Source organism: Opitutaceae bacterium (assembly GCA_015075305.1).
Taxonomy (GTDB): Bacteria; Verrucomicrobiota; Verrucomicrobiia; order Opitutales; family Opitutaceae; genus UBA6669.
The window spans coordinates 1-57,671 of sequence record JABTUS010000007.1 but is presented as its reverse complement, the minus strand read 5'-3'; the positions used below and the strand labels follow the sequence as shown (position 1 = coordinate 57,671).

Sequence of the window (57,671 nt, the reverse complement as noted above, 5' to 3'; positions counted from 1 at the left end):
GATGTCGACGCCATACTCCTGCCGGAACCGGTCGGAAAACGCCTTTTCCCACAGCATCAGCGGCATCCCGCGGTTGAAAAAAATACCCACGCCGTCCGGATCGGACATCTCCACTGCCTCGCGGAACACCGCGAGCAGATGCTGGCGCACCTCCGGCACCGCCCAGCTCATGTGCATGGTGCGCCGACCCTCGCGGTCCACACAGCGCCACTCCGGATGGTCATGGTAGAATTTGCTGTCAAAGGTCTCCTCAAAGGGAATCGATGCACCCCAGGCCTGCGACCGGATGAACACATGAAACTCCCTGCCCTGCGCCCGTGCCGTGTTGCGCGCCTCCAGCAGCGGATTCACCCCGTTCTCGATCAAGTGCAGGAGAGAACGCGTGAACTCCCCGTGGGCTGCAGTGGGGAAATCCAGCGTATTCGCGCCCCCGATCGTGCCGACCTTGGAGGGATAGTTGACCAGATCCGCTCCCATGATCCCGAACCACCACTGGCCGTAGTCGGTGCGCTCGAAACCCCGGAAGACCCCGCGCAAGTCCGCCGCCGTGCGCGGCTGATAGGGGTGGATCCAGGAGTGACCATCGAACGTCGCCACGGCTGTGCGGCGGGCGACGTCGTTTCCATCCGCTTCCCAGGCCAGTCGCTCCTCGTCCTCGATCGGAACCATCCGGACAAACATGACCGTGGCGGGAAGATTGGGAAACGGCTTGATCTCGAGGTAATCGGTCGAATCGAGGTTCGCGACCGAGAGCAGGATCTCCTCCACCACATCGCCGCGGATCGAGGTCAGGCGCATGTTGTTTTTCATCCGGCGAAACACATCTTCCTTGCCCAGCCTGGCCATGATGCCGCTGGACTGCGCCTGGGTGATGCCGCCCGAGACGGTCGAAAGACCGACATACACCGCATGCCAGCCCTTGACGCCCCCGAGCGGCAGCCGCACCGGCGGCGGGTTGGTGGAATAATACGCGGACAATGCCCTGCCCTTCATGGTCCCAATTTCGTAGGGCAGCATCTTCCACTTGCCCTTCTCGCGCCGGCCGGTGACCCAGGCATCGCGTTCCTCGACCTGCGCCCAGTCGGTGATCAACAACGACCGCTTGTACTGGCTCCACTGGCGGGGATCGTCCGGAAACCATTCCGGATTGATCGTCCGCTTGAAGCCGAAATCCGTCTTGCTGGCGGCTTTTCCCACGTGACCGATGCCAGCGAGGAGCAATGCAGCAAGACAGAAACGGGCGACGCCGGGGATTGAACGCATGGCAGGGCTGGTCGTGGGAGGAACGGGGAAGGCTGACTAAAAATCCTTACGCACAGAAATCCAGTACTCACGCATTCTCGGGCTTCCGTAATTGCTGTAGTAGTAGGGTCCGCGGTAGGCGTCGTAGGGCGGCGCGGTGTCGAAAATGTCTCGAATGCCCGCTCTCAAGCTCACATTTTTCAACATCGCGCGCGTGAACCTGTTCTGCTTGGAGGTTGCTCCACTGCGACCGAAGAAATAGCTGCCGAAGATGTCGTAGTAGGTCTGGCTACTCACGGTGTCGCCGCCCTGCATGCCTGTGTAGACCGTGCTCGCCACCGGCGCGCCGGGCGAACCGTAGACGCCATACGAGCTGACGTAACGGGCGGTGAAGCCCAGCGTCAGTCCCTTCCGGCCCCAGGCGAAGGTGCCGCTGCCCCGCATTTCCGGTACGCCGCCATGCGCGGGATACCCGACATAGTCACGAAAGGGATCGCCCGGTTTGATCTGTTTGCTCAGCGAGTCATATAAGGTCGCGTTCGCCGAAAGGCTCAGATGCCCGATCTGGGTCCACCTGCGGAAGGAGGCGGCAAAATCCCAGCCGGCCATTTGATAGTAGTTCAAGTTGAGCAGGCTGGTGTTCACCAACGTGATCCGGCCGGTGGCCGGGTCGCGAGTGACGCGATCCACCAGGTCCGGCTTGTTGACAATCTCGTTGGCGGTCAGACTGCCGATGAGATCATCTTCCCTGACGTGGAAATAGTTCACCTCCAAACGCAGGCCCTTCAATTTGTTTTTCTTGGGTTCATAGATCATGCCGAGGTTCCAGTTGACGGTGTTTTGCGGCTTCAGGTCGCGATTGCCGCCGCCTTGGGTCTGCACACCGTAGTCCTCCCCAGTCACCGGATCCTCGATCTGGGTGAGCGCGGTGCTCGGCAGAGGCGAGGGCTGCAACTGGCCCGCCGTCGGCGGGATGAACGCTGTCGCAAGTGACACCCGCAGGATCACGTCCTCCTGCGGCATGTACTTGAACCCCGCAGTGTAGTTCATTGAACCATATTTGGCTGTCTGAAAAAGGGGCGTCGAGCTGTTGATGTTCGGCGCCGCGTAGACGGTCACCGGAGGAACCCGGTCCATATAGTATGAGTAGCTCGGTGTGCCTGTGCCGACTTCGAACTGCTCGTACCTCCCCGCCACCTGCATGTCGAGGCTCCGCACCAAGGGAATCCGGGTCTCGGGACGAACCAGGGGGATTTGGATTTCGGTATAGGCGTGGTTCGTCGTGGCTTTCTGCGGCAGATAGACCAAATCCACGCTGCTCGTCTTGGTGAAGGGCATGCGCTGCATGATTTTCGTGTCATCATAGCCTTGAATCTGGCGTCCCGCTCCGATGGTGAACATCGGACGACCTGCCCACAAATCGAACGCGGTGCCGGACACCCGGGCGGAAATCGACCGGTTGGTCGCTGTGCCGTCATAGCGGTAGGTGGCGACATAGGCAAACAGATCGACGGGATATAGCGTCGTGTCGACGAACGGATTTAATGTGCCGTTGGCCAGCGCCGCATTGCCTGCCACCGTGTCGTCAACGAAGGAATAGAAGCGGTGGTGATTTTCGGACCAATTGAGATCCACAAGAGCACGCCAGTCCCCCGGCAACTGCGCGACAGCTCCAAGACTGGCGATTTTCGTGATCGTGTGCGTCCTGAGCATGGTGCCCAGTTCGGAGGGAAAGTGAATGGAGACGTTTTCCCTGAACGGATTGTCGGGGGCGTTCCCGGGGACGGTGTAAACGACGGCACGGGAAATGCGGTTGTAGATCTGACGCCCCTGATTGTCACCGAATCGGAAGTCCCCCATCAACTGGAGCCAGGGTGTCATCTGTCGGGTGACGCTGGCCGAGTAGGCCTTGATCGTTGGGGAAAGGCCGATCTCGTTCTTCAAGCTGTAGACGCCGTCGCCACCGTCTATCTCGAGGTTGTATTTTCCCGCATTCGCCAGGAGTCCCGCATTGAGCGTGGCCACCGGCGTGCCGGGCGTCGTACCGATGGGAATGTGCGTGATGAGCGACTTTAGCGGCGTGCCGTCCTTCAGGGTCAGGGTGGCGTTCTGCGCGTTCCTGTATCCGTTCACCGTGCCGGTGAAGAGGGCGATGTTTGTCGTGGTTCCCAGCGAGGGCGGAGTGGTGTTGCTGTAATAGGTCCCCGGCCGGTTGGCCAGGACGTTCGCTATCCCGCGGAGCGCGATCTCCGGCTTGTCCTGATAGAGAATCGGCGCCACGTCCCGATAGGTGGCTGTGATCTGCACCTGCGTCTTTCCCCCCTCCAGCGCAACGCCGTAAAGGAAGTTCGCCACGCGGGTGGGTGCGTCGGTGTCGAAGGAGTTCTGATAGGTGACCGATGCCTGGCCGCCGGTGTAATTCTGCTTCAGCACGACGTTGATCACGCCGCCGATCGCCCCGGCGCCGTAGATGGCTGATGCGCCCGTCGGCAGCACCTCGATGCGATCGATGGCCGCCTGGGGAATGGAATTCAAATCGGGCTGGATGCCGTACGTATTGCCCACCTGCTGGTCGGTGCCCTGGACGCGCCGGCCATTGATCAGCACCAGGGTGCGGTCAGGACCGAGCCCGCGGAGATTGATCGAACTCGTCGTACCAATGCCACCCGTGTAGATCTGTGAATTCGAGCGCTCCGTGCCATCCATTGAGAGCTTCTCCTTCAGAAAATCCTCGACGGTCAGCGAGCCCGAGAACGCCATTTCCTCCCCTGTGATGATGCGGTAGGGCTGCACGTCATTCACCGTGCGGGGAATGTCTATGTTCGAATCCGTGAACGGGCGCTGCTTCGCACCCTCGACGACAAATCTGTCCAGCTTCAACACGTCCGTCTCGCGCTGACTTTGGATGGTTTCAGCCTGCTCCTGCACCCGCCCATCGGCAATGAGGATGGGCATTTCCCGCGCCTCCACGCCGGTCGCCTGGCCCGCAGTGACGGGCACCTCGGTGATCCGCAGTCGCGAGAAGCCTTCGCCCGCGGCCAGCAGCGTGTACGTCCCGGGTCGGACATCGCTGAACGAATAGTGTCCTCCCGCATCCACCGATGAAACCTGCCCCGTCTCCACAATCGTCACGGTGACCTTCGCAATCGACTTCGCAGTGATGGGAGGAACCGTCAGCACGCCCTTGATCGAGCCCGTGGAGGTTGAAACCTGTGCCTGCGCAAGTGTCGCCGCAGACATCAGGACGAACGTGATGGCCGCCATGAGACTCCGTGTCAGACCGTTGAGAGGATCGAGGAAGCGCGGCAGGGTGATAGGCATGTGCATGGGTGTGGGTGGTTCTTGATGTGGACTTGAGCGCAATGGGGCGAAGGGATCCGGAACTTGGGAGCGTCGCCGCGCGCATCACAAACTCCGCGTACTGGTAATATCATTTGTCCAAATTGGGCTCCATGCCGGCCGGCACGGATATTCCGTGACTCCGCCGTCGTCCGGCCAGCCCATCTGGTAAGCAGACTTGCCCAATCGATGGACCGGCTGTTTGATTGCTTCGCACCTCCCCTCCGCGCACCATCGCGCCCGTCATGCGAGCCGCCCTGCTTGGACTCTCCCACCCGCACACCGACATCCTTCTGACCACGTTCGAGAACATGCCGGAAATCACCAGCGTGGTCCTGTGGGACGAAGATGCCGCGCTCGTCGCCACCACGAAACTGGCCCAACGTCCGAAAGTGGCGCTCACAACCGCTGACCTCGACAGGGCTCTTGATCAACCCGGCCTGCAGTTCGCGCTCGTCTGCATGCGCAATGACCGCGAGGCCGCGGTTGCACAGCGTGTGCTGGCCGCTGGCATTCATCTGCTCGCCGAGAAGCCCGTCGCTCTCACGTCCGCGGAGATTCTCGCCCTCCAGGAAATCGCCGACCGAAAGCGTCTGACGGCATCCGTGCTCTATTCGCGCCGCGCCCACCCATGCATGGTCGCCGCGAGAAAAATGCTGCGCGATGGCTTGGTGGGAAACCTGACGTCGATGGAAACGCGGTTCCTCACCACCCAGGTCCAGTTTCGGAATCCCAGGCACTGGTTGTTTCAGCGGAAATATTCCGGCGGCGGCATACTGCTCTGGCTCGGCTGCCACTGCCTCGACCTGCTGCACCATGTTCCCGACGACGAAATCACCGAGGTCACCGGATACCTTGCGACGCTTTCAGGCGAGGCGATCGACGTGGAGGACACCGCGACGCTCGCGCTGAGATTCCGCTCCGGCGCGATCGGCACCTTCCATGCGGGCTATTGTCTCGCCTTCAGCGGAGGAGGCTACGTCAACACCAAGGGCTATGATTCCTACCTCGGATTCTACGGACGAAAGGGCCGGATAGTCTGGCCGGGCCTCGATCCGCTCCTGCAGATCGAGGCGCCGCCGCAGGCGGGACAATCCGCCATCCGCCAGCAAACCTTCAACCTTCCCGAATCCAACTCTTACGGCGGCGTTTTTGGAGAGGCGTTCATCCGCTGGTTCATCGCCGCCACACAAGGCCGCGCCGCTCCGCCCTCGACGCTCGGCGACGCCCTGCGCACCGCACGCGTCATCGAGGCGGCCGAACTCTCCGCGAAAACAGGCCGCACTGTCAGGATCGAACCCACCCCGGCCGCACCACTGCCACCGGAAATGGGCGAGTGAGAATCCTGTTTGCGAAGCCCGTCAGCAACGACTGTGCCCCTGCTTTCCCGCTGGTCATCACAAATGACCGCCGCGATCCGCTTGTACCTCGTCTGGCAATTCTGAAGCGTCTGCGGCGACCACCTCTTCGTTTCCTCCATCCATGCAATCCCCTCCCGTTCACTGCCTCGTCATCGGCTGCGGCTCCATCGGGGAGCGTCACGTCCGCACATTCCTCGCCACGGGCCGGACCAGCGTCCTTGCCTGCGACCCACGGCCCGAAATTCGAGCGCGAATGCAGGAGACGTACGGAGTGTCCGTGGCCGCCGATTGGAAGGAGGCCCTGCGCAACCCGTCGCTTCAGGCCGTGGTGATCGCAACCCCGGCGCCCCTCCATGTTCCCATGGCTGTCGCCTCGCTTGATCAGGGACTGCACGTCCTGATCGAGAAACCCCTCGCATTGGAAACGGCCGGCACCGCCAGCCTGGTCGCTGCGCGCGACCGCGCCGGAAAATTTGTCGCGATCGCCTACATCCACCACTGCAATCCCACCCTGCAGGCCGCGCGTGAGTTCATCCGGTCCGGCAATTTCGGCGCAGTGAGGCACGCGACCATCGCCACCGGCCATCACTTTCCGTCGGCCCGCCCCGCCTACCGGGACATCTACTATCGAGACCACACCCAGGGCGGAGGCGCGATCCAGGACGCGCTCACGCACATGGCCAACTGCGTCGAATGGGTGCTCGGCCCCACGGAACGCGTGTACTGCGACGCCTCCCACCAGGTGCTCGAGGGCGTCGAAGTGGAGGACACCGTCAACGTCGCCGCCCGCAACGCCGGTGCGCTCGTGTCCTATTCCCTGAACCAGTTCCAGGCGCCCACGGAAACCCGCCTGGATTTCCACGCCGAGAACGGATCCGTGCGCATCGAGATGCAGGCCTTTCGCTGGGGCACGATGGCGCGCGGCGCCTCGGAATGGACCTGGCGCCAGCTGCCCAAAGCGGAGCGTGACCAGGGCTTCATCGCGCAGGCCGCTCACTTCCTCGATGGCTGCGCAGGTAAACAGACACCGCTCTGCTCGCTCGAAGAAGGCATCCAGACCCTTCGCTTCAATCTCGCTGCATTGCAGTCCTGGCGGGAGAATCGGCCTGTTGCACCATGACACCTTCCTCGTCACAACCCTCTCCATCCGAATTCTCCCTCACCGGCAAGGTCGTGATTCTCACCGGCGGCGCCGGCCTCTACGGCCGGGGACTCGCCACGCAGATAGCTGCGGCCGGAGCCGAGCTTGTCCTCGCCTCGCGCGACGTCTCAGCCCTCGAACAGGTCGCCGCAGAGGAGCGCGGTCTCGGTCGCAGCGCTGTGGCGCATGCGCTGGATCAGAGCGACGAGGCATCCATCCTCCGGCTGCGCGACTGGGTGAAGGCCCGCTTCGGCCGCATCGACGGACTCGTCAACAACGCCGTCGCCCGCCCGATGAAAACCTTCGACTCCCCGCTCGCCGACTGGGAGGCGTCGATGAAGACCAACGCAACCGGCCTGTTCGCGCTGAGCCGCGCCTGCGGGGACCTGATGGCCGAGGCCGGATCCGGAAGCATCGTGAACATCGGTTCCATCCAGGGAATGGTCGGACCCGACAACGCCCTCTATGAGGGACTGGGCATGCACGCCATCCCCGACTACTTCTTTCACAAGGCCGGCATGGTCAATCTAACGCGCTACTTCGCAGCGCACTACGGTCCGCGCGATGTCCGTGTGAACTGTGTGTCTCCCGGCGGCTTCCTGAGCGGTCAGAATCCGGTCTTCGTGGAACGCTACGCCCGGGCCACGTTTCTTCGACGCATGGCGGACAAGCACGACTTGGGAGGACCGGTCATCTTCCTCCTCAGCGACGCGGCACGTTATGTGACCGGCATCAATCTCCCGGTCGACGGCGGTTACACCGCCCATTGATCAGTCAGTGGCACACCTGCGAAGCTCCGTCGCGAGAAAGCGGAATGAACTGCTCAGGCTTCCTTCGCGAAGGGAGTCAGTCCGTCACTCGCTCACCCGCCCCGCCTTGCGGATTCTGCAGCGCGGACGGGGACAAGATACTCCCGGTGGGAATGCAGAAACTTCATGAGCAGGTCGGCCACGAGCCGCTGACCGGCGTCATTGGGATGCACTCCATCACCAACAAGCGCAGGACCTCCAGCCCTGGCCGCATCATCATGCGCCTGCATGACGTCCACCAGGGGCGTGTTTGTTTCAGCCGCAAGCCGTCGAAGTGCCGCGGTATAGGGCCGCAGATTGAGATTCAATCCATCCGGGTCGTTCCGGTCATAGGGCGGCCGGCCATAAAGTTCGAGCGTGCGTTCCGACCAGGACACCGGGTTCGGCGTCATCAGCACGACATGAATGCCGCGCTGACGGCAGCGTTCGATGAAGCTCGCGATGTTCTTCAGGTACTCCGCTTTTGGCACCCGGGGTGACGTCTCCGGCGGCGTTTTCCAGACGTCCATCGTGGCATCATTGATGCCAAACTGAATCACGACCAGCACCGGGTTCTTTTCCAGCACATCGTGTTCGAACCGCACGGCCGCGCGCCGCGTCGTATCGGCGGGCACACCTGCGTTCATGACTTCGACGTCCATGCCCAGTTCCTCATGGATCCTCCCGGCAAGCAGCGAGGAATAGACCGTCAAGGGAGGCCTTGGCGCCGTTGTGGAGTCGCCAAAGGTCACGATCACAGGGCGTTCCGCGGCGACCAGAGCGGACAGGACGGCCAGCGCAATAAGGCTGGGGAAAACGAATCGTGTCTTCATGCGGTATCAGGCGAATGCAAAGGCCTTCCGCTTGGTGCCGCAAGCCGCCCGGCCGCACAACCGCAGCCAGGTGGTCAGATGGTTTTTCCAGTTGCAGGAGGCGTTCCAGATTTGCACCGCGCAAGCCTCCGCCTGTCTACTGTCGCCTCCGCGCACCCCCGCGGTCAGAATCCCCTCCGCACAATTTCAACGTCCATGAACTCGACAAATCCAGGCAAAGGCCGCCTCGCCGGAATGGTGGCCATCGTAACCGGCGGAGGCTCCGGCTTCGGCGAAAGCATCTGCCAGAGCTACGCCACCGAGGGCGCAAAGCTCGTCCTCGCCGACATCAATGCCGCCAATGGCGAGCGCGTCACGGAGGCCCTCACCAACGCCGGCCGGGAGGCGATCTTTGTCCGGACTGACGTCAGCAAGGCATCCGACATGCAGGCGCTGGTCGAAGCCGCCCTGAGTCGTTTCGGAAAACTCGACGTGATGGTCAACAACGCCGGCATCAGCCACGCCAACCAGCCGATGCTGCAGGTTTCCGAAGCCGAGTTTGACCGCATATTCCAGGTCAACGTGAAGAGCATCTACCATTCGGCCCAAAGCTGCGTGCCCGTTTTCCGCCGTCAGGGCGGTGGCTGTTTCATCAACATCGGATCCACGGCGGCAGTTCGCCCACGGCCCGGGCTGGCTTGGTACAACGGATCCAAGGGCGCGGTGACGTTGATCACCAAATCAATGGCGGTGGAACTCGCGCCGGAAAGAATCCGGGCCAACTCCATCAATCCCGCCATCGCGGAAACGCCCCTGCTGACGACCTTCATGGGCGCGGCGGACAACGCGCAAAACCGGGCAAAATTCATCGCCTCGATTCCCTTGGGCCGGCTCGGCCGCTCCAGTGACGTCGCCAATGCCGCGGTTTTTTTCGCCGACCCGGCGTCGGAGTTCGTAACCGGCGTGTGCATGGAGGTCGACGGCGGACGTTGCATCTGACCGCCAGCGCCATGCACCATGCCGTATTCGCCTAGGGCATCTTGTCGTCCGGATCGTTCGCCTTGTCGTAGCGATCCAGATGCGCGCCCGCCTGCTGCCATTCCGGCCGGTATTGCACGTCCTTCGCGCCGGCCACCTCGCCGACTTTGGCGTGGCCCGCAGGGGCTCCGGCCTTTCGCATCTCCCACCAGCACTGCCCGCAGTGGTTGTGCTCATGGTCGATGACGTAGCCCGCCTCCTTCATCATCGGTCCGATCCAGCCAATGCAGTGGTCACAATAATCCCTGTACTGCTCGAGCCCGTTTCGGATGAGAAATCCCTTCGATGGGCAGTCGTGGATGTCGATGCGAAAGACGTCGGGCTTCTGTGTGACCGAAAAGCCCAGGTCGGGCGACTCCTCAGTGAGGACGTGGCCCCAGTATTTCATCATTCCGGCAAACCCCTCCCGCTTGATCAACTCGAGAGCAGGAAGCTGGCTGTCGCCCGCGATCGCCTCCCTCCAGTAGTCGCGCACCAGCTCATGCCCGCCCTCCCGTTCAAGCCAGGCAAAGGTCCATTCATAGTGCCCGCAGAAATCGTAGCATCCGATCATGACGTCACCTCCAGAATATCCGCGGGATTCTGCGGCGGAAGCCCGGCCTCCGGGCGCGCATATACGTGAACGCAGGAGCCATTGCCACCCGAGAGGCGCATGGTCAGGCCGGAAGCCTCCGCCCTTGCGGAGCCAAGGTAGTGACAGTGGCGGCAGTACTCGCGGACTATGTCACGCCTGCCCTCCCGAAGAAACTTTATCGCCGGGCACTGCCTCACATGGATTTCAACGCGATCCGGCTTTTCCTCCACGACGACTTCCGCACCCGGCTCAGCCGCAAAGAACGCGCGCCAGTAGCGCGCGACGGCGCCAAGTCCACCCGCACGCCACTGCTGGTTCACGGGCGCAAAATAGGCGCGTCCGAGGTCCGTCAGATACCGCTTCCAGCTTTCCTCGCCAAAGCGATTCAGGAAGAAACGGAACGTGGCGTTGATGGCGCTGTAGAATCCAGCGGCACCCTGGGGCTTTGTGTCCCGATAGGGAAGCACCGGCGCCCCGGCCGGCGATTCGGACATTCCTTTTTGAGTGGTTTCCACGGAAAAATCTTTCACTGGTCAACTGGTGTGACCAAATGCTGGGCTCATGCCGTGCGTTCGCAAGCCATCACCCTGTCCCGGAGGCACTGGTCGCCGGCATGCCCCGCGCGTATTCCTCGATGAAGGCCCGGCAGTCATCGGTCAGGGGATACCCGAGGTAACTGGACACCGAGGCGAAGATCCCCCGCCTCACCAGGTAGTACTTGAGACCGGTGAGCCAGCACGCAATCTTCTCGCCGCCATAGATGCCGAACAGCGCCTTTCTCATCTCCGCATCCATGCGCCGCGCATCATCCAGTCGTCCCTGCAAGAAGGCGGCCACAATCTCGTGCAACTGCGCCGCCGTGGCGATCGCCCCGCCAAACAGAATTCCATCGTAACCGGCTTCCAGGTATTCCAGGCAGCGAAACTCGTCGCCATTGAACAACTGCAGGCCCGGTTTGGCCTTCCTCGCCTCCAGCGCGGCGGCCCGCCGCGAGGGCGATCCGGAGCTGTCCTTCACCAGACGGACGTTCGGGTGCAGATAGACTTCCTTAAGCCGCTCCTCGGGGATCACGACAGGGCGATGGCGCCCAAGATCATAGATGCCGACGGGTATGGGGCTCGCATCCGCCGCCTCGACAAAAAGCGCCACGATGCGATCCGCCGTGGCGTTCATGAATGTCGCAGGAGCCGCAATGACCGCATAGTCCGCCCCCGCGTCCGCCGCCTGCCGGATGTTTGCCAGGATCCGGGGAACCGAGTTGTCGGTCGCCTGCACGGCTATCCGGAGTTTTCCCTCCGCAGCCCCCGCAACCGCGCCAACCAGGCGGACCCGCTCGGTGTCAGGCAGCCAGGGACCCTCGCCGCAGGTGCCGCCCAGAAAAACCCCCTCGAATCCGCTGTCCACCGCATCGCGGGTCATTCTTTTGACCGACGCCACGTCGACGGACAAATCCGCCATCAGCGGCGTGGGCGTTGCGGACCAGATGTGCACGGATGGCGTTCTGTTCATTGAGATGCAACATTGCACGACCGTCCCGCCGATCCCCAATTCCATCCACTGGTAATATCTTATGAACAGCTCTCCCCACTCCTTCGAGCTGCCCAGGCGCGTCTCCCTTTCGGCCCAGGCAGCCAGCGCCATTCGTCAGGCCATTGCGGACAATGTCTGGAAGGACTGCCTGCCGAGCGAGCGCCGCCTCTGCGACATGTTTCACGTGAGCCGCCCGACGATCCGCACCGCGCTGCACCTGCTTTCCAAGGAGGGACTGATTGAGATCCACCAGGGGAGGCGCAACCGGCTGCTCGCCAGCGGACATCGCAAGCCCGCGGAGCAGAACCGGCTGGTCGGCCTGATCGCGCCGGAGCCGGTCACGCACCTCGCCTACGTGACTTTCCTGTTGATCAGCGAAATGCGCGCCCACCTGGCGGAGCGGGGTTTCGCGACGGAGGTGCTGGTGTGCCCGCCCGCCGGGGAACGCACCCAGTTGCGCAAGGTCCGCGAATTTGTCCGCCAGAACCGCGTGTTCTGCTGCGTCCTGATCTCCGTGAACAAGGAGCTGCAGCAGTGGTTCTCCGACAATTCGCTCCCTGCCCTCGTGCTGGGATCCTGCCATCCGCAGGTCAGGCTGCCCTCCCTCGACATCGACTACCGATCGGTCTGCCGCCACGCCACGGGCACGCTTCTGGGACGCGGCCACCAGTGCCTGGCGCTGGTCGTGCCCAATTCAGGAATGGCGGGTGACCTCGCCAGCGAAACCGGCTTCAATGAGGCGGTCTCCCAGCATCAGCAGGGCGAGGCCCGCGCAACGATTGTCCGGCACAATGGCACCGCCGCCAGCATCACGTCGAAACTCGACGCCCTGTTCAAGTCCGCCCACGCCCCCACCGCCCTGCTCATCGCGAAGCCGCAGCACGTGCTCATAGTCATCATCTACCTCCTGAAACGCGGCCTCTCGGTGCCGGACACGGTGTCACTCATCGCCAGAGACTACGATCAGAGCTTCGGCATCGTGAGCCCGCCCATCGCCCACTATGTACTGGAGGAAGGCGCGCTGGCCCACCGCCTCTCCCGCCTGATGCTGCAGATGGTGGAGCAAGGCAACCTTCAACCCGAACCCAATCTGGTTTTCCCAAAATTCCTCCCGGGAAAAACAATCCGGCAGCTGAGATGACCGAAGGGCCGCCATCCGGCTCAACCCGTGGCCACCCCCTCCATCAATCCCCCCTCCGTCAGAATTTAAACATCCGCATTCTCCTCTTCTCCGCGGCTCCGCGCCTCCGCGTGAAAAGTTCCGGCGCCGTTTCGCGACGTCCGTCCCCAGGGCACGACGCTCCTCGGCGCCGGCCATTTCCCATCCACGCATCGCGCCCCCGTTTCCACCCCTCCCATCCGGTATTCATCCGGTTCCATCTGTGGTCAAACTCCGATGCCTTTCATCCGGCTCGTATCCGCGTCGATCCGTGCTTCACCTCCGAACGCCGATCCGCGGCCTCCGCCTCCATCCAGCGTTTGGGTGATGTTCCGTGGTGGCGCTTGAACGCGCGATAAAAGGTCGAGAGGTCGTTGAACCCCGAGGAAAACATCACTCCCAGCACCGTGTGCTCCCCGCGCCGCAGGAGCTGCGCCGCATGCGCCACCCGCAGGCGCTCGAGATGCTCCCAGAAGGTTTCACCCGTCTCGACGCGGAAGCGCTCCGTGAATCCCCGCCGCGACATCGCGGCCCGCGCCGCCGCAAGATCCACCGTCCAGTTCTCCACAAAGCTGTCCCCCACCTCCGCGGCCACCGCGCGCACACGCGCCTCCGCCGACTCCGCACGGGCCAGCGCGCGGGCACGGGCGATCACCGCAAGTATCTCATTCGCCGCGGCCATCGCCAGTGCACCCGCTCCAATCTGTGCGCGATTCTGCTCAAACAGCCCGCGCCGCCACAGCGCCTCGATCCTGAGCCGCCTCACCCGCACCAGCGGCCAGCGCGCATCACCATCGCGCACAAGCGTCGCCCACAACTCACCCAGCCCGGGCGTTCCCGCCAGCCACGCGTCCGAAAAGCACATCAGCAGCAGCGACGCGGGCTCGATGTCGCGCAGCGCATGCCGCGCCAGCCGCGGCACGATCAGTATCGTGCCGGCGGACGCAACCACCACCGGCCGCCCCGCCATCACCAGCTCCGCCCTTCCCGCCAGCACATAGACCAGCTTGTGAAATGGATCTGCCCGCTCCGCCATTGAGAAACCCATGGCATGCGCGCTTTCCGCAAACCGGAGTCCACCCGGCGGCAGCCTGACCAGTACGGGAGAAGTGACACGCACAGCGCCAGATTGCCCGATTTGCCAATCGTCGCAAGCCCCATCCGCCAAGACGCGCGCCGCCGTTTCCGCTAGCATGGGTTCAATCGACCCCGAAAATTCATGCACGCCCCTTCCTCCGCCACCCGCTCCGACGTCGAATCCGTGCTGCGCTGCCAGTCCCCGCGCCCGGTGCCGCTGTTTCTTCCGGCCATCTACGAACACAAGGCCTGGTTCATTCATTCCACGCCGTCCGACATCTCGCGCGACGCCGGCCTGCTCACCCGCGCCGTTCTCGCCGAGTACGAAACCATCCGGCCCGACGCCCTCGTCATCGGCGTCGACGTCTACAACCTCGAGGCGGAGGCCTGCGGCTGCCGCGTTTCATTTTACGACGGACTCGACACCAGCATCCCGGGCATCAAGCCGGGGCATCACATGGTGCATGTCGGCGACGACCTTTCCAAGCTCCGCGTGCCCAATCCGCTCACGGACGGCCGCATGCCCGTCAACCTGGAGGCCGCGCGCAATGTGCGCCGCGCCGTGGGCGACGACTTCTGGGTGCGCGGCGCCATCTCGGGTCCGTTCTCCCTCGCCATCTCGCTCGTCGGCGCCGAGGCGCTCTTCCTCGCATGCCTCGACGATCCCGCATGGGTCCGCTCCTGTCTGGAATTCTGCGGCCGTGTCATCCGCACCTTCGCACGCGCCTACATGGACGTCGGTGTCGACGTGATCATCTTCGATTCCCAGGCCTCGCCCGAATTGCTCTCCCCTCCCATGTACGAGGAGTTTGTCCTTCCCGTGACACAGCAGTTCGTCACCTGGGCCGCATCCCAGGGTCTGCGCGATGTGCCGCTCATCATCGGCGGCAACACAAGTCCGATCGCGGAGCTGCAATGCCGCACGGGAGCCAACAATCTGCTCTGCGACTTCACGGCCGACTTCGATGAATGGACTCCCGCCGTGCGCGAGGCGGGAAGGGCGTTCCGGCGCAATGTGTCCCCGCGCCTGCTGGAAAAATCCTCGCCGGAGAAGATCTACGACGTCGCCCGCGCCGAGGTGAAGCGCGGACGCGACATCCCGGGCTTCATCATGGGCACCGCCGTGATCCCCTTCGGCACGCCGTCCGAAAACATCCTCGCCGTCAAACAGGCCTGTCTCGACGCCAGCAACTGAATCATCCCATGCCAGACTACGCCCAGATCAACCAGTTCCTCTACGAGGGGAACGCCAGGGAGGTGGAGCGACTCGTTCGCGAAGCGCTCGCCGAGGGTCGCCCGGTCGACGAAGTCCTCAACGAGGGCCTCATCGCAGGCATGGCCGTCGTCGGCGAGGACTTCAAGTACAGCATCCTCTATGTCCCGGAGGTCCTCGTCGCCGCCCGCGCCATGAAGGCCGGCATGGCGGTGCTCAAGCCGCTGCTCACCGCGGACGCCGCAAGGAATCCCCCGCGGGGCACCCTCGTCATCGGCACCGTCAAGGGCGACCTCCACGACATCGGCAAGAATCTCGTGTGCATGATGGCCGAGGGCGCCGGCTTCAAGGTTGTCGACATGGGCGTCGACCAGCCCGTTGAAAAATACATCGAGTTCGCCCGCACCCATCAGGCCCAGATCGTCGGCATGAGCGCGCTGCTCACCACCACCATGCCTTACATGAAAGTCGTGATCGACGAATTTCAGAAGCATCCCGATCTCGCCAGGATCAAGATCGCCGTCGGCGGCGCTCCGGTCAACCGCATGTTCGCCGACGAAATCGGAGCCGATGGCTATGGCGCCGACGCCCCAAGCAGCGTCGAGCTGTTCCTGAAGTTTCTCAACGCCGCCTGACCGGCGCGCCCGCGACGCCATGACCCTGCGCGACAAGCTGGAGAAAAGTGGCGATTTTGTGATCGGGGTCGAACTGGTCTCCACCCGCGGCACCGTCACCGAAACCCGCAGCGCCCGGACCCTCGCATTTGCCGAGGAGCTTGCCTCCCACGACCGGGTCGACTGGGTGTCCGTCACCGACAACGCCGGCGGCAATCCACAGCTCGCCCCCGCCGCGCTCGCCCGCATCGTGCGCGCATCGGGACGTGATGTGGTCGTCCATCTCTCCTGCAAGGACTTCAACCGCAACGGCGTCGAGTCCGAAGCCTGGCACCTGGCCACCGAGGGCCTGCACAATCTTCTCGTGCTTTCAGGCGACTATCCGGGTCCGGGCCTCGCCGGCGGCGCAAAACCGGTCTTCGACATCGATTCGGTCGGCCTGCTCGTCCTGCTCGCCAACCTGAACGCCGGCCTCGACATCACCCGGCCGGGCGCACGCCAGAAGTCCCGGCTCGGCGCAACGGAGTTCTTTCCCGCCTGCGTCGTCACAAACTTCAAGCTCCACGAAAACGAGGTGGTCCCGCAGTTGCTCAAGCTGGAGAAGAAACTCGAGTGCGGTGCACGCTGGATCGTGAATCAGATCGGCTACGACTCGCGCAAGATTCACGAGCTCATTCTCTGGCTGCAGCAGCGCGGCTGGGGGCACGTTCCGCTGATCGGCAATGTCTACGTGCTCAATCCCGCCGTCGCCCGGCTCTTCCGCACGCAGCGCATTCCGGGCGTCGTCATTTCAGACGAACTCGCGGCGCTCTGCGAGGAAAAGGAACGCGAGCCCGGCCGCGGCCGCGCATGGTTCATCGAGCTCGCCGCCCGGCAGATTGCGGTCTACAAGGGACTCGGCTACCGCGGCGCGTACCTCGGTGGAATCCACACCCGCGTCGAACTCGACGAGGTTCTCGCCCGCGTCGATGCCTTCCCGCCGGACGCATGGAGGGATTTTGCGCGGGAGATCCGCTTCTCGCGCCCCGGAGAATTTTTCCTATTTCCCGAGGATCCGGCGACAGGCCTGGCCGACGCCGCCGGCCGCCCGCACTTTGGCGCGGTTCCGCGCTCGTCGCGCAATGTCACCTACACCTACCGGTTCGCCCGCTTCGCCCATGCCGCGATGTTCACGCCCGGCCGCGGTCTCTGGAATATCGGGAAGAAGATCACCGCCTCGGCGCGCGATCCCCGGCAGGGCCCCGCGCTCCTGCGCATGGTCGAGAAGGTCTCGAAGTCCATGCTCTTCGACTGCCGCGATTGCGGCGATTGCTCCCTTCCCGAAATCACCCACCTCTGCCCGGAATCCTCCTGCGCGAAGAATCAGCGCAACGGACCGTGCGGCGGCACGCGCGACGGTCTCTGCGAGGTCGAGGACTACGAATGCATCTGGTCCCGCGCCTATGACCGGCTCGCCCACGAGGGCCGCGCCCACGAGCTTCTCAATCACGCCCCTGTGATCCAGAACCAGTCGCTGCGCGGCACGTCGAGCTGGGCGAACACCTGGCACGGCCGCGACCACCTCGGCAACAGGCTCTTCGTCCCGCCCGCCGCTGCGCCCGTGCCGGTGACAGGACGCGGTGAGGCAGCCATTTCCTCCCCGCCTCCGACGCCGCCACCGGCAAGCACAGAGTCAATGGCCCCACCCCCTTCATGACCCCTGCTCCAAAAATCCGCATCATCGGCGAACTCATCAACAATGCCTACGCACGCGCACGCCGCGCATGGGAATCCCGCGACATCTCCGGCTACCAGCACCTCGCGCGCCTGCAGGCCGAGGGCGGTGCCGAGATCGTCAACCTCAACCTCGACGGCACGCAGCGCATCGCCGTGCGACAGGAGGAAATGCTGGAGTTTCTCCCGCGCGTCATTCCGGCCATCCAGGACGCGACCGACATCCCACTGAGTTTCGACAATCCCAGCATCGTCTATCATCGCACCGCGCTGCGCGTGTTCGACCGCTCCCGGTGCCGCGCCAAGCCGGTCTTCAACTCCCTCGCCGCCTCGCGCAACAACCTCGACGAGATGCTTGAGCTCGTGCGCGAGCACGACATGCGCTGCATCGTCATGGCCTCCGAATGCTTCAAGCCTGGCGGCGGCTCCGCCCAGTGTCTCGACCCGCGGCAGAGCCATGAAACCGTGCGGCGCTTCGCCGATCTCCTGGTCACCCGCGCCGGACGCATGCTCGACGACATCATCGTCGACCCCGGACTGGCGCCCGTCGGCGCCGACACCTACGGACTTGTCAACATCGGTCTCGACACCATGCGGCTGTGCACCGCGGATCCCGATCTTCGCGGCATCCACTACTCTGTCGGTCTCTCAAACTTCGCGTGGGGCACGCCCAAGGCCGCGAAGCCGCTCCTCGAACGCGCCTACCTCACCCTTGCCTCGCGCGTGGGTCTCGACTTTGCCCTGGCCAATTTCGAGGCCAACGCCGTGCCTCTCCCCGACGATCATCCGATCGTCGCGCGACTCGCCGCAGCGCTCGAAGCCGGGCGCCCGCAGGCCGGAGAATCCGTCGAGGATGCCGGATTCCGCCAGGCGTCCGCCGTCATGGAAATCTGCAACGACTACCTCGACGCATGAACCCCGCGCCCTCCAGCCTGGACTCGCTTTCCGCCATCGTGCGGCGCATCGGCGGCGACACGGTCTGGCTGCGCGTCGGAAGGCTTTTTGACGGACACGAGAGTCGCGGCGTTTCCCATCTGGTCTTCAATCGCCAGAACATCCGGCACGTTGGCGACACCCCTGCAGCCGCACTCGTGCGCCCGGGTCAGACTTCCCCCGATCTCGATCTGCCGGACTGCACCGTCCTGCCCGGCCTGGTCGAAGCCCATGCCCACCTTTTCCTGGAGGGCGGCGAACTCGCTCCCGAGCGCCGCGCCGACCAGCTCAAGCTCGACGACGATGAACTGTTCGCGCGCGCGGAGTTCCGGCTCGAGCGCCTGCTGCGACTCGGCATCGTCGCCGTGCGCGATGCCGGCGACCGCAATGGCGTCGGCCTTCGCCTCCAGCGGCGCTGCCGCTCGGCTGAGCGGGGTGCCATGCCCTGCGTCGACAGTCCCGGCGCCGCGATTCATCATCAGGGCCGCTATGGATCCTTCATGGCTACGCCCCTCGAGGACCAGGGCGGCATCGAGGCCGCGGTCGCCGCACGCATCGCACAAGGAGCGCACCACATCAAACTGCTCGCCACCGGCATCATCAACTTCGAAAAGGGCGCCGTCACGGCCAGGCCCCAAATGCCCGCCGAAGAACTGACCCGCGCCGTCGCCGCATCCCGCGCGCAGGGACGTCAGACGATGGTGCACTGTTCGGGACACGATGGTGTGGACAACTGCATCGCCGCACGCGTCGACACGATTGAGCACGCGTACTTCGTCGATCGCGACCAGCTCGCGCTCATGCGCGATCTCGACATCGCCTGGGTGCCCACCCTCGCGCCCGTCCAGTTTCAACTCGACCGCGCCGACATCCTCGGTTGGAGCGAAACCGTGCGCGCGAACCTGCAGCGCATCCTCGAGGCCCATGCCGCCCGCCTCTCGGACGCGGCTGACCTCGGTGTGAGAATCGTCGCCGGCAGCGACGCCGGGTCCCACGGTGTCGCCCATGGGCACGGATTCCTCCGCGAACTCGAGCTCATGGAGCAGGCCGGTCTGTCGGCTGAGCGCGTGCTTCGCTCCGCAACCGGCGACGCCTCCGCCCGGCTGCATCCCTCAGAGCCGGCGGGAGTAATTGCACCCGGCTGCCCCGCACGATTCATCCTGACCGAAGCACCGGTGCTGCAGTCGGTCCGGCACCTGCGCGCGCCCGCAGTCGTTTGTTTCGACGGCGTCATTCTTTCCGGAGGCGACGATCCGGGCCAGCCGGGCATGTGACATGGCATCATCCTTTCAACTCAACGGCCAGCGTGTCGCCCTCGAACGCAACGAATCCCTCTTCGCGGCCGCCACACGCGCGGGTTTCAAGGTGCCGACATCGTGCCGCGCGCAGGGAAAATGCCGCGAATGCCTGATTGAGATCACCGCCGGCGCCGACCAACTCAGCCGCCGAACGCCGGAGGAGTCCCATCTGAACGGCGCATTCCGACTTTCCTGCTGCGCGCGGCTGGCAAGCGACGCGCCCGATCCCGGCATCGAGGCCCATACGCTCCACCGCAGCGCAATGCAGGTGGAGCAGGCCGCTGTCGAACTGCCGGCCATCAGTCGTCTTGAAACACCAGATCCCGCCGTCACCCGTGACGGCTCGCGCGTGTTCATCGACGGCCGCGAGGTTGCGAATCACACCGGTCCCATTCACGGGCTCGCCATGGACCTCGGCACGACAACGGTGGTGGTCCGCTGCGTGAACCTTGAGACCGGCGCCATCGTCGCAACCGCGGCGTTTGAAAATCCGCAGCGCTTCGGCGGCAGCGACGTGATGTCGCGCATCCAGTTCGACACCGATCGCCGCGGTCGTCTCCTCCAACGCACGCTGCTCGGCTACCTCGGACGCGCCATCGCCGAGTTTCCGGTCCCTGGTGATTCCATCTTCGAACTCGTGGTCGTCGGAAACCCGACCATGCGCGATCTGTTTTTTGGACTCGATGTGGCATCGATCGGACAGAAGCCCTACCGATCATCCACGGAGCATGAGTATCGCGACGGCCGGCGTTCAACCACCGCACTCGAGTGCAGCGCCCGCTCCCTTCGCCTCCCATTGCACCCGGCGGCGCGCATCTGCGGACTGCCACTCGTCAGCGGCCACGTCGGCGCGGACGCCGCAGCCTGCCTCCTTGCCATCGCCCCGCACAAGTCCGACGAGATCGTCGCCATCATGGACATCGGGACCAACACCGAGTTGTTCATCGGCAACCGCCACAGGATCCTCTGCGCATCCTGCCCCGCAGGTCCGGCCTTCGAGGGCCGCGGCATCCGCCACGGGATGCCGGGTCTTGATGGAGCCATCGCCCATGTCGCGCTTGGCGACGACGGATCCGTCCTGGAGCGCGAGGTGATCGGCAACGGTCCGGCCAGGGGAATCTGCGGATCCGGGCTGATCGATCTTCTCTCAGAGTTTCTGCGTACGGGTAGGATGAATGAATTCGGGCGCTACACCGATGGCGCAGGCCAATTCGTCGTCGATGAACCCGCCGGCATCGCGATCCACGAAAGCGACATCAGCGAACTCGCCCAGGCCAAGGCCGCAAACGTCGCCGGCCTGAGCATTGTCGCCAAACACTACGGAATATCCCTCGCCCAGCTCGACCGCTTCTACCTCGCCGGCGGCTTCGGGCGACACCTCAATCGCGACGCCGCCCGGCGCATCGGCCTCATCCCGGATCTTCCGGACGAAAGGATCGTGGTTGTCGGCAATGCAGCCATTGAGGGCGCGACGACGGCCCTGCTTTCAGCAAGCCGGCGACGCGAGCTGGAAGATCTGGTCGCACGCGTCGACCATGTGGAGCTCGAGACCGATCCCGAATTCTTCGATCACTTTGTGACGGGCTGCCAGTACGGTCCGCTATCCACCAGCGCGGATGGGGTGACGCCATGACGGAAACGCCAGTCACCCGCGTGCCAGAGATCACCGAGGCCTGCTACCGCCGCTTCCTGCGTTTGCCGGCGAGTCGTCCGCTCGACGGCCCTCTCGGGGAAAACGCGACCTATGCGCGCGAGTGGCACGCGGCAAACAGCAGGCCCTGGGTCGTAACCACTGCAGTGACGATCGCGACGACGGGCGACAATCTCTTCCTCGACGGGGAACTCTTCTTTACACCCGCGCTGGCCGCCCGCATCGGCGGCAGGCGGAATGGCATTCTCATCGCGGTCAGCGCGGGACCGGAATCGGAGGCGGAAGCCGCGGCGCGATGGAACGCCGACGAACCAGACCTGTACTACTTCCTCGAGTGCTACGCCTCCGCAATCGTTGAAACCCTGCTGCGCGAGACCTGCTTGAGCCTCCGCGCAAGGGAGTTCTGGTGCCCCGGCTACCGCGAATGGCCCCTTGACCAGATGCCACGCGTGCTCAGCCTCATCACCCGCAAGGTGTCGCTGCCCGGTCCACTTCAAGCGCTGGAGAGCGGCATGCTCATGCCCCGCAAATCACAGGTCGCGCTGGTGGCGCTCCCGACGTCATGACTCCCGGCGACACGGTCACAACAGCACCCGCGTACGCATTTCCCCTCCGGGCACTGCGGCGCTGGGCGGCGGAGAACCTGACGCTCATCCGCGCCGGAGACGGATCGATCGCGGCGGAGTTCCGACTCGAGGGAAGCACCTGCGGCAATGTCGCCTTTCACGTGCTCTACCGTGTGCGACTTTCATCCACCGGGACCGGCCACCGCATTCTTGGCCTCGAATGCACCCCCGCGCCCGGCGACGTCAATTTCCACGAGCAATGCGAGGCCCGCGCCGATGAGGCGCGACTGCTTGCCACCCTCCTCCACGAGCGTCCGCTCCTCGGACAACCGCTCGCGGAAGTCCTGACCTGGGCGCAGGAAACGAGCCCGGACGGCTGCCTCTGCAGGGAGACCTCCCGCGCGCACAAGTGGCGCGCTGTTCTTCAAACCCTCCACCTGGCCCTCAACTCCTCTCCATGAAATTCGAACTCTGCGCTGAAAACACCACCGCGACCGATCAACTGCGGGTCGAAAAGAACGACCGCTCCGGCATCGGCGTTCATTACGTCGATGCCTGGCTGAAACCGCTCAAGGCCGGCGTCGCGCTGCCCGACGGGCAGAAGTTCTCCGCCAAGCGCCGAGGCCTGAAGGTCACGCTCACGCTCGGCACACAGAAGGCTGACGGACTCATGCGACGCCTCACCGTGAGCCGGGACCCGATCGAAATGCTCCGCGCCGCGCTCGATGAAGCCGGTGCAAAACTCGGACTTCGCCTGACAGCCGAGGGAGGCAGACTGTTTCTCGAAAACTCGGCGGGTTGAAGCGCCGGGTTTCCGCCAATCCGCGCGTCAGGACTGCAGGAAGGATCTCCAGCGACTGGTCGTCCGGGACACAGGGACAATTCTCCCGGGCGCGTTGTCAGCCTTCAATGACCTCGGCCGCATGCAGACATCCGCCCGCGGTCCAGCCCATCATCTGCGGCATCTTGTATTCGTCGGCGACATCGATGCCGCCGGTCAGCGCATTGTACTTTTCCCAGAGCTTTCCGGTTGAGGAGAGATTGCGAGCGCAGGTGCGAATGAACTTTTCCGCGATGCGTTTCGCCTCGGTTTTGTAGCCGTGGCGCAGCAGACCCATGATCGCCGCCGTCTGGACAGGCGGCCAGGCATTCGGGGCGTCCCACTGGTAGGTGTTCGCCGATCGGTTGCTGCCCTCCGCACAGGTGATCACCCCGTGTTCACGTTCGATCAGAGGGAGATTCCTCACCAGAGCGGCGGCCTGCGCGTCGGAGCACACGCCCGACCACAGCGCGAAGCAGGCGGCGGCTGAAACGACTCCACCTTGGATTCCGCGGGCCCAGTCGTGGTCGAAGTAGAAGCCGCGGGATTCGTTCCAGAGAAAACGATCAATGAGTTCGCGACGCCGGAAGGCCCGTGCTCGCCAGAGGGTTTCCTCTCCGAAAAGACCCAGCGTTGCGGCAAAATCGGCGGCGATCGTTTCAAAGCGGTGCAAGGCGGCATTGGTGTCGACGGGATTGAAGTCCGCGGCGCGCTGGTCGAACCGCGGATTGAAGTCCCAGACCTCGCATTCCGCCATCTTGTGACGCAGGTACTGGAGCCGCTCGACCGGCTCCTCGGGAATGTCGCGCAGGCGGAAACTGATGACGTGGTGGAAGTCGGCAAGCGTCACCGGATCCGCATGCGTGCCGCAGGTGTTCAGACCATTCGGCGCCAGGCGCATCGCCATCCAGAACGCGTATTCCCTGCCAAGCGCGGCATAGGCGCGGCGCAACCAGGTGAGATCCTTCATGTGGTGAAAGATGTCCTCGAAAAGGGGAGCCGACACCGGAATCTGCGAACGATTGTGCGCGATGCGCACGGAGATATTGGGCACGAAGCCGAGCTCCTCGATGCAGTGGATGACATTGTTGGCGTTGTTGACCGCCTGGGCGAGACGCCCCTGCCGCAGCAGCCCAAGGTTGGTGAAGTAGGTGTCCCAATAGAAGAACAGCCACATGCTCGGGTCGGTGGAAGGCACCGTGTGCGGATGCGGCAGCGGAAATTCCTCGGCGGACTCGCCACGGGAGTCGCGGAAAGTCCGCTCCCAATGCGCGTCAGTATGCCGCCGGATGCTGGAGATGGCGTCGTGGATGTTCATGAAAATTCGCCCGCCATCGAATGCACAAATGCGGGCAAAAGGGAACACCTTCGAATCCCCAGCGCGCCGCAAAAATCGCAGCCCCCGACAGAGTGCACCCCCTGTCCAAATCATGCCCATCCGCCCTCAAGTTGTCCATGCGTCCTCCAGTTGTCCTTGCGTCCTCCGTCAGTCCTTGCGTCCCCCCTCCGTTGGAGGGGCATGCTTTGTCATGCCCAGGGGTTCGCGCGACGCGCCAAGACGCCGGTCATTTTGCGTCCAACCCATCGCGACTCTTCTCGAACTTCATTTCCTCTGCTTCGCGTCCTCGCGCCTTCGCGTGAGACCTACCGGCGCCGTTGCGCCACGTCCGTCCCCAGGGCACGACAGAGCGCGCCCCTCCAGGTGGTAGTGGTGGGGGCACAGCGGAGCGTGTCGCTGCTGCGGATGATTTCAACCACCCGATTCGCATCCGTGCATTCAGCGCCATCCGTGGTCAATCGGTTCGAATCCGCACAATCCCTGCCATCCGTGGTGAACCCTCTGGGTCTATGCCGGGATGTCGACGCCCGTGGACTCGACTTTCTGCATGAGCACCTTGTCCACGCGGTGGCGGTCCATGTCCACCACCTGGAACTTCCAGCCCTCGAGCACAAAATGTTCGCCTCCCATCGGTATGCGTCCGAGCCGGTCCATCACCATGCCGCCTAGCGTCTCGAACCTGCCGTCCTCCTGCACGCCGACGTTGTTCAGCGAAAAACGCCGGCAGAGGTCCTCGATGTTCATCGCGCCGTCAACCAGCCACGCGCCGTCCTCCCGCTGGATCGCGTCGGGCTCCCTGCGATCGCCCGGCTCGGGCAGCGCGCCGACTATCGCCTCCATCACGTCGATCAGCGTGACAATCCCCTGGATGCTCCCGAACTCATCCGTCACCAGCCCGAGGTGCTTGCCCGTCTTCCTGAACGTGTCCAGAAGCTGAACCGCCGTGATCGTATCGGGCACGAAGAGCGGTTTGACGAGGTGGTTCCTCAATTGATTCGGCACACCGATCGCCGCGTTCGCCCAAAGCGCCTTCACCGACACCATGCCGATCACATTGTCCCGCGTGCCGTCATACACCGGGAAATGGGAGTGGCCGCTCGTGACGATCTTCCGCCAGTTCACGTCGTCGGTGTCATTCACATTCAGCCACACAATCTTGCTTCGGCGTGTCATCAGCTCGGTGACCAGCCGCTCATCCAGGCGCAGAACGCCCTCCACCATCGCCCGCTCCGCTGAGTGAAACACACCCGCCGAGGTTCCCTGCTCCAGCAGGTGGTCGACCTCCTCCTCCGACGGCGGAGCCTCCTTGTCCTTGTCGAGTCCCAGCAGCTTGATCACCCCATTGCTCGATGCGGTCAGGAACCAGACAAACGGCGCCGCGGTCCGCGCAAGCAGCATCATCGGCTTCGCCACCAGCATCGCCCGCCGCTCCGGATTGCTGAGTCCCATGCGCTTGGGCACGAGTTCACCGATGATCAGCGAGCAATAGGTGATCACTCCAACAACTATGACGATCGCGATCGCGAGGCTGTAATTCGCAAGCGCGGGAATCTTCGCGATCTCAACCGCCAGCTTGGCCGAGAGACTTGCCCCGCCGAAAGTGCCGGCAAGGATGCCGATCAGCGTGATGCCAATCTGCACCGTCGACAGGAATCGCGTCGGCTCGGCGGACAGCTTGAGCGCGGCCGCCGCCTTCTTCGAACCTTCGTCGGCGAGTTTCTTCAGACGCGCCTGCCGCGACGAAACCACGGCTATCTCCGCCATGGCAAAAACCCCATTGGCGAGCAGCAGAAGTAGGATGATGAGTATTTCGAATAGAATGCTGTTCACGGGCGGGAACCGGTGCGGCACCGATTGAACGAACTGCAAAGCATGTTTTGCCCGGGACTTGAGTCAACCCATCGAGCGTGCAAAGCGGGACGGCCGACCCTGCATCGTCCACGCACAACGACCCTTCACTCAATCAATTGCCCGCCCGTAGCCCATCACATGCGGGCCCCGCCGCGGTGCTCCGGCAGCCGGTGCACGCGGGCCGGAACCGCTCCGGCTCACGCACACGCTTCGGTCTCAAAGCGACTTCAAATACGCCACGACGTCCGCGACATTCTGCGCGCTCAATCCGAGTTGATCGGCGCTCAGCATCAGCGATCGATTCATGCGCCTCAGGCTCTTGATCCGATTTGCCGGAATCATCTGGGTCAACCCACCCGTCGAGCGAACAATCACCGGATCTCCCGACGACATCGCAAGACCTTGAACGATGGTGCCGTCCTTGAGCTCGATCTCCACGCCATCGAAGCCATGCGCGATGTCGGCCGACGGATTGATGATCGAATCGATCAGCACCAGCGTCGACTGCCGCTGCGCCCAGCCGGTCAGATTCGGCGCATAGTCAATGCCCTTGTCTCCCAATTGATGGCACAGCATGCAGGCGTTGAAGAGATCCGCACCCGCCCTGGCGTCGCCCTTCAGCGCGGCGATCGCAGCCGCATCCGTCAGTTTGGCGGGACCGGGCTCCGGCACCACCATGCCGCTGATCGTGATCGAGTCCGGATCATAGATGCCACGCTCCTTCAGCACGGCATTGAGATTGAATTTTCCCCAGCGAAGATCGCGGTAGTTGATGACCCACCAGAGCGCATGCTGCTGCACGCGCCCCTCGCCCTTCGCCGCCAGGTCCACAAGCACGTCGGCGGCCTCCCGCGTCGGTGTGAAGCCAAGCGCCGTCACCGCGGCCAGTCGATCCTGCTCCGACAAAGCCGACGCCCGGGCCCGCGCTGCGAACTGCGGAGTCGCCGCCTCCGGCGTCAGTCGCCAGACGAGTTTCGCATACGCGGGCGTCCACTTGACCGCGTCGCGGGTCGCCGCGGTTTTCTCCATCGCAGAATAGACCTCCGCCTCCTTGCCCATGCAGCCTGTTCCCCACGCCTCGAGATAGGTGCGGTCCCGGCCATCAAAGGTTCTGGCGAGCTCGAGCAGAATGTCCCTCGACTTCGCGAACGGCACGTCTCGCATGGCCAGCGCGACCTCGCGCCGCACCAGCGCCGAATGATCCTTCGCCAGCATTGTCGCGAACTCCATCCCGCGCGGACCCGATCTCAGGGTCTTGAAAGCCGACGCGCGAAAACGTTCATCCGGGTGGCGCAGCAGTTCCTCAACCTTCGCCTCGCCCCGGGGCCCGAGTCGCGCCAGCAGGGAGATCGCCCGGGCGGCGATGTAGGGATTTCGGTCGGTCAACAGAGCCGCGACAGGAGCAACCGCTTTCTCACCGGCCTTGGTCAGCGCGAACTGGCCGAGGGCGCGCACGTTCACGGCCGGACTGCGAAGCGCTTCAATCTGACCCTCGGTTGTTTTCAGGTCGAGGGACGGAATCCTCGGTTTGAAGCCGCGGGGAGCTATCCTGTAGATCGCACCGCTGAGCGTGTCGTCGCGATCGGCGTGCCCGCCGACGCGTGGATCGAACCAGTCTGAAACATAGATCGCTCCATCCGGTCCGACAGCGATGTCCGAAGGGCGAAAATAAGTCTGCAGGTCGTCGTTCACCACGCCTCGCAGGCTGTCGATGCCCGAGAGTTTCCCCTCGCGGTTGCTCGTGAGAAAATCAAAGCGCTCAAGTTTGTAGCCCGCGCCGTTCAACTCGGGGAAATAGCCGAGGATCGTGTTGCGCGCAGCCTCCCCGCTCAGCAGCACACCGCGCCATTTCGCGCCGAGTGCGTCACCCTCGTAGAAAACAATTCCCGTCGGCGAACCTGCGCCATAGACATCCCCCGCAGGCATCGTGCCGGGATCCTCCTGGCGCCATTCGGCCGTAGCGATGTCCTGGCCCGGGCGGCGGTCCGCCGACCAGATGCGCGTGCCGTCGCGGGAGAAGAACCCCGCGTTTCCATACTCGAGCAGATGCGCCGTGCGGGACGCGGGAGGATCATCATTGTCGTTTTGAAAGACCTCTCCGAAGGAGGTCACCGTCTGCTCATAACTGTTGCGAAAGTTGTAGCCGATGACCCGCAGATCCGTGCCGTCCGGCCTCATGCTCATCGCAAACCCGCCGACGTACACATGGCCGTCGTCGCTCTTTGCGCCCGAAATATCGGGGGTCTTCCAGCCGAAGATCGGCGTCGCCCCGCTCTTCAACGGATCGTACATGCTGCCCACGCGAAGTGTGCCGCCGGAGCGATCCGTCACGAACGCGCCCGCGTTGCCCTGGCTGAAATAGTAGCGGCCGTCGGGCCCAACCGTCAGGGAATGCAGCGCGTGGTCATGGTTGTTTCCATTGAATCCGTTCAGCAGCACCTCCCGCGTGTCGTACCGCGCGTCAAACTTGAGGTCGCGATCGACATCCGTGTAGACGATCAGATCCGGCGCATTGGAGACATAGATCTTGTTGTCCACAACGGCGATTCCCAGCGGCGCGATCAGGACCGGCTCCTGAACAAACACCCAGGACTTGTCGGCCCGCCCATCCCCATCCGTGTCCTCGAGGACCATGATCCGGTCCCCCGCGGGATCGCGTCCGGCGTGCCTGCGGTAGTTCGCTCCCTCGGCCACCCAGATGCGCCCCGCGGAATCAATGTCGATGTTTGTGGGATTCCTCAGGAGCGGCGACCTCGCCCAGAGCGTCACCTCAAGATCCCCCGCGGCATGCAGCAGGTTCACCGGGACAAGCGTGGGCGCCGACGCCGCGGCAGTTGTCGCAGGTGCGGCGGTCGTCGAGGTTGAAGTGGCTCCGCGCTTCTGTGCGGGTTGCGCCCAGACAAGTGAGATAGAAAAACCGGCAACGGCAGCGAAAGTCAGGTGAACGCGTGTCAGAGGCATGGGGGGAGAATCACAGCAAGGAACCGGCCATGAGGCCACGTCAAAAAACAAGCCCATGAAATTTCAGCGGCTTCACCGTTCGACAGCCGCTCCGCGTGACCGTCCGTCATGTAGGGATTTCCTTTAGCGAGATCCATCCGCGGCTCCAATTCCAGGCCGCCCAAGGTTCCACTATGCTGCATGCGTGGAAAAGGCTCCTGCACCATCGACATCCTCCTCGCGCGCCGCGGATTCGCGCGCCAGCGGGATTGTCGCCCGATTGCAGTCCTCGGACGCATTTCTCACCTACAAGGAAGCCTTTCAAATCGCGACCGGCCTTCCCCTCGTCCTGCGCCCAGCGGGCGTGTACAAGGCCGCGATGGGGGACGCCCGCAGGATAAATCCGCTCTGCGTGATGCTCGCCTCATCGAGCCAGGTCTGCGCCTCCTGCCTGGAACTGCAGGCTCGCATGGAACGTCTCCCGGGCAGCGGCGCGGTCACCTTCGACTGTTTTGCCGGCATCAGCCTCTCCGCGGTACCCGTTCGCCTGGACGGCCGCGCCATCGCCTGGCTGCAAACCGGACAGATCCTGCTCCGCAAGCCGACTCCCGAGTCATTCCAGGCGCTCCTTAGGCACCTTCGCGAATCGAACGCCGCCATCGACTCCGCAAGTCTGAAGTCAGCGTACTTCGGGACACGCGTCTTGTCCAAGCCGCACTACGCCGCGATATTGCGACTGCTGGAGAGTTTTTCCTCGCATCTCTCCCTGATCGCCAGCGATTTGATGGCCAGGCAGACGGTCTCGGAAAATCAAACCGTCGCCAAAGTCCGCGCCTTCATCGCCGAACATCTTGGCGAATCCATCGCCCTGTCCGACGTCGCCCGCGCCGCAAACGTGAGCTCGATTCAGCTTCGCAAGGTCTTCAAGTCAGCCCTCGGGGCAACCTTCACCGGCTACCTCATGCGCGCCCGCGTCGAGAAGACAAAGCTGCTGCTCCTCAATCCGCGCTGGAGCGTGGGCGACGCCGCCCGCGAGGCCGGATTCCAGTCGGTCCCCCAGTTCAACCGAGCCTTCCAGCGAATCACCGGGGAAACTCCCGCCGCCTACCGGGAGCACCTGCGGCGCGTCGCCCGAAAAACAGGCGCCGGCGGCACACTGGGAAACGCGGCATGAGCGTACCGCCCATCTCAACCCGGCAACACCTTTCACTCCCTTCCCTTTCCATCGTCCCTCCACCATGAAACACGCCTCACATGCTGCGCCGTCCGAGCCCAGTGAACAGGACATCCAGGACGCCGCCTACCAGCTCTGGATTGAAGCCGGCCGTCCGGACGGCCGCGATCTTGAGCACTGGCATGTCGCCCGCGAGCGGCTGCGCCACCACCATGGCCACGACACGCGCGATGTTCGCCGGCGCCAGCGGGACAACGACACGGGCTCCTGATCACTCCCATGGAAGTCGTTCCCATCACTCTGGCCATCAGCCTCTGGCTGGTCCTCGTCTTCGTCGTTTTTTTCCTGCAGGAGCACGCCCGGGGGCGCATGAGCAGCGCGGAGCGCGACTCCCTGCTGCCGCTTGCCGATGAAACTCCACGCACGCCTGGCGCCGGCGAAATAACACCCGCAGCCGCACCCGGCGCGGAGGCTGTCGGGCGTGGCCCGTCCGAGCCACCCGGCGCATTCGCGCGCACCTCTACATCACCTCAATCCTCCGACTCTCGTTCCTAATGCCTGCACAAAAAATCACACTTGAGTTCAACGACAGGGTCGTTCGCCAGTTCCTGCTGGCCACGCTTGTCTGGGGTCTCGTCGGCATGCTGGCCGGCGTCTTCATCGCCTCGCAGCTCAACTTCTTCCAGCTCAACTTCAACACGTCCTGGCTTAGCTTCGGCCGCCTGCGTCCGCTGCACACCAACGCCGTCATCTTCGCGTTCGTGGGCAACATGATGTTCGCCGGCATCTACTACTCCACGCAGCGCCTCGTGAAGGCGAGGCTCGCGAGCGACTTCCTCTCGCAGCTCCACTTCTGGGGCTGGCAGGCCATCATCGTCGCCGCCGCCATCACGCTGCCGCTCGGACTCACCCGCGGCAAGGAGTACGCCGAGCTCATCTGGCCGCTCAACATCGCCGTCGCGTTCATCTGGGTCGTCTTCGCCGTCAACTTCTTCTGGACGCTCGCCCGCCGGCGCGAATGCAGCCTCTACGTCGCCATCTGGTTCTACATCGCGACGATCGTCACGGTGGCGATGCTCTACATCGTCAACCATCTCTCGCTGCCGACAAGCCTCACGCACAGCTACCCGATCTTCGGCGGCGTGCAGGACGGCCTGGTGCAATGGTGGTACGGCCACAACGCCGTGGCCTTCTTCCTCACCACGCCGATCCTGGGCATCATGTACTACTTTATTCCGAAGGCGGCGGAGCGTCCGGTCTACTCCTACCGGCTTTCCATCATCCATTTCTGGTCGCTCGTCTTCGTGTACATCTGGGCCGGCCCGCACCACCTGCTGAACACCGCCCTGCCCGACTGGCTCCAGACGCTGGGCATGACCTTTTCACTCATGCTGTGGGCGCCGTCATGGGGCGGCATGCTCAACGGCCTCCTGACACTTCGGGGAGCCTGGCACAAGCTGCGCACTGATCCGGTCCTGAAATTCATGGCGGCCGCCGTGACCTTCTACGGCATGGCCACCTTCGAGGGCCCGCTCCTCTCCATCAAGTCGGTCAGCGCCCTCGGCCACTACACCGACTGGATCGTCGGCCATGTCCACCTCGGCGCACTGGGCTGGAACGGCTTCATGGCCGCCGGCATGATCTACTGGCTGCTCCCGCGACTCTGGAACCGCCCGCTGCACTCCGTCTCGCTCGCGAACACGCATTTCTGGATCGGCACCGTGGGCATTCTTTTCTACGTGGCCGCCATGTGGACGAGCGGCATCACGCAGGGGCTGATGCTGAGCGCCACCTCCGAGGGAGGCTCCGTCCTCACGTATCCAAACTTTGTCGACACGCTGAACACGATCCGGCCCATGATGCTGATGCGTGTCGTCGGCGGCGGACTCTATCTCACCGGCTTCGTCCTCATGGGCTACAACGTCTGGCGAACCATCCGCGGCGCCACAGTGATCAACGGCACCATCGAGGTCTTCGATGACGAGGGTGCCACCGGTCCCGCGGAACGCGTCGGCGTTTTCGGCACGTTCCTGAACCCGCCCGTCCTGTTCTCCGCCATGGCCGGCGGTTTCGCCTGCGCATGGATGTTCGGCGACACCACCCTCAGCATTGTGGGGCTCGTCGGCGCGATCTTCTGCATGATCTGCGCGCTTCTGCACTGGAAGTCGCGCAACTCCGCATGGGGCGCATGGTACGACCGCCTCCTGATCAACGCCGCGCCCTTCACCGTCCTCACCTTCATCGCGGTCGCCGCCGGAGGCATGATCCAGATCATCCCGGTGGTCATCGCCCACAGGGGCTCCACCATCGAGGGCCGGCGCCAGGTTCCCTACAGCCCGCTGGAGCTCGCCGGACGCGACATCTACGTGCGCGAGGGCTGCTACAACTGCCACTCACAGATGATCCGAACGCTGGTGCCCGATGTGCTGCGCTACGGCGATTACTCGCGACTCGGCGAATCGATCTACGATCATCCCTACCAGTGGGGATCGAAGCGCACGGGACCCGATCTCGCGCGCGTCGGCGGCAAATACCCCGATGTCTGGCACCTGCGCCACATGGAGGATCCGCGCACCGTTTCCGCGGGCTCCAACATGCCCAACTATCCCTGGCTGTTTGAAAACGCGACCGACGTGAAGGCGCTTCCCGCCAAGCTCGCCGTGCAGCGCAAACTCGGCGTGCCGTATCCCAACTGGACGCCCGAACAGATCGAATCCCGCGTCACCGAGCAGGCGAAGCAGATCGCCACGGACCTGCGGGCCGCCGGCGCCTACGTGGACCACAATCGCGAAATCGTCGCCCTCATCGCCTACCTGCAGCACCTCGGAAAGTTCGATGAGGTGGCGCGCACGGAAAGCAGATCTCCAGCCCAGTAACCCACCCTCGCCATGTTTCGTCGCATTCTTCTCGAGGACAGCGCGGCCGTCTTCACCATCACGGCCTTCATCACCGCAGTCTCCATCTTCGTGGCCATCCTCTGGCGCGCCTTTCGAATGAAACGCGAGCAGACCCACCACTTCGAAAACCTTCCGTTTGAAACGGAAACGCCCGCGGCAAGGAACGACTCCCAAGCCTCATGAATCCGAACCTCCCCCCTGACGAACCCGTCCGGCCGCACGTCTTCGACGGCATCCAGGAATACGACAAGCGCCTGCCGAACTGGTGGCTCTATTCGCTGTATGCATCGATCGTTTTCTGGATCGGCTACTGGGCCTACTACGAGTGGCTCGACATCGGCCAGAGCAGCACCGAGGTCGTCGACGCCGCCATGGGCAAAATCGAGGCGCAGCGGCTCGCCGCCACGAAGCTCGACGACGCGAGCCTCTGGAAGATGAGCCACACCGCCGCGTTCGTCGATGCCGGCCAGGCCGCCTTCGTCTCCAATTGCGCCGCCTGCCATCTGGCCAGCGGACGCGGTAAGAGTGAGTCGCCCGCAGCCATCGGCCCCGATCTCATCGACACCGCATGGATCCACGGCGGGCGACCCGTGCAGATTCACGATGTCATCATGAAGGGCGTGCCCGAGAAGGGAATGCCCACCTGGGGACCGGTTCTCGGGGCCAAAAAAGTCACGGACATCACCGCATTCCTGCTGAGCAAACACAAGGAGGGTGAACCCATCACGGTTGAGGGCGCCAAGCCCTGACTTGTCTGGCACCGGGAATGCGCCGCAGTCCGCGCGCGCATTCCCTTCGCGAACCTTCATCGAGTAGCCATGTCCGCCCTCAGACCCGAAAGACCCAACCGCGATACCGTCACGACGATCCGCAAGGACGGATCGAAGGCGTTCCTCTTTCCCGCGGACGTCCGGGGTCGGTTCGAAAAGTACCGAAAGCTCTCGGCCTCCGCCCTGATCGTCTTCTACCTCGCCCTGCCGTGGATCAAGATCAACGGCTACCCGGCCGTGTTCCTGGACATCGCCGGCCGGCGCTTCCATCTCTTCGGCGTGACTCTCGCGGCTCAGGACTTGTGGCTGCTCTTCTTCGTCATCACCGGCCTCGGGTTCACCCTGTTCTTCATCACCGCGCTTCTGGGTCGCGTGTGGTGCGGGTGGGCTTGTCCGCACACGGTGTTTCTCGATCATGTCTACAGGAAGATCGAGCGTTGGATCGACGGCGACGCCGTGAAGCGCCGCGCACTGGATCAAGCGCCCTGGACAACTGAAAAGATCATCCGGCGCGTCGTGAAACACACGCTCTACATCCTGGTGTCCGCGATCATCACCCACCTGTTCCTCGCGTACTTCGTTTCGCTGCCCGAGGTCTGGTCGATGATGCGCACCGCGCCGACGGAGCACTGGGGCGCCTTCCTCTTCATGGGCCTGGCCACCGGCGCGCTCTACTTCAACTTTGCCTGGTTCCGCGAACAGATGTGCATCGTCCTGTGTCCGTACGGGCGCATCCAGTCCGCGCTGATCGACGATCACTCCCTCGTCATCGGCTACGACACCAAGCGCGGCGAACCGCGGTCCAGCCGCAAGAGCGCGGCGTCGCGCAGGGAGGATGGCGCGGCCGCGCTCAAGTCCGCTGCTCCGCTCGCGGAGACAACCGCGACAGCGGAACCCGCCGGTGACTGCGTCGACTGCCTGCGCTGCGTGCAGGTCTGCCCGACGGGCATCGACATCCGCCAGGGCCTTCAGATGGAGTGCATCGGCTGCACGGCCTGCATCGACGCCTGCGACGCCGTCATGACGCGGCTCGGGCGCCCTGAGGGCCTGATCCGCTACGATTCGCAGCAGGGGTTCACCGGCAAACCAACACGCTGGCTGAGGTCGCGGACGATTCTTTATCTCGCCTTGTTCATGGTCGGTGCGGGCGTGGCCCTCTGGGCTCTCTCCACCGTCAAACCCATGAATCTCGACGTCACCCGGATGACCGGCGCGCCGTACGTCGTCGATGCGCAGACCGTGCGAAACCAGTTTCTCGTTCGCCTGCTCAACAAGCAGAACCGCCCCGCGCATTTCAACGTGCGCATTGTCGGCGGCCCCGAGGGGCTCAAGCAGGTGGGCCTCGAAACGACAGTCGAGGTTCCACCGCTGGCCGAGCTGGTCCAGCCCCTGATTCTCCAGCAGGCGCGCGATCGCTACGAGGGTTTGTTCAGATTCGAGGTCGAGGCCGATGGAGTCGAAACCTCCGCCCGCCTCGCCCGCAGGGTCGATTTCCTGGGCCCCGAAGCGAGGCTCCTGCGCGAGGAGGAGGCGGAGAAGCACCATGGCAAAAACTAGGACCAAACGTTCGAGGCTCTGGCTCTGGTTCGTGGCCGCCTTTGTCGTGCAGGCAGCCATGTGGGGCGCATGGTTCGCCATCGCCGCGCGCAACCCGGTGCAGTCCGTGCCGCTTGCGACACAACCCTGAGCATGGATCTCGCGGGCATCACCTCTCCCGGCACCGCCTTCGCCGCCGGCCTGGTCACGAGCCTGCACTGCGCCGGCATGTGCGGACCGCTCGCGTGCGGACTCATGCCTGGCAGGGCGGACACAACCGATCCGAATACGATCCGCACCGTCTATCACCTGACGCGACTCCTCGGCTACGCCGCACTGGGTGGATTCGCCGGCGCGCTGGGACGCGGACCGCTGCTCCTGCTCTCCTCCTCCGCGGCGCGCTGGCTGCCGTGGATCATGGTCCTGTTTTTTGTCGCCCTCGCCTTTCGCTGGGATCGCCTGCTTCCCCGGATTCCCGTTCTCGGAAAAGGATACCTCCGACTCCAGAGCTGGCTGCGCGGACAATCCCGGCTGACCGCCGCAGCGACCCTCGGCATAGCCACGCCGCTTCTGCCCTGCGGTCCATTGTACTTCGTGATCACACTCGCCGTTCTCGCGGGCTCCGCGCGGCAGGGCGTCGAGCTCATGCTCGCCTTCGGACTCGGCACCGTGCCCCTGCTCTGGCTCGCCCAATCCCAGTTCAACTGGGTGCGGGGCAAACTGTCGCCACTCTGGATAAACCGGATGCGCATCAGCCTCGCGCTAACGGCCGCGGTCATCGTGGGCTGGCGCCTGCGCGGCACGCTCGGCTTCGAGGGTCCCACCCCGTGGAATTTCATCTGCCTTTGAACGTGGCCAAGGTCCAATGAGCGCGACACTGTCACCGTCCAGACCGAAGGCCGAAACCCGTCGGGCAGCTGCGATGCAATGCCGTCATTGCGGCTCGGCCCTGATCGACGACGCCATGCGCGCGAGCGGCTTCTGCTGCAATGGCTGCAGCTACGTTTTCCAACTGGTGCACGCGAGCGGGTTCGACCGCTACTACAGTTTCAAGGACGCTATCACAGCGCCGGCGGACCCGGGCGTCTTTCAGCCGCGCGACTATGCCTGGCTGGACGAGGCCCAGGCATCCGCCGAAGCCGACTCCGACCGCGTGGCCACCCTGACGCTGAATATCCAGGGCATCTCATGCGCCGCCTGCGTGTGGCTGATCGAGCGCGTGTTTCTCCAGGAATCCGGCGCGAGAGAGATCGTCGTCAACGCGCAGTACGGCACCGCACGGCTCACCTGGACACGCGGCGAATTCCAGGCATCCGCGTTTGCACGAAAGCTTCAGGGTTTCGGCTACTCCCTCGGCCCCGCCGGGGAATCCGCCGGCGAACCGGAGAGCCGCGGGCTCGCAAAACGCATCGGGCTTTGCGCGGCGTTCACGATGAACGTCATGCTCTTCACGCTGCCCGCCTACTTCGGCATGGAGTCGAGCTTTGAGTGGGCGGGCCTGTTCGAGCTGCTCTCGCTGGCCTTCGGAACACTGAGCCTGCTCGTCGGCGGCAGCTACTTTCTCGTGCGCGCCGTGCGCGCGCTGCGCGAGCGCGCAATGCACATTGACCTTCCCATCGCGCTGGGAATCACGGGCGCCTACGCAGGCTCCCTCTACGGCTGGGCGGCGGGGCGCGCGGAATACATGTACTTCGACTTCGTCTCGACCTTCATCCTTCTGATGCTGATCGGCCGGTGGGCGCAGGTGGCCGCGGTTGAACGCAACCGGCGACGGCTCCTGGGCGGGCAGCCGCACGCGCAAAAGGTGCGGGTCGAGGGCGGAGAATCCACGGCTGTCGAAAAGCTTCAACCCGGGCAGTCCATCGTGCTGCCACCGGGCCGCACCGTCCCCGTCGAATCCCGGCTCCTCGATGCCAGCGCCGCCTTTTCGCTCGCCTCGATCAACGGCGAGGCGGCGCCGCGCGTCTTCTCGGCAGGTCAACGCGTGCCCGCCGGGGCGATCCCCGTGGGTCTCAGTGTGGTGCGTCTCCTCACGCTGCAGCGCTGGGATGACTCGCTGCTCGCCCAGCTGCTCGCTCCCCGGGCGGAAACCTCGTCGCGTCACATTTTTCTCGAGCGCATCGTGCGCGGCTACCTGATCGGCATCCTCGGCATCGCCCTGATCGCAGGCATTGCCTGGTGGGTCACGACCCATGATGCGCTGAAAACCGGAGCGATCATCACGGCAATCCTCGTCGTATCCTGCCCCTGCGCCGTCGCCCTCGCTTTCCCGCTCGCCGACGAAATGGCGACCGTCGCCCTGCGTCGCGTCGGCGTTTTCGTCCGGAACGCCGGCCTGTGGACCCGGCTTCGCGCCGTGAAGCGGCTGATCTTCGACAAGACGGGCACGCTCACGCTGGAGACTCCCAGGCTGCGCAATCCCGAGAGGCTGTCCCGCCTCAGCAACGAGGAGCGCGCCGCCCTGCTCGCGCTCGTTTCCGACAATGCGCATCCGGTGAGCCAGAGTCTGCTGGAGCACCTGCTTGCCAGCGAACTCATCAAACCCATTCCCGGCGATGTGCGGGAAACCGTGGGTGCGGGTGTCGAACTGGGCCCCTGGTCGCTGGGTCGCGCCGGCTGGCGCAGCAAAGCGGAGGGAAGCGCCACCGTCTTCGCTTGCGACGGTCAGACCATCGCTGAATTCGAATTCGCCGATGCCGTCCGCGCGGACGCTTCACGCGAAATCACTGCGCTTTCCCGTCGTGGGCTCCAATCGGCGATTCTCAGCGGCGACGATCCAGGCCGGGTCGCGGCGCTCGCCCAAAAACTGGGCATCCCAGCCGATCATGCCATCGGCGGCCTCTCCCCGCACGACAAGGCCGAATGGTTGCGCGAGAACGCGCCAGGCGAGGCGCTCATGCTGGGCGACGGTGCAAACGACAGTCTCGCCTTTGACCAGGCACTCTGCCGCGGAACACCGGTGATTCATCGCGGCGTCCTGGAAAAGAAAGCCGACTTCTACTATCTCGGACGCGGCATCGGCGGCATCCGCGCGCTGCTCGAAGTTGACGGCATCCGTCACCGCACCCAGCGCAACATTCTCGCCTTCTCAGTCGCCTACAATCTTCTCGCCGTGGGCCTCGCCGTTGCAGGCAGGATGAACCCGCTCGTCGCAGCCATATTGATGCCTGTGAGTTCGCTGCTCACGCTCGCGATCGTCTCCTACGGGATGCGTTCCGCCGCCAAGGTGTCGGCGTAACTCACCGCGTTGCGTCGCCGAAGCGTCCGGCCAATCAGGCGGCCGGCGGCGTTCGCAGGATTGCGTCGAGAATCTCCCCGGTGCCGAACCTGACCGCATCCGTTGCAGGCAGGCCTGTTTCGCGCGCAGCCGCAGCCACGGCGCCGCGCGCCGCCTCCTCGCTCATTCCCCAGGTGTTCAGCGCGATTCCCATGACGGGCGCGGGTGCAAATATTCCCGCCGCCGAAGCGACCTGCTCATACATTTGCACGACCTTGCTGAGCGGCGGAATCAGCAGGTTGGGAAACGCCTGCAGATGCGCGAGCCCGGCCTTGTGCACGAGGACCAGGTGCGTGGGTTGCGTTCCGCGGATCAGCGGCAGCGTGGCTGTCGATGCGGGATTGAGGAGCGAACCCTGCCCCTCCACCCAGACCACATCCCGGTCCTTCCCCTGTCGCACCACCTCCGCCTCGATCGATCCGCTGGCGTAGTCGACGCGCACCGCATCAAGGCACACTCCGGAACCGCTGATCATGATGCCTGCCTGGCCGGTGGCGACGAACGCCGACCGCAGGCCCCGCGCGCGCGACTCCCGGTCGAACTCGAGCGCCGCCGTCATCTTGCCGATGGCCATGTCGGTTCCGACAAAAAGAATCCGCTTCGCCGAAAGCTGCCGCGCGCCACCGGTGCCCGTCCTGACGTTTTCCGGTTCCCGGCGCATGTCCCAGACTCGAACACCCGGCCGGAGCGCCGCGGCGATTCCGGGGGCGTCCGCGATGCGCGTGTGCAATCCATTCCAGATCGACACGCCCGCCTGCACCGCCTCGCGCATGCCAGGCCACAACTCATCCGGCAGGCGGCCGCCCGACGGCGACATGCCAATGACAAGCGCCGTGGGCCGGCTGGCCAGCGCCTCCGCAATCGTTGCGACCACCGGAATGTCGGGAAGGTCTGCCATGCGCGACACCTCGCGCAGCGGACGCCCCGCCGTCTCACGATCGATCACGGCGACAACCTCGCGGCCGCGATACCGCAGAAGCGAAATGCCCGTCTTGCCGTGCCTGGTCGTGAATCCGCCGTGAAGCAGAATGGCAAAGCGTTGGGGCGAGGCTGGGTCAGACGATGAGCTAGGCATGGGAAACTCCAAATCCGGGCGAAGACGAGGCGGTCAGCAAGCCTTCCTTCAGCGTCCATCCCGCAAAGGGGTCGTCCCTGAGATTGAGATGGCTGTCGAGGTCGATCAAATCCGCAAACGGCGCAAGCGTCAGCGCACAGCAGTTTCCGAGCGCGCTGCTGCCGTAGCACCCGACCAGAATGCGCAGGCCATGCGCCCGCGCCGCGTGCAGCAGGTGAAGCGCGCCGTCGAGTCCGCCGCATTTCATCAGCTTGATGTTGATCCCTGCGACGCATCCAACCAGCGCCGGCAGATCCGCCGCCGTGCGACAGCTTTCGTCGACAAATATCGGCAGCGCCGAATCGGCCTGCACCGCGGCCAGGTCGCTCTCCTGTCCCCGTGGCAGTGGTTGTTCGATGTGATCGACACCCTGCCCCGCAAGCCATCCCGCCATCGCCACGGTCGTTGGAGGCGACCAGCCCCCGTTGGCATCGACGCTCATCTTGAATCCATCCGGCACCACCGCACGCACGGCTGAAAACATCGCCTTGTCCGCCTCCACTCCGGCCCGCGAACCGAGCTTCACCTTGAAGGCCCGCACATCATGCGCCTCACGCCACTTTTTCACGCGAAGAACGGCGTCACCCGGTGACAAAATGCCGATCGTCGCAAAGGTGAGCGCACTCGCGCCGCTCGCAAATCCCAACAGGCGCGAAACCGGCTGCCCGAGCCGCCTGCCCAGCCAGTCGTACAGAGCTTGGTTCACCGCGGCAATGAAGGCCGACGGCGCGTCGGCGGCTCGAAGACGCCGGTCGATCTCCTGGCGCTCCCACGCCGCCATCGTTTCGAGCCAGGGACGGTGGGTTTCATACGCCTCAACAATTGCGGAGAAAGGCTGCGGACGCTCGTCGATCGCAAACGGAACTGCCTCCCCCCAGCCTTCCACCCCCTCATCGATCCAGCGAAGCCAGAAAATCTTGCTGTGCGTCGACGTGCCGCGGCTGATCGTCAAGGGAACCGTCTTCTCCAGGCGCAGGCGCTCAAATGTCAGGGTAGACATGGAACGTCAGCAACCCCGCCGGGAGCCAGACGCAGATGCCCTGGCTTCGCAAAGTTCGCAACAACCCCACCCCAACGGGTGACGATTGCCCGCACGAACGATTTCACACCCAATATTCATTTTTGGACCAGCCAAGCATGCCCGCCGCCCATCGACAAGCCGATCCCCGTCGGTGCGGCTCATCGCCCACCGGCCACTTGCCGTACTCACTGAAATGCGTTTCTGCGCTCGGATATTTCCAAGGCGAGGCACCGATAGAAAAGGCGAACCCTGATTGGGATCGAGGCGGAGACTGCCTGTTGGGGTTTCATGCCGAGGTAGCCGACAATCTCCGCGGTCAATTCCCCGCGTCCGTTCATCGTAAGCAATCGCCAGCACATGGCGTGGCAGTACTTCGCCCTGGCGGCGTCCTCCCGGAGCAGTCAGAGCATTCTGGACTACCACAAATATTAGGGGCTGACCCTTTTGGAGTCCGTCTCCAGTGGCTATTTATTCCTTGCAATAGGAGAGACTCGTGAGCGGTCAGATTTCCGAAATGAAATGTATCATTGAGTATTTCAAACTTGATGCCTGATGCGTGATGCGTGATGTTTTTGGTGTGAGAACGACCCTTAATCTGGATGACGACGTGCTGGAAACGGCTAAGATCTTGGCGGCAAAGCAGCGTAAGCCGTTGGGGGAAGTCGTCTCCGCATTGCTCCGCCGGGCGGTGGAGCCGTGTGTCCAGCCATCGGCTGAGCGGAACGGCCTCCCGCTGTTCCCAGTGTCCCAGGGGGCGCGGCCGGTTACGCCGGAGATCGTGAAAGAGCTGCTGGATGAAACACCATGAACCGCTGCCTTCCGGATGTGAACGTGCTGCTGGCGCTGCTCGATCCGATGCACGTCCATCATGACGCAGCGCACCGCTGGTATGTGGCGCGCTCGCCGCTGCGTTTGCTGACATGCTCTCATCTCGAGAACGGCGTGATCCGGGTGGCGAGCCAGCCGAAGTACCCGAACTGCCTCGGCACCAGCGGGCGGGTCAGGGAAGTTCTGCAACATTTCGTTGAAAAAGCGGACACCGAATCCTGCGGGCGCGATGTCTCGCTGTTGGATGATGGCGTTCTGCTCCAGCCGGAATCGCGCACGCCGTCAAGAGTCGCGGATTTGTATCTGCTGGCCCTGGCGGCGGCGCATGGCGCGAGGCTGGCCACCTTCGACTGGCGGATTCCCGCAGCGTCCGTGGCGGGCGGACCGGATTCGCTCGAAGTCATCCCCGTGCGGGATGCGTGAACGTCGGAAGAAGTCAGGTCTTCCGCCCTCTCGTTGGTGCCGGAACGATTGAGTTGCCGTGGCGGCGCGATCAGATCACCACGACGCGCAGGTTTTCGATGCCCGGCAGAGTGTCGTTTTCCAGTTTTGAAGAAGAGCCGGGGGGGGGGTCCGGATAGGTGACAGATTGTCCATGGTGATGGGTTACATTCTTGCCATCAAGAATGCATGTTTTCGGACATGCTCTAGACGGACAGCATGGCGAGACTGACAATCGGAGGCTTTCAAAGGGCGTATCGGGTTTCATGGAAACGTCCACAGCCGACCTTTCTTCGCATCGCCTCCGATGCTGGCTGGCTGTGGTGTTGCGCGCCACAAAGGTCCAACTTAGCATCATAAGTGCTAACCCATCACCGACTGTTTGTCACCTATCACCGAATCAAACCCCAAAAGGGGTCCCCCAAGCCAAAAGGGGTCAAACCTCACCTTTCGCATTAGTTTCTTCGCGATTGATTGTCATGCCTTGATGCCTCACTTGGCATGATAACTTTACATGATAAGGGTTGTGCCATGAATGAAGGTCCCCCAAGCCAAAAGGGGTCAAACCTGAATGGCGCTTAGATAAGGCGTAAAACTTTTGTTGAGAGGCTTGCGGCGGACTGGATCCGGGAAGGAGCCCGCATGATTTGACGGGATAATCTGTACATTTCCGCGAGGATTTTCTTGAGGCGGCGGTGTTCGGCAATGGCTGATCAAACCAGTCGGCCTGTTCCTCGGACAGTGCGAGGCTGACTGTCTTTGCGTTCACTTTGTTGACCAAGGAACGATTTCCGAGGCCGGCCTGGGGGCGTCGGTAAACTGAACCCAGCTGAGCGGACCTGAGCTTGCGAGTTCGGCCCGAAGTTGGGCGTAGCGTTGTTCCAGTCTGTCAATCGAGGGCATCGAGGAATTGTTGGCGATCGAGGGAACAAAGTCAACACAGGGCTGTCTATACGGCCACATGCAAACGACTCCTATTTCCTCCATGGGCGCTCTGCGCCCTTACCTCCTGCCCGGCAGGCCGCCAGTTCAGCCGGTGACCGGGCGGCCTGTCCGCTCTGTTCGGGTCCTTTCCCAGGTCTGCTTGTCGCCTCTGAAAAGGCCCGGCAGCCGCAGGCGTCAGTTCGGAAGAGGACATCTTCTGGCCTTTCGCCCAGTGCTCAGGCGCGGTGATTCATGCCGGGCCGCCTTGATTCGCCTTCAGGCCGCCATGGTGGCGCGAGGCGCCGCCCGGCCTTCCGACAACACCAGCGCCTACTGCCGGCTCGCCAGTCCCTTGATCTCTCTTGGCTCAGTCGCTGTTCGCATCAGTCAACCGATGGTTCACCCCGCACCCGGCGATTGGCTCGGACGCACCGTGCGCATCATGGACGGCCCTGTTCTCGATGCCTGATTCAGCTGAAAACGCCCGCCAGTTTGACTATCCCGGATGCCAGAAGAAAGGCTGCGGCTTTCCTCTCGGAAAGTTTGTCGGGTTGTTCTGCCTTCACAGCGGTCACCTGATCACTTTCGCCTACGCAACATGGAAGACCCACGAGCTTACGCTGGCCAGAATGATCACGCACCATCTCAAGCCCGGAATGTCCTCCGGCCGACCGCCTCTACTGCGGCTGTGAGTTTCTCTCGAGCTCCTGCGCAGAAGGGTCGACTCGTCATCCGCCTTCATGGTTCTCGCAAGACCATTCGCAACGGCTGCGGCAGCTGGTGCGAAACCCAGCGCGGACCGAAACCAGGGAGTTTCCTCGAGCGACTCCAGCGCATGCCCGGTCAGATCACCGTGCGCCTTGTCCGCTTCAAGCGCCTGTCGCGGATACCGCACAAACCATGACAATCGCCACCTCCCTGTTGGATCGCTCTGCGTTTCGATCACGCCATCGCGGCATTGTACATGCAGCGCTGGCACATCGAATTGCACTACCGCCAGATCAAGACCAATCTCGGACTGGATGTTCTTCGCGGGCTTTCCCCCGCCACAGTCGAGCGGGAGCTTTGGATGCACGCCATCGCCTACAATCTGATCCGCGCACTCATGCTCAAGGGCGCATTGACCGGCCAGATTCCCGTGGCGCGCCTCAGTTTCAAGGGCACCCTCGATCTTCTCATGAGCTGGGCGCCACTTGCGACACGCAAGCGACTCCTGCGTCATTTGAAGCAGGAACTGATTGATCGCATCATCTCCGATCTCGTCCCATTCCGCCCCGGTCGCTCCGAACCACGGGCAAAAAAGCGCCGACCGAAAAACTACCAGTTCCTCACCAAACCTCGTCACATCTTCCGCGTATCTGCCTCTCGTGCCCTCAAATAATGCACGCCTTCTCGCAACCATCACTGGATCGGCTCCCCCTCGGGGCTTATCTTAGCGCCATTCGGGTCAAACCTCACCTTTCGCATTAGTTTCTTCGCGATTGATTGTCATGCCTTGATGCCTCACTTGGCATGATAACTTTACATGATAAGGGTTGTGCCATGAATGAAAGCACCCTGACGGAGCGCGGGCAGATCTCCCTCCCAGCCGCGTTGCGGAGGGCGCTTCGTTTGCGACCAGGCCAGAAACTGAGATTCGAAGCGGTTTCCGACCGTGAGTTCCGGGTTTTTGCGCCGCCTTGCGAGGCGCCTGGACCGCTGGCGGCACTGGGCTATGCGCGCCGGCTGCGAACCCGGGCGCGAACTACGAAGGATTGGATGAAGGAATTGCGCGAGGGGGAGTCCTGATGTGGGTCGTCGACACCTGTGTCGTCCTCGATGTTTTCGAACATGATCCCCGGTTTGGACTGCCGTCGGCGAGGCTCCTGGAGCGATTGCTGCCGGACGGACTGGCGGTGTCGCCCGTGACCATGGTGGAGCTGTCCGCCGCATTCAGCGGGGACCTGGTGGAGCAGATGCGTTTTTTGGATCATGCCGGCATTGCCTACTCGGACCCCTGGACCTCGGCGGACATGGAGGCCTCCCACCGCGCCTGGCATGCCTGCGTGCGCGCCCGCCGGACTGAAAAAGTCCCCCGACGACCGGTGGCGAATCTGTTGATCGGAGGTTTCGCATTCAACCGCAGCGGCCTCGTCACACGGGACCCCGGGGATTTCAAGCGCTGGTACCCCAAGCTGACCATAAGGGAGCCTTGAACTACGCCAGTTCGGCCATCCGACCCGGATCGGTAGTGTGGATCGAGACTAGGTCAACGAGAGATTGCGACGCACCGAAGGAATCATGAGACCGAGCATTCCCCATCGGCATCGCACGATTTCATTTCAAGTTGCACGAGCATGCCTCTGCCCCAACGAGGCTATACAACCCCTGCCCATGGCGAAGCGATGGGTTCGAGGCGAGCGACTGAGTCGGAAATCGGGAGCCCCAAAGGGGCGCGATATCCCCACAGCCCATGGCAACGCCATGGGTTCACGGGTGAGCCGAAAACAGAGAGCCCTGAAAGGGCGGCACAATTCTCTCGAATTTGCATCGTCGCGCAGTCCGCCGACGCCTTTGCTGTTAGACCACTGCCGGTACGTGGCACCACCAAAGACCAGGCAGGCGCTACCCGCCTCGAGTGCTCCCGGTCTTCTTGATCACCACAAACATTAGGGGCTGACCCCTTAGGAAAGGCGGCTCGCCGTCACCCCCGATCGGCCTAGACCAGATCCGGCGGCACCGTGGCTATCGCCTCCTCGAGGCTGCTGACGCCTTCCTTGACCTTGAGCATTGAATCCTGGTGCAGGGTTTTCATCCCGCCGCGCATCGCGATCTTCTTCAACTCCGTCGACTCCATGCCCTTGTTGATGCCGTCGATCAGCTCCTCGTTCGTGATCATCAATTCATGAATGCCAACGCGCCCCTTGTATCCGGAATTGCCGCACTTGGGGCATCCCCGGAGATTCGCCTTGTAGATCGGGCCGCTCCAGCCGATCGCCTTCTCCAGAATCTCCTTTTCCCGGGATGTCGGCTCGATCTGGAAACGACAGGTCTTGCAGAGGCGCCGCATCAGGCGCTGGGCGCAGACGCACAGGAGCGATGAGGAAATCATGAACGACTCCACGCCCATGTCGGTGAGACGCGCGATCGTCGACGGTGCGTCATTGGTGTGCAGGGTCGATATCAGGAGGTGTCCGGTCAGCGCCGCCTCCACCGCGATGTTGGCGGTTTCCTTGTCGCGAATTTCACCCACGAGAATGATGTCGGGATCCTGGCGCAGAAAGGACCGCAGCGCCGCAGCGAACGTCAGGCCGATCTGCCGGTGCATCTGCATCTGGTTGATGCCGGCCAGCGTGTATTCAATGGGGTCCTCCGCCGTGCGGATCACGAGTTCAGGTGAATTGATCTCGTTGAGCGCGGAGTAGAGCGTCATCGATTTTCCCGAGCCCGTCGGTCCGCAATGCAGGATCATGCCATACGGCTGGCGGATGGCCTCGCGGTACCGGCTGAGGTTCTCCTCCGAAAAACCGAGAGCCGTCAGCGGCAGCGTTGACTTCTGCTTGTCAAGTATGCGCATCACCATGCCCTCGCCGTGATTCAGCGGCGCCGTGGAGACGCGAAGATCGATGTCGATGCCCTTTTTCGTGTACTGCTTGAAAACGATGCGTCCGTCCTGCGGCAGCCGGCGCTCCGCAATGTCCAGATTGCACATGATCTTGAGGCGCGCGATCAGCGCCGGGGCGACCTTCGACGGCAGGCGGAGCTTCTCCGAACAGATGCCATCCACGCGATAGCGCACAATGACCTCCTTCTCCTGAGGCTCGATGTGGATGTCAGAGGTGCCGCCGTAATAGGCGTCCTCGATGATGCGGTTCGAAAGCTGGATGATCGGGCCGGACTCCTCATTGACATTCTCGTCGACGGCCTCGACGACCTCCTTGCCGAACTCCGCGCCGATCTTCTGGACAACCTCGTCGAACCCGGCGCGATCCGCCGACTTCGCAAACTTCTCCCGGATGTCCTTCTCGCGACCCAGCAGGCGCACCACGCGCATGCCGGTCATTTCCTGGAGTTTCGCCGGAACCGTCACCTCGAAGGGATTCGCAAACGCGACAAGCAGGTAGTCGCCCACCTGTCCGACAGGAATCAGGACATTGTCCTGGCAAAACTGCTGGGGCACGCGCTCAAAGGTCGACGGTCCCACACGCAGTCGGGAGACATTGTACGGAGCCAGACCAGACGCCCCCGCGCGTGCGACGAGAAGCTGAAAAGGCGTGACCGCGTACTGGTCCTGCAGCAGCTTGTCGAGCGCCTCACCGCTGAGGTCTTCGGGATGATTGGTCAGCGCAAGACGCTGGTCCGAGGTCAGACGACCGATTTCCTCGAGCTTGGCGACAACTTGGGATTGGACTTTTCCTAAAGGCATGGTGCGGGCGCCACCGCACCGAAAACGATCACGCCTTCGCCCCGCCCGGCGCAGCCGCGCGGTCCGACTCCATCTTTTCGAGATAGTCAGCGATCATTTCCAGTGTCGTAGCGTACCAGATAATCGGCGCATCCAGCACTTTCTCCCAATGCTTTCGCACGGCACCGCTCAAATAATAGGCCGACGCCACCAGATAGAACTCATCCTCCTTGTCGAACGGCACCGTCCAGCTCGCCCAGCAGGAACCTATATCCACCGTCTTACGAAGATCTTCGGAAACATCATAGGTGCGCAGGTCAATCAAGCCAACACCCTCCCTGTCCACGACGTGCGCAATGACATCCTCCTCCTTCACGACATTCATGTCGAAGGCCAGAACACCCAGCAGCGTGCTCTGCCGCGCATTGTGGCTGGCAATGATTTGAAAGAGCTTTTCGTTGGCTTTCTCCAGGTCCTCGACCTTCACCAGATTGTGCTCAACCAATGCGGCACCCATCATGCGATTGGCGCGCATCAACAACGCTCGGTTCTCAGAGGTAAGTGCAGCCATGGGAAATCAGGAGGATGAAGTGGTCTTGGAGGACTTTCCGCCCTTCGAGACCAGTCGACCGCGCACGCGCCGCCTGAGCTCCGCTTTCAAGTCGTCCAATCCCTGCCCCGAAAGACAGGAGATGGGGATAACGTCCACTTTGTGGCGTCGCTTGAATCTTGTGAGATTGGCGGCGGCCTCGGGGAGGTCGATCTTGTTCGCCACGACGATGCGCGGCTTCTTCAGCAGCGCCGGGTCGTAGAGCTTCAGCTCGCTCATCAGCGTCGCATAGTCCTCGCGCGGATCACGGCCATCGACGCCCGCGACATCGATGAGAAACATCAGCAGCGCACAGCGCTCGATGTGACGCAGGAATCGATGACCAAGGCCCCGATTCTCGCTGGCTCCCTCAATCAGGCCCGGGACATCGGCCAGCAGGAGCCGGTCAAAATTGACGGGGTCCGGATACTCGATGACACCGATCTGCGGATGAAGCGTGGTGAAGGGATACGCCGCGGTCTTCGGCCGCGCCTGGGTGATGGCCTTCGTGAGGGAGGATTTGCCCGCGTTGGGAAAACCGACGAGACCGATGTCGGCGATGCTCTTCAGCACCAGACGAAACGTCCCGCCTTCACCCGGATGTCCGGGATTGGCACGCTTGGGCGCTCGATTTGTGGATGTCTTGAAATGCGTGTTGCCCCACCCGCCGTTCCCGCCCTTGCAGAGCACGATCTCCTGTCCGTCGTGCATCACTTCCGCCACCACCTTCTCCGTCGCCTCGTCGATGACCACCGTGCCGAGCGGGAGGCGGAGCACCGCCGGTTTGCCCTCGCGTCCATGGCAGTCCTTGCCCAGCCCGTGCTCGCCGCGCTCCGCCTTCCAATGGGGCTTGAACTTGAAATCGACCAGGTTGTTCGTGTCGTCGTCGCCGCGAAGTATGACATCCCCGCCCTTTCCGCCGTCGCCGCCATTGGGTCCTCCCCACGGCTCATACTTTTCGCGGCGAAACGAGACACAGCCCCGCCCGCCGTCGCCGGCCTGAACCTTGATGACACATTCGTCGACAAACATGGCGGATGAAAATGGCTACAGGGCGATCTTGATGCCTTTGCGAAGGTAGGTCGGAACATCCAGATCCTGGCCTTCAAAGAGATTGCGGTCCGTCTTGTCGAAGTAGCCGCGGCTCTCCACTTCGGTGAAGGAAAACTCGTTCTGCTGCGCCTTGGGGGCATGGACAGCCGGCCCCAGCGTGAGCTGCTCTCCACTTGATCCAGAGCCTGGTTTCGCACCGGCCGGATGACGGCTGCCGCCCTCGAAGAATGAAAGGGGTGCGGCCGCACGCTCTCCATCCTTTGCCGGTGGCACAGGGGCGGCATGATCGCCCTTCCGGCTCCCCGCCGGCACCGGGCGCCGCATACCAATCCTTCCTCCCACATCGCTGGTGCCGAGCACGCAGATCTCCACCCGCCCGCTCATGTTCTCGTCGATGACCGCCCCCATGATCACGTGCGAATCCCGACCGAATTGATCCGTCACCGCACTCATCATTTCGTTGACCTTCGGCAGCGTGAGATCCGGGCCGCCCGTGATGTTCACCAGGAGGCGGTCGGCCTTGCGTGAAAATTCCGGCGTCACCAGCAGCGGGCACATCTTCAGGCTCTCGATCGCATCCGCCGGCGCATTCTCCCCCGATCCGGTGCCGAGGCCGAAAAGGGTCTTGCCCCCGCGCTGGGTGAACGCCTGCCGCATCGTCGAGAAATCAAGATTGATCAGACCCGTGCGGTGCAGCATTTCCCAGATGGACTTGACCGCGCGGCCAATCCATTCGTCCGCACGTGCGAAGGAGTCGAGCACGGTTTCATTTTCCGCCGCCTCCTGCAGCAGGACGTCATTCGGCAGCGGTATGACCGCATCGCACACTTTGCGAAGCGCCGCGAGGCCTTCCTCGGCCTGCCTGAGCCTGCGTCCGCCTTCGAAGGTGAACGGCATTGTGACAAAGGCGATGACAAGCGCATCCACCTCGGTGGCGAGCTCGGCAAGGATTGGCGCGGCGCCACTGCCGGTGCCGCCACCCATGCCTGCCAGCAGGAACACAAGGTCGCAGTCCTTCACGACTGCCTGAAGCTTCTCGCGATCGGACTCGGCGGCTTTCCGGCCGAGGTCGGGATCGCCGCCCGCGCCAAGCCCGCGTGTCACGCCCGTGCCGATGAGGACCTTCTCCTGAATGGGTGAACTCGAGAGGGCCTGACGGTCGGTGTTCACCGCGACCAGTTGCAGGTCCGCGAGATTCTCCATTTTCAGGCGGTCGGCGGTATTGGCCCCGGCGCCCCCCACACCCACGACTTTGATGGCAACCTCCCGATCGCTCGGGATCTGGTTTTCCAGGGGAAGTTCGTTTGGATTCATGCGCAATCCCGGCTAGACGGTGGCAAAAAGTTTCTGGAAGATTCTGGTTCTCCTCCTGGCCGGAGCGGGAACCTCAGGGCTGGCGCTCAAGCCATAGTGAAGCAGGCCAAGCACGGTGGAAAATCCGGGATCCCGCAGGTATTCCTTCACTCCCGACGGGCCCTCGCTGATGTGCGCGGGAATGCCGAACACCTTGCTCGCCGCCTCCGCCATTCCAGGGAGCTTCGATCCTCCGCCGGTGATCACAATGCCGGCACCCGTGCGCTGGGGCTCCATGGCGGACCCCAGCTTTTTCCTGACCACCTCCAGGATCTCCCACGCCCGCGCCGACGTGATGTGCTCGATCGTCTGCTTCGGAAACTGGCGGTCCCCGATGGCAAAATCCCCGTTGAGCCAGACCTTTTCGTCGCGACTCCTCGTCGCAACCGTGGCGCGGCCAAAGCGAAGCTTCAACTTCTCGGCCTGCCCCTCCGTCAGGCGCAGGCCCAGCGCCAGATCGTTCGTTACATGCGCACCGCCGACGGCAACCACCCCCGCGACCTGCGGCATGCCGTCGCGATACAGGACGTAGTCAGTCGTGCCGGCACCGATGTCCAGAACCAGCACGCCGTGCTGGCGGTCACCCGGCGTCGTCACCATGATGCCCGATGCCAGACTCGACAGAATGAGCTCCGAGACGCGCACATTGAATCCGCGTATGACGTGGATGTTGTCGGCGATCCGGGCCTCCTGCCCATGGACCATGAAATAGCTGACCGAGAGACTGTTTCCCACCAGGCTGTCGGGATCAGGGACGAGACGCCCATCGAGCAGGAAGGGTCTCCGGAGGCGCTGCACGACCATGCGGCCGGGCGGCAGTTGCTTGATGCGCGCCTGGTAGCAGACGGAGCTGACGTCGAAGTCGCTCACCATGTTGTCAGCTGCGGCCACACGGACAGTGGCCTCGCTCGAGAATCCATCGATATGCCCGCCTGTCTGCGCCAGGTACACTTCATCCACGCGCACGCCCGCGCTCTTTTCAGCGTCCAGCAGTGCGCTGTGGGACACATCACTGGCCGCCTTGAAATCCATCACGACTCCCTTGATGACCCCGCGCGAGGCGCACTCACCCAGCCCGACCACACTCAGGCTTCGTCCATTGGCTATCTCGCCAATGAGAACGCTGATTTTTGATGTGCCGATTTCGACGGCTCCGATGTATTTTGTCCTAGAACTCACGAGAGGTTTTCCGAGATTGAAGGGATTGAAACTGAAACAGGCCGCGCTTCTCTTTCACCATCCTCGATGCGGATTCGCGCAGCGACTTCGATGCATCGGCGCCCAGCCTGACGCCGTCCTTCGGGATCCCGATGGAGGGCTCCGTCTGGACAGCAGGTGCCGCGAGGAATGAAACCGGAACCTGACTCTTTCCGTAGATGAGGTTGATCGTGGATACCGGAGGCACCGGATGCAGCCGGATTTCGGCGAGCACCGAATCAAGAAGGGCGACCTGCTTGAAAAAATCGTCCCTCGTCCCGAACACGATCGACATCGCATCCGCGGTCTTGACGAGGATTTCGCCGTCGCTCTCCAGTCGCCCGAGGGAAATGACCCGCCAGTTTCGATAAAGCCAGGGGGTGTTCCCCTGTGCGGTGACCAGGAGATCCGCAACCGTCTCCATTCCCGAAACCGGAACAAACCCGCGGCCCGAACGGTGGAGCGTCAGTCCGTCGAGCCAGGGGAGGCTCGAAACCACTGAATCAGAATAGTTGCTGCCGGGAAAAACCACGCCATCGCGCGCAACCAGGAGGTCGGCGGGATTCCCCGAAGAATCCACCGCGCGCACCCGGCCGACCGGAGACCGCTCCTGGAGGCTCGCGACCAGCGTGTCCGGAAAGCGGCGGGTCAGCACCGCGGTTTTCACCTGCCCATCCGCAAGGAGCGCCCGCTGCAGCGCGTCAAGATCGAGCTCCATCAGCGTCACCCCCTTTGGCAGGTGAAGACGCGCCTCCACCCACGCAAGGTCCAGAACGCCGTCGGTGTTCAGCTTGATCGCCTGCAGCGGCTCCGATTTCACCGGGGCGGCGAGTTTCGTGGGGTCGTGCCGCCAGATCTCATACAGTTCGACGCCGGCCCAGATTGCGGCGGCAAGCAGAACCATCGCGAGGACGCCCTTGACGAAGCCCATCGTCAGCCGTCGACGGCCTTCGGGCGACATCGAGCGGGGTGCGATGTCCTGGGGAATGTCGCGCCAGGAGCGCGCTGCGGTCTGAGGTGCGGCGTTTCGATTCATCGCGCCAGAACTGAGCCCGCCTCCTTGAAGCGGCGGATCGCCGGAGCGACCATCTCCTTCACCAATGCCGCAAAATCCAAGCCGACACAGCCTGCGCTCATCGGCAGCAGGCTTGTCTCCTTCATCCCCGGCAGCGTGTTGATTTCGAGCAGGAACAACTCGTTCTCCTCGGAAAGCATGAAGTCCGCGCGCGCATAGTCCCTGCAGCCGCATGCGGTGAACGCATTCGTCGCCGCCTCCCGGGCGGCGTGCGCAAGTCCGGGCGGAACCGGCGCCGGAGAGAGATAGGTTGTGAGCCCCTTCGTGTATTTGGAGCGGTAGTCGAAGACGCCGGAGTTCGGAACAATCTCCACCACCCCCATCGCGCGACCGTTGAGAATGCCGACGGTGATCTCCCTTCCGACGATGCGACGCTCCGCGAGCCATTCGCCGCCGGTTATCCCGTCGAGGTTCGCGCGCACTTCGTCCGGGCCGTCGCAGATTCCAAGCCCGATGCTGGATCCCGAGGCCCGCGGCTTGAAGACAATTCCCGGACCCAGCTTCGAAATCAATGCGTCCGCCGCAGGTTTGTCGTCTCCCGAAAACGCCACCCCCGGAGGCACGCGCACACCCGCGGCCATCACCGTCCGCTTGGTCAGCTCCTTGTCAAAGGTCAGTGCGCTCGACGCGGCGTCGCACCCGGCATACTGGAAACCGGCCTGGTCCAGCAGGCGCTGCATGCCTCCGTCCTCGCCAAATGTTCCGTGGAGCGTGGAGAAAATCACATCGCGGCCGGGATCGAGTCCCGGAGGCACCGCCTCGTCATCGACAATGACAAGCCTCGTTGGAAAATTCCGCGCCAGCCCGATCGCGCAGGCCCTGCCCGATCCGATCGAGACCTCGCGTTCGGTTGAGGTGCCTCCGCCAAGAACCACAACGGTGGGATTCATCGCTCGAACAATCCTCCCCTGGTGGAGTCGCGGCGCATGCGGTTCATCGGCATCGTGGTACTCACAAAACTTCCCTCCATGACCGGCCGTAAAGCAGAACCTCCGGTTCGAGTTCGACTCCACCCGCCTCGCGGACTCTCGCCCGCACCAGCCTCACGAGCGCGATGACATCGGCGCTCGTGGCCCTGCCGCGGTTGACAATGAAGTTGGCGTGCACGGTCGACACCTCCGCATCGCCCACACGCTCGCCCTTCAATCCCGCCGCATCGATCAGGCGCCCGGCGGAGTCTCCGGCGGGGTTCTTGAAAATGCAGCCGGCGCTCGGCTCCCGCGGCTGGGACTTCAGGCGCTTGTCGCGGTAGACGTCCATCTGCCGCCTGATGGAATCCGCCTCCCCGACCACCTCCGCCGGCCTCAGCACCGCACCCAGGGCGATCGCCGCATCAAGTTCCGCGCAGTGCCGGTATTCAACGTGCAGCCGGTCCCTCGGCACGGCGACGACCTCGCCATCCGGAAGCATCAGGCTGACCTCCTCCACGACATCGAACATCCATCCACCCATCGCACCCGCATTCATCCGCAGCGCGCCCCCCACGCAGCCGGGAATTCCCTCGAGAAACTCAAAGCCCTTCAGTCCCGCCCGTGTGGCAAGCCCGCAGAGCTGCTTCAACCGCAGGCCTGCGCCCACGAAAACCCGGCCGTCCGCCCGCGCCTCAAAGGCCCGCCAGTTCGCATGCGCGAGACTGACAACAACGCCATCGACCCCCTCGTCCGGAACAAGGAGGTTCGATCCGCGTCCGAGCAGGAGGAGCGGCGCCTCCTCCGCGCGCGCGGCGCGCACCACCGCCTGCAGATCGGCAGCGCATGACGGTTCACAATAGATTCTCGCCGCGCCTCCCACGCGCATCGTCGTCTTCTCCGCGAGCCCCTCCTCCCGGAGAACCCTTGTATCCACGGAAACACGACGACGGATCCGCTCCGCCAGGGCGTCCCACCGCGCCGTCCCGGCCTTTCTGGCCGCATGCCCGGCGAGCCAGGCTCGCGCCTCGCGATCGACGTCGCCCGCCCCCACAAACGCCACCCAGTCGCCCGCCCTGACAGTGCCTGCAAGCGAACGCTGGAACCCCGCGCGATCGCCGGGGAGATACGTCACGTCCATTTCGGGCGAGATGCGCTTCATCTCCGCATAGAGATCCGCCGTGGTTCCGCCCGCCAGCGCCGCCTCACCCGCGCCATAGACATCGAGCAGCAGCACGCGGGACGCCACCGAAAGCGATGCCGCGAACTCCGTCTTGAACTGCGCGGTGCGGCTGTACCGGTGGGGCTGAAACACAACGATCAACCGGCCGCGCGATCCGTCAGGGTCGGCCGCCCCCATCCGCTGCCTGAGGCTGGACAGGAGCGCGCGAATCTCCGCCGGATGATGCGCGTAGTCCTCGATCGCGATGATCCCATCCTCCTTGAGCAGGATTGTCTGCCGGCGCAGAACTCCGGGGTAGGACGCCAGCGACTGCTCCGATGGTTGCACTCCCATGAGCCGTGCGGCGGCGAGGGCCGCCGTCGCATTGGCAACATTGAAGTCCCCATGGGCGGCCACTGAAACATCCACCGCCCCGAAACGTCCGCCGAGGGAGACCAGTGTCTGCGCGGGCAGGACCCGCTTCAGGCATCCCGAAAAATCCCCCGTCCGTCCAAAGGTGCTCACAGCGAGTCCGGATGCAACGCGCTGCGACGCCGCGCACGCATCGCTCACAAGCACCGCCTCGCTCGTGCGCATGAACAGAGCCCGGAAGGTTTCCTCCAGGTCCGCGAGCCGGCGATAATGATCCGGATGATCCCAGTCGAGGTTCACGGCAACGGTCAGCGCCGGCGAGAACCGATCGATGGTGCCGTCACTTTCATCCACCTCCGCAACCAGCCATTCGTTGGAGCCCGCGCGCGCGGGTGGAATCGCGTCATCCGCAAACAGCCCTCCGAGGATGTATCCCGCCGGAAATCCCGCCGCGCGAAGCGCGGTGATCAGCATCGCGGTTGTCGTGGTTTTCCCGTGCGATCCGCAGACCGCCACGAACCGCTTTCCGCGCGCCACCTCGGCAAGCAATTCACCCCTGCGCACAGTCCGGATGCCGCGCCTCCGCGCCGCCACAAGCGCCGGGTGCGAGGGTGAAATGGCCGACGACGCCATGACGAGGTCGCACTCCGGCGGCACTTGTCCGGCCCCAGTGATCGCCACGCGGCCCTTCTCCAGATGACGCTTCATGGCGTCCGTCATGGCATCATCCTCTCCGCTCACGCGGTATCCCGACTGGGAGAGGTGGATCGCAAGCGGTCCGGCGCCCATGCCACCGACCCCCACGCAGTGGACCGCAGTGACATCGCTGCCGAAAAGTGCCGATGGAGCGTCGCGTCTCATGCGAGTCCAAGCGTGCCGGGAAGCAGCGTCGCGCCGCGTTTGTCCCTGTGCACGATTTCCTCAAGGTCCGTGATCATTGAGGGCAGCGGATCAACGCGGTCGAGGCGTTCGAGATTCGATCGAAAGAGAGCGCGCCTCCCGTCCGTCGTCAGGAGACTTCTCACCCGTTCGGTCAATGTGTGCAGCCTGTCCTGCGAAACGACCTCCCCGCAGCCTTGTTGAAGAAAGTAGTCCGCATTGGCATCCTGATGATTGTCGGCGGCGAACGGGAACGGGATGAGCACGGCGGGCGTTCCGATCCTCACGAGCTCCGCAAGGGTCCCCGCTCCCGCACGCGAAACCACAAGATCGGTCGCCGACAGCAGCGTCGCCATCCGGTCGCAGAATGGAGCGAACACATGCCTGACCCGGTCACCCGCGGCGGAGACGATTTCGATGCGCTCGGGCGCGCCCTTCCCGAGCCCGGTCACGCAATAGACCTGGACGCCGTCGGCCCCCAGAACCCCCAGTTCGCACCGGGCCCAGTCGTTGAGCGCGGTCGCACCCTGGCTGCCGCCCAGCACGGCCACAACAGGACGGGACTCCTCGAGTCCGAGCTGAAGGCGCGCCTCCCGGGCATCCTCACGCTTGAATTCCCGCCGAACGGGAAGCCCGGCCTCGCGCACCACATTCCGCGACAATGAGGAGAGGCGGACTCCGGCGGGCAGGTAGACACGCCTGGCAAATCTGCCCATCAATCGTATCGCCCGGCCTGGGATCCGATTCGCCTCGTGCAGAACCACCGGAATCCCCGTCATCGCACCGGCTGCAATGAACGCGGCCGATGTGAAGCCGCCGAATCCGACGACGGCATCCGGCCTGAATCTCCGCATGAGCCTGACGCTTTTCAGGAAGCCCAGCGCCTGCTGCGAAAGAAAGCGCGCAAGCTCGGAAGGACGCAGGGAAAACCCGGCTCCCGGAATCGAATCGAATTCAAGGTTGGCGTACTTTTCAATCAACCGGGCATCGACCCTTTTTCGACTGACCAGGATCCGCACCGCATGCCCGCGATCGACCAGTCCCTCGGCCAGCGCTATGCCCGGTGAGAGATGTCCGCCGGTGCCGCCGCAGGAAATCAGAAAGCGGCTCATGTGGTGACCTCCTCGAATCCGCGCGAACCCCGCGCCCATCTCGGCCGCGCCCAGGAACGCTGCGTGTTCAGGACGATGCCGATCAGCAGCCCCATCAGGAGCAGGTTCGAAAGTCCAGCACTGATGAATGGGAGCGACATCCCCTTTGTCGGCAGAACTCCCGTGACCACGCCGAGGTTGATCACAGCCTGAAGGCTGATCAGGAGAAGCGCGCCGGCCACCAGCAGGTACTGAAAAAGATTCGGCGCGCGACGGAGGTGAATCAGGCCGGCGATGAACAGCGTCAGGAACACCGCGACCACGCCGAGCGTGAACCAGAGGCCCAGTTCCTCGCCCACCACCGCAAACACAAAATCCGTGTGCGCCTCGGGCAGAAAGTTCATCTGCTGGCGCCCCTGGCCCAGGCCCGCTCCCTCCGTGCCGCCGACGGCAAAGGCGGCGAGCGACTGGTAGAGCTGGTAGGTGCCGCCCTGGTGGTTGGCCTCGACGTCGAGGAACGCCGTGAAGCGGTTCAACCGGTTCGGGTTGTGGATGACCATGACGGCGAAGAACAGGACCACCAGCCCGAGGCACGGCAGGATGTAGCGCCAGCGCGCCCCGGCGAGA

At 63.6% G+C, this 57,671-nt stretch carries 53 protein-coding genes (1 of these 53 running past the window's edge); 31 read left to right on the top strand and 22 right to left on the bottom strand.

Going from position 1 to position 57,671, the window contains the following annotated elements:
- Together HS122_13920 and HS122_13915 are read right to left on the bottom strand one after the other, a co-directional pair.
- A protein-coding gene (locus tag HS122_13920; GenBank protein MBE7539495.1) for a hypothetical protein crosses the window boundary here: on the bottom strand, positions 1-1,263 show its 5' portion. 627 nt of this gene lie to the left of the window's left edge; only the first 1,263 of its 1,890 coding nucleotides appear in the window; it begins with the start codon at positions 1,261-1,263; its stop codon lies beyond the left edge, outside the window.
- Positions 1,264-1,299: 36 nt separating this feature from the next.
- Positions 1,300-4,563 carry a TonB-dependent receptor gene (locus tag HS122_13915; GenBank protein MBE7539494.1) on the bottom strand — a complete coding sequence of 1,088 codons (3,264 nt, stop codon included), beginning with the start codon at positions 4,561-4,563 and terminating at the stop codon, positions 1,300-1,302.
- A 263-nt stretch (positions 4,564-4,826) separates the two neighbouring features.
- Between HS122_13915 and HS122_13910 the strand changes: the two genes are divergently transcribed.
- From HS122_13910 to HS122_13900, 3 genes are all read left to right on the top strand, one after another.
- Entirely contained in the window at positions 4,827-5,921 is a 1,095-nt protein-coding gene (locus tag HS122_13910) for a Gfo/Idh/MocA family oxidoreductase (protein MBE7539493.1), read from the top strand.
- A 142-nt stretch (positions 5,922-6,063) separates the two neighbouring features.
- A complete protein-coding gene (locus HS122_13905) occupies positions 6,064-7,062 on the top strand; it encodes a Gfo/Idh/MocA family oxidoreductase (GenBank protein MBE7539492.1) in 999 nt (332 codons plus the stop codon).
- Positions 7,059-7,853: an SDR family oxidoreductase gene (locus tag HS122_13900; GenBank protein ID MBE7539491.1), complete on the top strand. Its 795-nt coding sequence runs from the start codon at positions 7,059-7,061 to the stop codon at positions 7,851-7,853. Before HS122_13905 ends, HS122_13900 begins: the two co-directional genes overlap by 4 nt.
- A gap of 92 nt (positions 7,854-7,945) precedes the next feature.
- Here the strand turns inward: HS122_13900 and HS122_13895 are convergent, their stop codons facing one another.
- Positions 7,946-8,704, bottom strand: a complete 759-nt coding sequence (locus tag HS122_13895) for a hypothetical protein (protein ID MBE7539490.1) — start codon at positions 8,702-8,704, stop codon at positions 7,946-7,948.
- A gap of 195 nt (positions 8,705-8,899) precedes the next feature.
- On the opposite strand from HS122_13895, the gene HS122_13890 reads away from it, so the two are divergent.
- Positions 8,900-9,682 (top strand): glucose 1-dehydrogenase, encoded by a 783-nt coding sequence (locus HS122_13890; GenBank protein MBE7539489.1) that lies wholly within the window; start codon positions 8,900-8,902, stop codon positions 9,680-9,682.
- 31 nt (positions 9,683-9,713) lie between these two features.
- Here the strand turns inward: HS122_13890 and HS122_13885 are convergent, their stop codons facing one another.
- The 3 genes from HS122_13885 to HS122_13875 form a co-directional block, all read right to left on the bottom strand.
- On the bottom strand, positions 9,714-10,274 hold the full coding sequence (locus HS122_13885; GenBank protein MBE7539488.1) for a hypothetical protein: 561 nt from the start codon (positions 10,272-10,274) through the stop codon (positions 9,714-9,716).
- The gene (locus HS122_13880; protein MBE7539487.1) at positions 10,271-10,789 is read right to left on the bottom strand and encodes a hypothetical protein; all 519 of its coding nucleotides are present in this window, start codon (positions 10,787-10,789) and stop codon (positions 10,271-10,273) included. Before HS122_13880 ends, HS122_13885 begins: the two co-directional genes overlap by 4 nt.
- An 88-nt stretch (positions 10,790-10,877) precedes the next feature.
- The gene (locus HS122_13875; protein ID MBE7539486.1) at positions 10,878-11,786 is read right to left on the bottom strand and encodes a dihydrodipicolinate synthase family protein; all 909 of its coding nucleotides are present in this window, start codon (positions 11,784-11,786) and stop codon (positions 10,878-10,880) included.
- A gap of 79 nt (positions 11,787-11,865) precedes the next feature.
- Here HS122_13875 and HS122_13870 point away from each other — a divergent pair, with 79 nt between their 5' ends.
- A complete protein-coding gene (locus tag HS122_13870; GenBank protein MBE7539485.1) occupies positions 11,866-12,966 on the top strand; it encodes a substrate-binding domain-containing protein in 1,101 nt (366 codons plus the stop codon).
- A 262-nt stretch (positions 12,967-13,228) separates the two neighbouring features.
- On the opposite strand, the gene HS122_13865 is transcribed toward HS122_13870, so the two are convergent.
- On the bottom strand, positions 13,229-14,104 hold the full coding sequence (locus HS122_13865) for an AraC family transcriptional regulator (GenBank protein ID MBE7539484.1): 876 nt from the start codon (positions 14,102-14,104) through the stop codon (positions 13,229-13,231).
- Positions 14,105-14,203: 99 nt separating this feature from the next.
- Between HS122_13865 and HS122_13860 the strand changes: the two genes are divergently transcribed.
- The 9 genes from HS122_13860 to HS122_13820 are packed head-to-tail and all read left to right on the top strand — an operon-like array spanning position 14,204 to position 22,851.
- On the top strand, positions 14,204-15,256 hold the full coding sequence (locus HS122_13860; protein ID MBE7539483.1) for a hypothetical protein: 1,053 nt from the start codon (positions 14,204-14,206) through the stop codon (positions 15,254-15,256).
- An 8-nt stretch (positions 15,257-15,264) separates the two neighbouring features.
- Positions 15,265-15,909: a corrinoid protein gene (locus HS122_13855; GenBank protein MBE7539482.1), complete on the top strand. Its 645-nt coding sequence runs from the start codon at positions 15,265-15,267 to the stop codon at positions 15,907-15,909.
- 19 nt (positions 15,910-15,928) lie between these two features.
- On the top strand, positions 15,929-17,584 hold the full coding sequence (locus HS122_13850) for a methylenetetrahydrofolate reductase C-terminal domain-containing protein (GenBank protein ID MBE7539481.1): 1,656 nt from the start codon (positions 15,929-15,931) through the stop codon (positions 17,582-17,584).
- Positions 17,581-18,516: a dihydropteroate synthase gene (locus HS122_13845; protein ID MBE7539480.1), complete on the top strand. Its 936-nt coding sequence runs from the start codon at positions 17,581-17,583 to the stop codon at positions 18,514-18,516. The genes HS122_13850 and HS122_13845 overlap by 4 nt, the downstream gene beginning before the upstream one ends.
- Positions 18,513-19,808 (top strand): amidohydrolase family protein, encoded by a 1,296-nt coding sequence (locus tag HS122_13840; GenBank protein ID MBE7539479.1) that lies wholly within the window; start codon positions 18,513-18,515, stop codon positions 19,806-19,808. The genes HS122_13845 and HS122_13840 overlap by 4 nt, the downstream gene beginning before the upstream one ends.
- A gap of 1 nt (position 19,809) precedes the next feature.
- Entirely contained in the window at positions 19,810-21,465 is a 1,656-nt protein-coding gene (locus HS122_13835) for a DUF4445 domain-containing protein (protein MBE7539478.1), read from the top strand.
- Positions 21,462-22,049, top strand: coding sequence for a hypothetical protein (locus HS122_13830; protein ID MBE7539477.1), 588 nt, complete (start codon positions 21,462-21,464; stop codon positions 22,047-22,049). The genes HS122_13835 and HS122_13830 overlap by 4 nt, the downstream gene beginning before the upstream one ends.
- Positions 22,046-22,510 (top strand): hypothetical protein, encoded by a 465-nt coding sequence (locus HS122_13825; protein ID MBE7539476.1) that lies wholly within the window; start codon positions 22,046-22,048, stop codon positions 22,508-22,510. Before HS122_13830 ends, HS122_13825 begins: the two co-directional genes overlap by 4 nt.
- Positions 22,507-22,851, top strand: a complete 345-nt coding sequence (locus HS122_13820; GenBank protein ID MBE7539475.1) for a hypothetical protein — start codon at positions 22,507-22,509, stop codon at positions 22,849-22,851. The genes HS122_13825 and HS122_13820 overlap by 4 nt, the downstream gene beginning before the upstream one ends.
- 97 nt (positions 22,852-22,948) lie before the next feature.
- Here HS122_13820 and HS122_13815 read toward each other — a convergent pair whose 3' ends face one another.
- The 3 genes from HS122_13815 to HS122_13805 all read right to left on the bottom strand — a co-directional run bounded on the left by HS122_13815 (position 22,949) and on the right by HS122_13805 (position 29,020).
- Entirely contained in the window at positions 22,949-24,187 is a 1,239-nt protein-coding gene (locus tag HS122_13815; protein MBE7539474.1) for a hypothetical protein, read from the bottom strand.
- A gap of 528 nt (positions 24,188-24,715) precedes the next feature.
- A complete protein-coding gene (locus HS122_13810; protein MBE7539473.1) occupies positions 24,716-26,038 on the bottom strand; it encodes an HlyC/CorC family transporter in 1,323 nt (440 codons plus the stop codon).
- Between the two features lie 237 nt (positions 26,039-26,275).
- On the bottom strand, positions 26,276-29,020 hold the full coding sequence (locus HS122_13805) for a c-type cytochrome (protein MBE7539472.1): 2,745 nt from the start codon (positions 29,018-29,020) through the stop codon (positions 26,276-26,278).
- Positions 29,021-29,204: 184 nt separating this feature from the next.
- Here HS122_13805 and HS122_13800 point away from each other — a divergent pair, with 184 nt between their 5' ends.
- The 10 genes from HS122_13800 to HS122_13755 all read left to right on the top strand — a co-directional run bounded on the left by HS122_13800 (position 29,205) and on the right by HS122_13755 (position 38,614).
- The gene (locus HS122_13800) at positions 29,205-30,173 is read left to right on the top strand and encodes a helix-turn-helix domain-containing protein (GenBank protein MBE7539471.1); all 969 of its coding nucleotides are present in this window, start codon (positions 29,205-29,207) and stop codon (positions 30,171-30,173) included.
- 64 nt (positions 30,174-30,237) lie between these two features.
- Positions 30,238-30,444, top strand: coding sequence for a DUF2934 domain-containing protein (locus tag HS122_13795; GenBank protein MBE7539470.1), 207 nt, complete (start codon positions 30,238-30,240; stop codon positions 30,442-30,444).
- 8 nt (positions 30,445-30,452) lie between these two features.
- Positions 30,453-30,728: a hypothetical protein gene (locus HS122_13790; protein ID MBE7539469.1), complete on the top strand. Its 276-nt coding sequence runs from the start codon at positions 30,453-30,455 to the stop codon at positions 30,726-30,728.
- On the top strand, positions 30,728-33,049 hold the full coding sequence (gene ccoN / locus HS122_13785; GenBank protein MBE7539468.1) for a cytochrome-c oxidase, cbb3-type subunit I: 2,322 nt from the start codon (positions 30,728-30,730) through the stop codon (positions 33,047-33,049). Before HS122_13790 ends, ccoN begins: the two co-directional genes overlap by 1 nt.
- Positions 33,050-33,061: 12 nt before the next feature.
- Positions 33,062-33,253: a hypothetical protein gene (locus HS122_13780; GenBank protein ID MBE7539467.1), complete on the top strand. Its 192-nt coding sequence runs from the start codon at positions 33,062-33,064 to the stop codon at positions 33,251-33,253.
- On the top strand, positions 33,250-33,819 hold the full coding sequence (locus HS122_13775; protein ID MBE7539466.1) for a c-type cytochrome: 570 nt from the start codon (positions 33,250-33,252) through the stop codon (positions 33,817-33,819). The genes HS122_13780 and HS122_13775 overlap by 4 nt, the downstream gene beginning before the upstream one ends.
- A gap of 69 nt (positions 33,820-33,888) precedes the next feature.
- Entirely contained in the window at positions 33,889-35,397 is a 1,509-nt protein-coding gene (gene ccoG / locus HS122_13770) for a cytochrome c oxidase accessory protein CcoG (protein MBE7539465.1), read from the top strand.
- Positions 35,384-35,527 (top strand): hypothetical protein, encoded by a 144-nt coding sequence (locus HS122_13765; protein MBE7539464.1) that lies wholly within the window; start codon positions 35,384-35,386, stop codon positions 35,525-35,527. The genes ccoG and HS122_13765 overlap by 14 nt, the downstream gene beginning before the upstream one ends.
- A 2-nt stretch (positions 35,528-35,529) precedes the next feature.
- The gene (locus HS122_13760) at positions 35,530-36,225 is read left to right on the top strand and encodes a sulfite exporter TauE/SafE family protein (protein MBE7539463.1); all 696 of its coding nucleotides are present in this window, start codon (positions 35,530-35,532) and stop codon (positions 36,223-36,225) included.
- A gap of 16 nt (positions 36,226-36,241) precedes the next feature.
- Positions 36,242-38,614 carry a heavy metal translocating P-type ATPase metal-binding domain-containing protein gene (locus HS122_13755; GenBank protein ID MBE7539462.1) on the top strand — a complete coding sequence of 791 codons (2,373 nt, stop codon included), beginning with the start codon at positions 36,242-36,244 and terminating at the stop codon, positions 38,612-38,614.
- A 34-nt stretch (positions 38,615-38,648) separates the two neighbouring features.
- Here the strand turns inward: HS122_13755 and HS122_13750 are convergent, their stop codons facing one another.
- Together HS122_13750 and HS122_13745 are read right to left on the bottom strand one after the other, a co-directional pair.
- Entirely contained in the window at positions 38,649-39,728 is a 1,080-nt protein-coding gene (locus tag HS122_13750) for a DUF1611 domain-containing protein (protein ID MBE7539461.1), read from the bottom strand.
- Positions 39,721-40,767, bottom strand: coding sequence for a dipeptide epimerase (locus HS122_13745; GenBank protein MBE7539460.1), 1,047 nt, complete (start codon positions 40,765-40,767; stop codon positions 39,721-39,723). The genes HS122_13750 and HS122_13745 overlap by 8 nt, the downstream gene beginning before the upstream one ends.
- Positions 40,768-41,613: 846 nt before the next feature.
- Between HS122_13745 and HS122_13740 the strand changes: the two genes are divergently transcribed.
- The 7 genes from HS122_13740 (at position 41,614) to HS122_13710 (ending at position 45,176) form a co-directional block, all read left to right on the top strand.
- Positions 41,614-42,039, top strand: coding sequence for a PIN domain-containing protein (locus HS122_13740; GenBank protein MBE7539459.1), 426 nt, complete (start codon positions 41,614-41,616; stop codon positions 42,037-42,039).
- A gap of 1,207 nt (positions 42,040-43,246) precedes the next feature.
- Positions 43,247-43,450: a hypothetical protein gene (locus HS122_13735; protein MBE7539458.1), complete on the top strand. Its 204-nt coding sequence runs from the start codon at positions 43,247-43,249 to the stop codon at positions 43,448-43,450.
- Positions 43,443-43,673 carry a hypothetical protein gene (locus tag HS122_13730; protein ID MBE7539457.1) on the top strand — a complete coding sequence of 77 codons (231 nt, stop codon included), beginning with the start codon at positions 43,443-43,445 and terminating at the stop codon, positions 43,671-43,673. The genes HS122_13735 and HS122_13730 overlap by 8 nt, the downstream gene beginning before the upstream one ends.
- On the top strand, positions 43,670-43,885 hold the full coding sequence (locus HS122_13725) for a hypothetical protein (GenBank protein ID MBE7539456.1): 216 nt from the start codon (positions 43,670-43,672) through the stop codon (positions 43,883-43,885). The genes HS122_13730 and HS122_13725 overlap by 4 nt, the downstream gene beginning before the upstream one ends.
- Positions 43,886-43,945: 60 nt before the next feature.
- Complete coding sequence (locus tag HS122_13720; GenBank protein MBE7539455.1) at positions 43,946-44,362, top strand: transposase; 417 nt, start codon at positions 43,946-43,948, stop codon at positions 44,360-44,362.
- A gap of 161 nt (positions 44,363-44,523) precedes the next feature.
- Positions 44,524-44,769 (top strand): AbrB/MazE/SpoVT family DNA-binding domain-containing protein, encoded by a 246-nt coding sequence (locus tag HS122_13715; GenBank protein ID MBE7539454.1) that lies wholly within the window; start codon positions 44,524-44,526, stop codon positions 44,767-44,769.
- The gene (locus tag HS122_13710) at positions 44,769-45,176 is read left to right on the top strand and encodes a type II toxin-antitoxin system VapC family toxin (GenBank protein MBE7539453.1); all 408 of its coding nucleotides are present in this window, start codon (positions 44,769-44,771) and stop codon (positions 45,174-45,176) included. Before HS122_13715 ends, HS122_13710 begins: the two co-directional genes overlap by 1 nt.
- Positions 45,177-45,679: 503 nt before the next feature.
- Here the strand turns inward: HS122_13710 and HS122_13705 are convergent.
- The 10 genes from HS122_13705 to HS122_13660 all read right to left on the bottom strand — a co-directional run.
- Positions 45,680-47,386 (bottom strand): type II/IV secretion system protein, encoded by a 1,707-nt coding sequence (locus HS122_13705; GenBank protein MBE7539452.1) that lies wholly within the window; start codon positions 47,384-47,386, stop codon positions 45,680-45,682.
- A gap of 28 nt (positions 47,387-47,414) precedes the next feature.
- Positions 47,415-47,936: a hypothetical protein gene (locus HS122_13700; protein MBE7539451.1), complete on the bottom strand. Its 522-nt coding sequence runs from the start codon at positions 47,934-47,936 to the stop codon at positions 47,415-47,417.
- 6 nt (positions 47,937-47,942) lie between these two features.
- A complete protein-coding gene (gene obgE / locus HS122_13695; GenBank protein MBE7539450.1) occupies positions 47,943-48,986 on the bottom strand; it encodes a GTPase ObgE in 1,044 nt (347 codons plus the stop codon).
- A gap of 15 nt (positions 48,987-49,001) precedes the next feature.
- Positions 49,002-50,321 (bottom strand): cell division protein FtsZ, encoded by a 1,320-nt coding sequence (gene ftsZ / locus HS122_13690; protein MBE7539449.1) that lies wholly within the window; start codon positions 50,319-50,321, stop codon positions 49,002-49,004.
- Positions 50,322-50,333: 12 nt separating this feature from the next.
- Positions 50,334-51,539 (bottom strand): cell division protein FtsA, encoded by a 1,206-nt coding sequence (gene ftsA, locus HS122_13685; protein MBE7539448.1) that lies wholly within the window; start codon positions 51,537-51,539, stop codon positions 50,334-50,336.
- The gene (locus HS122_13680; protein MBE7539447.1) at positions 51,529-52,593 is read right to left on the bottom strand and encodes an FtsQ-type POTRA domain-containing protein; all 1,065 of its coding nucleotides are present in this window, start codon (positions 52,591-52,593) and stop codon (positions 51,529-51,531) included. Before HS122_13680 ends, ftsA begins: the two co-directional genes overlap by 11 nt.
- The gene (locus tag HS122_13675) at positions 52,590-53,522 is read right to left on the bottom strand and encodes a D-alanine--D-alanine ligase (protein MBE7539446.1); all 933 of its coding nucleotides are present in this window, start codon (positions 53,520-53,522) and stop codon (positions 52,590-52,592) included. Before HS122_13675 ends, HS122_13680 begins: the two co-directional genes overlap by 4 nt.
- Before the next feature lie 61 nt (positions 53,523-53,583).
- On the bottom strand, positions 53,584-55,935 hold the full coding sequence (gene murB, locus HS122_13670; protein ID MBE7539445.1) for a UDP-N-acetylmuramate dehydrogenase: 2,352 nt from the start codon (positions 55,933-55,935) through the stop codon (positions 53,584-53,586).
- The gene (locus HS122_13665; GenBank protein MBE7539444.1) at positions 55,932-57,065 is read right to left on the bottom strand and encodes a UDP-N-acetylglucosamine--N-acetylmuramyl-(pentapeptide) pyrophosphoryl-undecaprenol N-acetylglucosamine transferase; all 1,134 of its coding nucleotides are present in this window, start codon (positions 57,063-57,065) and stop codon (positions 55,932-55,934) included. Before HS122_13665 ends, murB begins: the two co-directional genes overlap by 4 nt.
- Positions 57,062-57,671 (bottom strand): FtsW/RodA/SpoVE family cell cycle protein (locus tag HS122_13660; GenBank protein MBE7539443.1); only part of this gene is annotated, 610 nt, incomplete at its 5' end. The genes HS122_13660 and HS122_13665, both read right to left, overlap by 4 nt.

Coding starts and splice junctions, on each gene's coding strand:
- murB (MBE7539445.1), bottom strand. CDS start 55,935: ATGAGACGCGACGCTCCATCGGCACTTTTCGGCAGCGATGTCACTGCG.
- HS122_13750 (MBE7539461.1), bottom strand. CDS start 39,728: ATGCCTAGCTCATCGTCTGACCCAGCCTCGCCCCAACGCTTTGCCATT.
- HS122_13890 (MBE7539489.1), top strand. CDS start 8,900: ATGAACTCGACAAATCCAGGCAAAGGCCGCCTCGCCGGAATGGTGGCC.
- HS122_13765 (MBE7539464.1), top strand. CDS start 35,384: ATGGCAAAAACTAGGACCAAACGTTCGAGGCTCTGGCTCTGGTTCGTG.
- HS122_13805 (MBE7539472.1), bottom strand. CDS start 29,020: ATGCCTCTGACACGCGTTCACCTGACTTTCGCTGCCGTTGCCGGTTTT.
- HS122_13715 (MBE7539454.1), top strand. CDS start 44,524: ATGAATGAAAGCACCCTGACGGAGCGCGGGCAGATCTCCCTCCCAGCC.
- HS122_13675 (MBE7539446.1), bottom strand. CDS start 53,522: ATGAATCCCACCGTTGTGGTTCTTGGCGGAGGCACCTCAACCGAACGC.
- HS122_13840 (MBE7539479.1), top strand. CDS start 18,513: ATGAACCCCGCGCCCTCCAGCCTGGACTCGCTTTCCGCCATCGTGCGG.
- HS122_13845 (MBE7539480.1), top strand. CDS start 17,581: ATGACCCCTGCTCCAAAAATCCGCATCATCGGCGAACTCATCAACAAT.
- HS122_13745 (MBE7539460.1), bottom strand. CDS start 40,767: ATGTCTACCCTGACATTTGAGCGCCTGCGCCTGGAGAAGACGGTTCCC.
- HS122_13915 (MBE7539494.1), bottom strand. CDS start 4,563: ATGCCTATCACCCTGCCGCGCTTCCTCGATCCTCTCAACGGTCTGACA.
- HS122_13705 (MBE7539452.1), bottom strand. CDS start 47,386: ATGCCTTTAGGAAAAGTCCAATCCCAAGTTGTCGCCAAGCTCGAGGAA.
- HS122_13820 (MBE7539475.1), top strand. CDS start 22,507: ATGAAATTCGAACTCTGCGCTGAAAACACCACCGCGACCGATCAACTG.
- HS122_13870 (MBE7539485.1), top strand. CDS start 11,866: ATGAACAGCTCTCCCCACTCCTTCGAGCTGCCCAGGCGCGTCTCCCTT.
- HS122_13760 (MBE7539463.1), top strand. CDS start 35,530: ATGGATCTCGCGGGCATCACCTCTCCCGGCACCGCCTTCGCCGCCGGC.
- HS122_13700 (MBE7539451.1), bottom strand. CDS start 47,936: ATGGCTGCACTTACCTCTGAGAACCGAGCGTTGTTGATGCGCGCCAAT.
- HS122_13790 (MBE7539469.1), top strand. CDS start 30,453: ATGGAAGTCGTTCCCATCACTCTGGCCATCAGCCTCTGGCTGGTCCTC.
- HS122_13895 (MBE7539490.1), bottom strand. CDS start 8,704: ATGAAGACACGATTCGTTTTCCCCAGCCTTATTGCGCTGGCCGTCCTG.
- HS122_13665 (MBE7539444.1), bottom strand. CDS start 57,065: ATGAGCCGCTTTCTGATTTCCTGCGGCGGCACCGGCGGACATCTCTCA.
- HS122_13825 (MBE7539476.1), top strand. CDS start 22,046: ATGACTCCCGGCGACACGGTCACAACAGCACCCGCGTACGCATTTCCC.
- HS122_13710 (MBE7539453.1), top strand. CDS start 44,769: ATGTGGGTCGTCGACACCTGTGTCGTCCTCGATGTTTTCGAACATGAT.
- HS122_13830 (MBE7539477.1), top strand. CDS start 21,462: ATGACGGAAACGCCAGTCACCCGCGTGCCAGAGATCACCGAGGCCTGC.
- HS122_13850 (MBE7539481.1), top strand. CDS start 15,929: ATGACCCTGCGCGACAAGCTGGAGAAAAGTGGCGATTTTGTGATCGGG.
- HS122_13835 (MBE7539478.1), top strand. CDS start 19,810: ATGGCATCATCCTTTCAACTCAACGGCCAGCGTGTCGCCCTCGAACGC.
- obgE (MBE7539450.1), bottom strand. CDS start 48,986: ATGTTTGTCGACGAATGTGTCATCAAGGTTCAGGCCGGCGACGGCGGG.
- ccoN (MBE7539468.1), top strand. CDS start 30,728: ATGCCTGCACAAAAAATCACACTTGAGTTCAACGACAGGGTCGTTCGC.
- HS122_13780 (MBE7539467.1), top strand. CDS start 33,062: ATGTTTCGTCGCATTCTTCTCGAGGACAGCGCGGCCGTCTTCACCATC.
- HS122_13910 (MBE7539493.1), top strand. CDS start 4,827: ATGCGAGCCGCCCTGCTTGGACTCTCCCACCCGCACACCGACATCCTT.
- HS122_13730 (MBE7539457.1), top strand. CDS start 43,443: ATGCCTGATTCAGCTGAAAACGCCCGCCAGTTTGACTATCCCGGATGC.
- HS122_13885 (MBE7539488.1), bottom strand. CDS start 10,274: ATGATCGGATGCTACGATTTCTGCGGGCACTATGAATGGACCTTTGCC.
- HS122_13900 (MBE7539491.1), top strand. CDS start 7,059: ATGACACCTTCCTCGTCACAACCCTCTCCATCCGAATTCTCCCTCACC.
- HS122_13905 (MBE7539492.1), top strand. CDS start 6,064: ATGCAATCCCCTCCCGTTCACTGCCTCGTCATCGGCTGCGGCTCCATC.
- HS122_13860 (MBE7539483.1), top strand. CDS start 14,204: ATGCACGCCCCTTCCTCCGCCACCCGCTCCGACGTCGAATCCGTGCTG.
- HS122_13855 (MBE7539482.1), top strand. CDS start 15,265: ATGCCAGACTACGCCCAGATCAACCAGTTCCTCTACGAGGGGAACGCC.
- ccoG (MBE7539465.1), top strand. CDS start 33,889: ATGTCCGCCCTCAGACCCGAAAGACCCAACCGCGATACCGTCACGACG.
- HS122_13880 (MBE7539487.1), bottom strand. CDS start 10,789: ATGTCCGAATCGCCGGCCGGGGCGCCGGTGCTTCCCTATCGGGACACA.
- HS122_13815 (MBE7539474.1), bottom strand. CDS start 24,187: ATGAACATCCACGACGCCATCTCCAGCATCCGGCGGCATACTGACGCG.
- HS122_13795 (MBE7539470.1), top strand. CDS start 30,238: ATGAAACACGCCTCACATGCTGCGCCGTCCGAGCCCAGTGAACAGGAC.
- HS122_13775 (MBE7539466.1), top strand. CDS start 33,250: ATGAATCCGAACCTCCCCCCTGACGAACCCGTCCGGCCGCACGTCTTC.
- ftsZ (MBE7539449.1), bottom strand. CDS start 50,321: ATGAATCCAAACGAACTTCCCCTGGAAAACCAGATCCCGAGCGATCGG.
- HS122_13720 (MBE7539455.1), top strand. CDS start 43,946: ATGCAGCGCTGGCACATCGAATTGCACTACCGCCAGATCAAGACCAAT.
- HS122_13680 (MBE7539447.1), bottom strand. CDS start 52,593: ATGAATCGAAACGCCGCACCTCAGACCGCAGCGCGCTCCTGGCGCGAC.
- HS122_13755 (MBE7539462.1), top strand. CDS start 36,242: ATGAGCGCGACACTGTCACCGTCCAGACCGAAGGCCGAAACCCGTCGG.